Consider the following 56,292-nt stretch of genomic DNA (forward strand, 5'->3'; position numbering starts at 1 on the left):
ACCACCCGTCCGCCGCTAACCAAGCGTTTTCCGAAGAAAACGCGAGATCCGCTCGACTTGCATGTATTCGGCACGCCGCCAGCGTTCGTCCTGAGCCAGGATCAAACTCTCCAAATTGGTGTTTGAAATGCTCATTACTTTTTATCGCTTTTTCGCTTATCCCGAAGGACTTGCGAGGCAGTTATTACTCGTTGTTCAGTTTTCAAAGAACAATTTGTTCTTTCGTTTCAACCGCGTGTGTCTCAGCGGCGACAAGAAATAATATATCACAGGGGCCCAATTAAATGCAACCCCTTTTTTAAAGTTTTTTTCAAAACCTGATTTTATCGGTAAGATCGCGCATTTAATGCATAACGCGACAGTTCTTTCGGGGAGGCAATTCGTGCATACATACGGAAGATGATTTTATATCTTCTTGTAATGGCTTGCTTAATATCGCCGTCTAACCTTGAATCGTTCAGGTCAAGCAGCATTTCATCCAGTTCTTTGCGAAGGACATAGTCGAGTTCTTTGCATTCTTTATCGTTGAATAGTATTCCGAGCATAGCCGTGAGTGACCCCCTTTAGTTGTAAAGCGCAACTAGACCGTCCGTTAACGAACAAAAAAGCAACGTCTTACGCAAATGCGTTTCGACACTGCTTTACTGTTATGCTCAAATATTGGAAAAATTATTACATGGTTAACAACCATGTTGTAATTGTGCTTTCAATAATCGCTGCAATAAGCAGCGTTATCGTCAGATAAACCATCATGGGGACTGTCCTTGCAATGAAGGACTCAAGCTCGCGTCCCAGGCTGCTTGATTTAGATCTTGCGAAAACCAGTGAACCTCCCGCTTTTAAAACGAGTACTCCAAAACGCATGCCATAAGCGCATGCTATGATGATTGCCGGAATTTCCAATATGCCGTGAGGCAATAATCCTTTAACAATGATCTCCATAACGTACCCGCCGCCATGCAGCTCGGCTGTTGTTTTGAGTAAATAACCAATCATCATACCGTTCACGACCAAGAAGAAGAACGGTAGGATCCCAAGCATCGCTCCTAAATACATGACTAAGATCGATTTGATCGCATTATTAAAGAAAATGAAAATAATCATCGTCAATGTCGGATTACTTGAATTGTCGATCATGTCGGCAAGTTTTCCAAGTCCTTCGAGCTGACCGTCAAGAAAGGCTTTAAAGGCCGGATTTGTTCCTCCGATAACCATGCCTGCCAAAAACAATATCGTTCCAAACGCTATATAAGGATTCATCCGCTTAAAATGCTCCCAGTTCAAACGCCAATTAAACAATTTATTCCCCTCCGCAGCATGTAACTTCGCAATATAGATGAATATCTCAGTTGTACGAGCATAGATTGTACTACAAGCGTAAACGACAACCGCCTTCCATGGAGGCAAATACTCGTTCCGCGATAAAAGATAAGCGAAGTATAAAGGTCGGATTTATACTTTCTTATCTTTGTACAAGCTTCCATTAGAGAGGAGTGCCCTTCCCCATGAACGTTTTTTATGTTCTGAACGGCCGTAAGTTGAAAAGGTATTTCTTAATCGCCATCGCCGTTGTCTTCTCTGTCGGCATCATTTATGCTGAACGCGACAACATCACTGTGTTTGCCCCGCAGCAGCCAGCGGCAATCTACAGCGTTCCCACTGATAAAAAGGTAGTCGCCCTTACCTTCGATATTAGCTGGGGAGACAAACGCACGGAGCCCATTCTTAATGTGCTGAAAGAGAAAAACATTAAACAGGCCACATTCTTCTTATCCTCGCCTTGGAGTCAATCCCATCCGGAAATCGTCAAAAAGATACAAGACGCCGGTTATGAAATTGGCAGCCATGGCCACAAGCATGATAATTACAGCAAACTAAGCGATGAAGAAATCCGCAAGCAAATTACGACTGCGCATACCATTTTATCCGACGTAACAGGAAAACAGCCCAAATTAATCCGACTTCCTAACGGCGATTTTGACAAACGTGTACTTCGTATCGCAGAAGAACTGCAATACAAGGTTATTCAATGGGATACGGATTCACTTGATTGGATGAATATCGGGACAGACAAAATCATTAATCGGGTCGTTACGCGTGCCCACCCAGGCGATATCATATTGTTCCACGCAAGCGATTCCGTAAAACAAACACATGAAGCTTTGCCAGCAGTTATTGATCAGCTCCGTGAAAAAGGTTACGATTTTGTCACCGTAACCGATCTCATCACACAAACAGAAATCGACGGCAAAGCTGTGCAGGATAAGACAACGTCTACATTCCCGCAGCTCGATGCCGCCGAATTAGAATACTAAGCTATACGACCGGCTTTGCAGTAATCGCTGCGGAGTCGGTTGTTTCTTTTCTGACCAAGCGATGCATCATCATAATCTGGTATGCATTGCAAACGAATAAAGGAACCATCATAAATATAATGGCGGATACGTTCGTTTCCCCCTGCAGCGCAGGCCATGCTTCAATAAAGGTAACAACAAACATAAGAAACATGGTTGGTACAAAAGCTGTTTTATTCGTTTGTTTAACTTTAAACCATGATACGATTCCGGAAAGGACAAGCAGGATAAGCGGCAGCGTCCAGAAGAACCAGTTATTCATACGCTGCTCGTAAAGGAGATAACCAAGTCCTGCCGCCGCAAATACTGTGGTGTAGCCTTGCAGTGCATTCCATAGATATTTTTTGCCAAATACACTGAGGGCAATATAGTTTAAGGTTAAATAAGCGAAAAAGCCCATTTGGCTAAAGGCTCCGATCATTAAACCAACCAAAGCCATCATCAATGCGTTAAATCCGACCGCCTTAAAACCCAAAAAGCCAAACTCCGGGTCAACCCACGCCATGATTGCTCCGGTAACCACGCAAGCCAGCCCCCCGACTACCATGCCGCTCCAAAACAAAAAGAACCACTTTTTTAAATTCACGTTCCTTATCCTCCTGAATGTTTATGACGGTTGACTGTTCAACCCAAAACAGATGCTTCCTATAGTCCGATAATGCTCGATTGGATTGGGTTTCCGCCAGTTGTGATTAAATGCTTCCGTATTACCCTTTATTTTACCACGTTCACAACAAAAAGCTAACGATTGTCCATGATAATACGGTGAACAATGCGCATAATAAGACCACGATCCATCACTTTTAGAACGATTTGTTTATCCTTATGGAATACAGCAGTACTGACATAGGAAGGAGCATGCGAAGAATGCGTAAGCGGTGGGTTTTATTGTCGGTTATCTCAGCAATGATGTTTTTGCTTACAGGCTGTGGTGCTGAGCCGTCAGGAGGAAATGAGCAGGTCAGCTATAAGGATTTGAAGTCCATGGTTATTGATATCCTCAAAACGGAGGATGCGCAAAAAGCTCTACAGGAATCATCCCAGCAAATGTCTGGTTATTCGGGCCAGACGTCTAAGCTGCTTTCGGTACAAGACCAAGAAGAAGTTCGTTTGGCCGTTAAGGATGTGCTGATCTCTCCACAATACGATAAGGTCATCAAAAAATTGATGGTCGATCCGCGTTTCGCCGGGGAATTCGCAAAATCCGTCAATAAGCAAAACAAAGAAATTCACAAAGAGCTGATCAAGGACCCTTCCTACCAAGCCGATTTGATTAAAGTGCTGAAAAATCCGGAGATGGATAAGATGATCCTGGAGGTGCTGCAGAGCACGCAGTACCGTAAAGAAGTCATGTCGCTCATGCAAGACGCGATGCAAAATCCTTTATTCCGACTTGAAGTGCTTGATTTGATGAAAAAAGCGGTTCAAGAGGAGCTTAAACCTAACCCTGACGAGAAGGTCGATAAGAAAAAGGATGAAGGTTCTGGGGAAGAGGAACAAAAATCAGAGGAAGATCAACAGAGTGAAGATTCTGGCTCCTCTGAAGAAGAACAAAGTGACTCCGGCATGTAACTCATACGGAGGAGTAACGATTACAACACTTTAACCAATAAAAGAGCCCGAACAGATTGTCCTGTATCGAAGCGTAAGCTTGCTTCAGGACATTTGTTCGGGCTTTTGTCATAAGGTTAGCCTTCGCACTTGGATAATACGCTGTCAGCCAATTCTAAGTACAGCTGGCCTGTCTCCGTATCCGCTTTGTAAACGGATGGCGCAAAATCCGGTTCCGACACATGGTTGTCCGGCGCACCTAACGGGATTTGAGCGAGTAAGTCGGCATGCAGCGTCTCTGCAAGCCTTGCACCGCCGCCTCGTCCAAAGACGTATTCCTTCTCACCGGAGCTTTTGGAAACGTAATACGACATATTCTCAACGATTCCAATTATCTCATGCTCCGTCTTAATAGCCATGGCACCGGCTCTTGCTGCTACAAACGCTGCGGTTGCATGAGGCGTTGTGACGATAATTTCTTTGCTTTGCGGAATAATCTGATGAACATCCAGCGCTATGTCCCCTGTGCCTGGCGGCAAATCAAGCAGTAAGTAGTCCAACTCGCCCCACTCGATTTCTTGAAAGAAGTTGCGCAGCATTTTGCCGAGCATAGGCCCACGCCATACAATGGGGCTGTTATCTTCTACAAAGAAGCCCATGGACATGACCTTTACGCCAAATTTCTCGATTGGGATTACTCGTTCGTTCACGACTTCCGGACGCTCCTCGATGCCCATCATATCAGGCACGCTAAAGCCATAGATGTCGGCATCGATTATGCCGACGCGTTTGCCCCTGCGGGCCAAGGCTACCGCCAAGTTTACGGTCACCGTAGATTTGCCGACGCCGCCCTTGCCGCTGGCGACGGCGATGAACTGCACGCCGCTGCTAGGATCCAGCAGCGCATTAGCGAGACCGGCCCCGTGGCCCTGGACGGGCGCGGGGCCGCCAGCTTTGCCGGCACCGCCGGCGCTAGCCGCGGCCGGTGCTTTAGCAGCCGCAGGCGGCGGCGTAGACGCGCCTGCGCCCGCGGCAGGCGCTGCCTCTGCCCGAAACCGGCAGTGCACGGTTTCGGCGCCTAGGCGCGCCAGCGCCTCGCGGAGCGAGGCTTCAAGCGCGGGCTGCGAAGCCGCGCCGGCCCCGAGGACCGTCATGGAAACCTGACGGTCCCGAACCATTACGTCGCGGATGATGATCTCATCCGCCTTATACTGTGCCGTCACGGTTTCGACGGCATCAATGACTTGCTCGCGTGTCAATGTCATATATGTCCCACCTTTATGTAATCAAAACTATATAATAATCATTATAGCACAGTAAGCCCAGCAACAAAGCCCTCTGCTGGCGCGCAGCACCTATCCCCGAACAATAATCATTACTTATTTGGGAGCCACATCGTTCTGCGGTACAACGCCGCTGAGCTTCTCACCGGAGACGTAGCGAAGGACACCCTCATATATGGAGGCAGCCACCTGTCTTTGATAATCCGTATCGGCAAGCCGCTGTGATTCGCCTGGATTGGATAAAAACCCGACTTCGACCAAAGCCGTTGGTATATTTTCAATCGCCTTTAATACATAAACATCCTTCACTGTAGCAGCGACTCTCGTCGTATTTTCTAAATTGCGTTTAATCTCATCCTGAATGAAGGTGGCTAGAATACGATTGTCCGGATGATTCGCAGGGTGGAAGAAAGTTTGAGCCCCTGACCACTTGGTCGACGGGATACTGTTCATATGTATGCTGATGACTGCTGCAGGCTGGCTTGCCTTAATAACTGACACCCGTTTCTTTAAATCCTCCGTCTTGCGTTTGCTGTACGCCCTAGCATCCCCGGTAGCCAGGTCATAATCGCCTTCCCTCGTCATCACGACTATTGCTCCAGCCTGCTGCAAATAATCACGCAAATAAAGCGCGATCGCAAGATTCAAATCCTTCTCGATTACCCCTTGCTTACTTACTGCACCTCCATCCACTCCGCCATGTCCAGCATCAATCGCGATTGTTTTCCCGGATAACGGCAGCGTCCAATAAGACCAAGTTTTAGCTACGGGCATGGATTGTGTTAGCAATATGCCCGTTAATACGATGACAAGCAGCCCAATTCCAATGCGTATTGCTCCTTTATACGTCATCCAAATGACAACATGCCGACCTATTCGGCGCATAAAAAAACCACCCCGTTCTCCATCAAATGAAAATACGCGGCATCCATCGGCTCATAAGCAGCCGAATGCACACTTTCATTTATATGGGACGAGATGGTTGTTTATGAGACAAACCTTTTTTGATTAATCCGAATTAGCCTACCGGTTGCTCCGACATACCTTCGATAAGAATCTTTGCTACTTCTGGACGGGAGAACTCAGGCGGCGGGCAAACGCCGTCACGCAGCAATGCGCGGACTTTCGTACCAGAAAGCGTCAAATGATGCTCTTTGTCATGCGGACAAGTTTTCGAAGTGGCCATGTTTCCGCATTTCTTACAGAAGAAGCTATGCTCGAAGTAAAGCGGCGTTATGCCAAGATCTTCGGTTGGGATCGTTTTGAGCAGATCCTGTGCTTCGTATGTTCCGTAATAATCGCCTACACCAGCGTGGTCGCGCCCAACGATAAAATGCGAGCAGCCGTAGTTTTTACGAACAAGTGCATGGAAGATCGCTTCACGAGGACCAGCATAACGCATAGCTGCCGGGAATACGCCAAGGAAAACACGATCCTGCGGGTAATAGTTCTCAAGCAAAGCAAGATAACTCTTCATTCGTACGTTCGCAGGAACATCGTCTGATTTCGTTTCGCCGACAAGCGGGTTAAGGAACAATGCATCTACGATTTCCATTGCGGTTTTCTGGATGTATTCATGTGCACGGTGAACCGGATTACGCGTTTGGAATCCAACGACTGTTTTCCAGCCCTTTTCTGCAAAAATACGACGAGTTTCTGATGGATCAAAATAAAACTCATCGAACTTCTCCGGCTGTGGACGGTTCAATACGGTAATTTCGCCGCCTACATTTGTGGATGAACGCTCGAACAATTTTTGAACGCCTGGATGCTCAAGGTCATCTGTTTTGAATACGTTGATCGCTTCAACTTTGTGATCTACGGTGTAGATGCTGTTGATATCAATAGTCGCATAAATGATGCCGTCTTCGCCAACAAGCGCCGCGCGCTCGCCAATCGAAAACTCAGCAGCCTTCGTTTCTTCTACAGCAAGTGTAATCGGAATGCTCCACACCGTGCCATTCGCAAGGCGCATGGTTTGTACAACCGATTGATAGTCCGCTTCATTCATAAATCCTGTCAATGGTGAAAACGCGCCTACGCCGATCAGATCAAGATCTGATATTGCCCATGTGTTGATCGTAATCGTCTTTAAGCTTTTTGCTTCTGCGAGTAATGCTTCACGTTGTTCGCCGGAAGCGATACGGTTAACCAATACGCCGCCGTGCGGTAGAATTTGACTCATTTGCGATGTATCCTCCTAAAGTTGCTTATTTATGCAATCCGCATTCTGTTTTCTCTTGACCGGCCCAACGTCCAGCGCGAGGATCTTCGCCCGGCATAACTTTGCGCGTGCATTGCTCACAGCCGATGCTCGGGTAGTTTTGATCATGCAGCGGGTTATAAATAACATCATTCTCACGGATGTAGTTCCATACGTCTTCATTTGTCCAGTGAGCGATTGGATTAAATTTAACAAGTCCGAATTTTGTATCGTACTCAATTTTTTTGGAGTTTGCGCGAGTAGGCGCTTGATCGCGGCGAATACCCGTAATCCAAGCATCGTACTTCGACAAAATGTTAGTCAACGGTTTAACCTTACGAATGTTGCAGCATGCGTTTGCATCGGATTTCCATAGCTCTTCTCCAAATTGTGCGACTTGCTCTTCCGGCGTAATTTCCGGCTTTACTTCAACGAAAGGAATGCCTGGATAACGAGCGGCCATTTTATCGCGCGTTTCATAGGTTTCCTTGAAGTGAAAATCCGTATCCAGATAGAAAATGTCTGTTTTAGGACTGATTTTTTGAAGCATATCGACTAGTACGACATCTTCAGCTCCAAAGCTGCATGCGAACGTAATATTAGGAAAAGTCTCAACCGCAAACGCGATGATTTCTTCCGGTGTCGCGTTCTCGAGTTCTACTTCCTTTTGCTTGATAAGCGCTTCTTTTTCAAAAAGGTTCATTTGTATGCCCTCCGTTTTTAAATCCTAGTAAATTAGTCTGTATAAAAATTATACGTCCAAAATGCTCAATGTTCAATAATAAGTTTACACCAAAATGAAATAAAGTTTTGGTATTTATGTCGTACAAACAAAAAATGCCCTCTCTGACTGGCAGAGAGAGCATTTTGTCGTATAAGAATTAACGTTTCGAGAATTGTGGAGCGCGACGAGCCGCTTTAAGACCGTATTTTTTACGTTCTTTCATACGCGGATCACGAGTTAGGAAGCCAGCACGTTTTAGAGCCGGACGGAATTCTGGGTCTGCTTTAAGCAGAGCACGGGAAATACCGTGACGGATAGCGCCTGCTTGACCGGACATACCACCGCCATTAGCGATTACAAGCACATCGTATTTCGACAATGTGTCAGTAAGGTTAAGCGGTTGTTTTACGATCAGCTTCAATGTTTCTAGACCAAAATATTCATTAAGGTCGCGTTTGTTAATAATGATTCGTCCTTCACCCGGCACAAGACGTACACGTGCAACAGAGTGTTTACGACGACCGGTTCCATAGTATTGCACTTGAGCCATGAAACTTGTCCTCCTCTTTATTACCCGCGAAGTTCGTAAACTTCAGGGTTTTGTGCTTGATGTGGATGTTCCGCACCTGCGTATACTTTAAGTTTAAGCTTCATTTTGTCGCCAAGACGGTTCTTAGGCAACATGCCGTGTACAGCCAATTCGATTACGCGCTCTGGCTTGTTCTTAATCATCTCTTGTGCCGGAGTAGCTTTCAAGCCACCGGAGTACATGGAGTGACGGTAGTAAATTTTATCCGACATTTTTTTGCCTGTCAGATGGATTTTTTCAGCGTTGATAACTACAACGAAATCGCCTGTATCAACATGTGGCGTAAATGTCGGTTTGTGTTTGCCGCGGATCAGGGCAGCAACTTCACTCGCCAAGCGGCCTAGCGTTTTGCCTTCCGCATCGACGACGAACCATTTACGATCAACTTCAGTTGATTTAGCCATATAAGTGGTACGCATGGATGATCCTCCTTAATTTCATACATTAATCGTTTTTATAACAACGTAAACGTTGGTTTGTTTATTCATTGTTGATAGCCAAGTTTGTGACAATCTCAGTCGGGGCTGTGGGTTAGCCACTTCGAAAGCACAAGTTATATTCTACTATAAAGTATAGTTAAGTGCAAGTAATTTATAGTGATTTATCCCTGTTTTTCGCTGGAATATTCAACATCTATTAGCATCAAACCATGCGGCATAGCCGTAGGACCTGCAAGTGATCGATTTCGACCCTCCAGAATGCGTTTTATCTCAGATGAAGCCATCTTCCCCTCGCCAACCCATAATAAAGTTCCCATAATGACACGAACCATATTGTACAAAAAACCGTTCCCTGTTACGTACATGTGTACGATAGGACCTTCCTGCACAAAATCTGCTTCATAGATCGTACGAATATGATGAGGCTTGGTAGAATGTATCGATGTAAATGAGGTAAAGTCATGCTCCCCTATAAGGTAGCGCAGTCCCTCACGCATCGCATCCACATCAAGCGGCGTCGGATGATGAAAGCGATACTGACGGCCAAAAACATCAGGAAACTTCCCAGTATCAATCGTATAGCGATACGTTTTGCGCTTTGCGGATCTTCTTGCGTGAAAATGCTCGGGCACATCGAATGCTTCAATAATGACAATATCCTTAGGCAGCCTCGTATTAAGCGCGATCGCCCATCTTTCTGTCGGAATCGTGGACTCCGTGTAGAAATTGAATATTTGTCCTTGTGCATGCACTCCAGCATCCGTACGACCCGAACCAATAATAATAGTCGTTTCGCCCGTAAGCTTCTTTATAGCCTTCTCAATTTCACCTTGAACCGTTCTGCCGTATGGCTGCGTTTGAAAACCGTTAAAGCCGGCCCCGTCATAGCTGACCCTTACGCATATATTCCTCAACCTTTTCCCCCCTTTAGCTAAAGGGATTCCTACATGTTCTAAATTCCTTATCAAGACGGAACTTAAGAGCTGCGCCCTCTGGACACCTCGGAGATGTCGCACAAGCTCATCTGTCGTCCCTGGCTATATTCAGTCAACAAGACTAACAAGCCTATTTTGCAAATAAAAAAAGGTGGCCTCAAGGGTCCACCCTTTTCACTAAAATACAAGAGGGTATACGGAAACCATACACTCACTTATATCTCATAGCGTTAGCGTTCTTATACCGCCCAGAGGCAGGCATAAGACGTTTACGCTCGCGTATAAAGCTTGGACAAGGTTTAACGCTGTGGACAAGCTTATACATTTATTAGGTTACTAAGCGCGGTCAACCAATTCTAGGTAAACCATTGGCGCAGCATCGCCGCGACGGGGTCCTAGTTTTAGAATACGCGTGTAGCCGCCTGCACGCTCCGAGTAACGGCTAGCCAGCTCGGAGAATAGCTTTTGAATAGCGTCTTGTTGACCGTCAACCGTTTCACGACGAACATAAGCAGCTACTTGACGACGAGCATGAAGATCACCTTGCTTAGCTTTAGTGATCAGCTTCTCAGCGATAGAACGAACTTCTTTCGCTTTTGCTTCAGTCGTTTGGATACGCTCATAAAGGAACAAGTCAGTAACGAGGTCACGGAACAAAGCTTTCCGTGCACTAGCGTCACGTCCTAATTTTTGATATGCCATCTTGTTTTCCCCTCCCTTGCTCTTTTGTCTTCACTAGTTGGTTACTACTCTTCCATGCGAAGGCCCAAACCGAGCTCTTCAAGCTTCTCTTGAACTTCCTCAAGTGATTTACGTCCGAGGTTACGAACCTTCATCATGTCCTCTTCGGATTTCGTGATTAGCTCTTGAACCGTGTTGATACCCGCGCGTTTCAAGCAGTTGTAAGAACGGACGGAAAGATCAAGTTCCTCGATCGTCATCTCTAGAACTTTCTCTTTCTTATCTTCTTCCTTCTCAACCATAATTTCCGCATCTTTGGCTTCATCGGTCAATCCAACGAACAGGTCCAAATGCTCGGTCAAAATTTTAGCGCCGAGGCTTACAGCCTCTTCCGGTCTAATACTGCCGTCAGTCCATACTTCAAGCGTGAGCTTGTCGTAGTTAGTAACTTGACCAACACGCGTATTTTCAACGCTGTAATTTACACGAGTAATTGGCGTGTATATCGAATCAACGGGAATTACCCCAATCGGTTGTTCGTCTTTCTTGTTGCGGTCCGCTTGCACGTAACCGCGTCCCCGATTAGCAAAAACCCGCATATGGAGCCGCGCGCCGGAAGCCAAGGTTGCGATGTGAAGATCAGGGCTTAAAATCTCGACATCGCTGTCTGCTCGAATGTCGCCCGCTGTAATATTCCCTTCGCCATCCGCGTCGATTTCCAACACCTTTTCTTCATCGGAGTGGATTTTCAACGAGAGGCCCTTCAGGTTCAGAATGATTTCGGTAACATCCTCAATCACTCCGGGAACCGTAGAGAACTCGTGAAGCACTCCATCGATTTGAACCGAGGTTACTGCTGCACCCGGCAACGAAGACAATAAAATTCGGCGAAGCGAATTTCCAAGCGTCGTGCCATATCCGCGTTCAAGCGGCTCGACGACGAAACGTCCGTATGTTCCCTCATCATTCAGTTCTACGGTTTCGATTTTCGGCTTTTCGATCTCAATCACTAATAGTACCCTCCTTCAAACGTCGCTCCGTTAGCTTACCGTTATTTTAAGTCAAATCTTGTAGTATGCCAAACCTTCACAACCATTATTCACAAGTTGTAGTTATTTGATACCACACGGACCCAACTATACGCGACGACGTTTCGGAGGACGGCATCCGTTGTGAGGAACTGGTGTTACGTCTTTAATGAGGTTAACTTCCAATCCAGCTGCTTGAAGCGAGCGAATTGCTGCTTCACGGCCAGCGCCTGGTCCTTTTACCATCACTTCGACTGTTCTCATGCCATGCTCCATTGCTGCTTTGGCAGCCGTCTCAGCAGCCATTTGAGCTGCGAAAGGCGTGCTTTTACGTGAGCCTCTGAAACCCATGTTACCAGAGCTTGCCCATGAAATCGCATTGCCGTGCGGATCCGTGATCGTAACGATCGTATTGTTGAATGTCGAGCGAATGTGCGCAACGCCAGTCTCAATATTTTTCCGGTCGCGACGTTTCGTACGAACGACTTTTTTTGGTTTAGCCATTGTCCATTATCCTCCCTTCTTATTTCTTCTTGTTAGCTACAGTCCGACGAGGACCTTTACGTGTACGCGCATTTGTTTTCGTACGTTGACCGCGAACAGGCAAGCCGCGACGGTGACGAAGACCACGGTAGCATCCGATTTCAGTCAGACGTTTAATGTTAAGTGAAATTTCACGACGCAAGTCGCCTTCTACTTTAACAGATTTGTCGATTGCTTCGCGAAGGCGAGCAAGTTCGTCTTCTGTCAAGTCACGAACACGAGTGTCGTAGCTAACTTCAGCAGTATTCAAAAGTTTTTGCGACGTTGTTTTGCCGATACCGAAAATGTATGTCAGGGCGATTTCGACGCGCTTATCACGCGGCAAGTCTACACCAGCTATACGTGCCATAGGCTATATTCCCCTCCTTCTATCCTTGTTTTTGTTTGTGTTTCGGATTTTCACAAATCACCATAACGTTGCCTTTGCGACGAATGACTTTGCATTTTTCGCAGATCGGCTTTACCGAAGGTCTAACCTTCATTGTGATTACCTCCCGAATCTTTCGTAAACAAGCCGATATTTCAGCTTACTTACGATAGGTGATGCGCCCTTTTGATAAATCATAAGGCGATAACTGTATAACCACCTTGTCTCCTGTCAGGATGCGGATAAAGTGCATTCTGAGCTTACCGGAAACATGTGCGAGAATTTGGTGACCGTTCTCCAGCTCCACCTTGAACGTGGCATTCGGCAACGGCTCTATAACCGTACCTTCGACCTCAATGATGTCTTCCTTAGCCAAGCGTCATTCTCCTTTCGCATTAACATACTTCTGAATTGCATAACGTAACTTTGCGTTGGTCACCCTGCCGGTTTCTTGCATGCTGCCAGAAACCTCCGAACTAATTGCAGGCTGTAACTCGAGATGTAGAACGTTCTTTTTCTTCGGCTGATCGAATCGGCGCTTATGGCCATCCGCAATCATGACGAAACGTTCATCAATGACCGCTAGGATAACAGCATAGCTTTCCTCATCTTTACCGCGAAGCACTTTGACGAACTGACCAATCTGGGGACGAGCATCCATCGTCATACTTATGTCTGCTGCGGCAAAATGGTCAATATTTCAAAGCCGTCCTCTGTAACGGCTACAGTATGCTCAAAATGAGCGCACCATGAACCGTCTTCCGTTACAACCGTCCAATTGTCTTCGAGCGTACGGACATATCGTTCACCGATATTAACCATTGGTTCGATTGCAAGCACCATTCCGGTCTTCAGACGAGGTCCGCGATCTGGTATGCCGTAGTTCGGTATTTGTGGTTCCTCATGGAGGTCCGCGCCGATTCCGTGCCCTACGTATTCCCTTACTACGGAGAATCCTGCATCTTCAATTACCTTTTGAATAGCGTGCGAAATTGTATATAGTCTAATATCTGGTTTGATGAGCGCAAGCCCCGCGTAAAGCGATGCTTCCGTTACCTCAAGCAGCTTCTGAACTTCAGGCGTCACTGCTCCAACCGCATAGGTCCAAGCCGAGTCACCGTGGAAGCCTTCATACTGCGCACCGATATCGATACTAATTATATCGCCTTCGTTCAACTTGCGTGAACCAGGGAAGCCGTGCACCAGCTCGTCATTCACAGAAGCACAAATGCTGGAAGGAAAACCATTGTAACCTTTGAAGGAAGGAATCGCATTTTGACTCTTAATGAACGTTTCAGCGATTTGGTCAAGCTCACGAGTTGTGATGCCTGGTTTCACAGCCTCCGCCATCAATCGATGCGTTTCCGCAACAATGCGTCCTGCTTCCCTCATATATCGCAGCTCCGAATCGGATTTGCAAATAATCATTACAATGAACCTCTCAAGTTGGAAATAATGTCGGATGTTACAACATCAATGTCCTTCTCGCCGTCGACTTCGCGAAGGAGACCTTTAGCACTGTAGTAATCGAGTAGAGGCGCTGTTTTGGATGAATATTCATCTAAACGAGTTCCAACCTTTTCCTCTGTATCATCTGAACGTTGATACAATTCCCCGCCGTCTTTGTCGCAGATACCTTCGACTTTAGGTGGGTTAAAGATTACATGATAAGTCGTACCAGTCGTTTTCGATATGCGTCTGCCCGTTAAACGAGCAAGCAGCAAACTGCGGTCAACCTTTAGATTTACAACATGGTCAATACTGCGACCGAGCTCCGCAAGCATAACATCAAGTGCTTCTGCTTGCTGCAGTGTGCGAGGAAACCCGTCGAGCAAGAATCCATTTTTGCAATCGTCTTGTTCAAGTCTTTCCTTTACAATACCGTTCGTGATCTCATCGGGAACGAGTAGGCCTTGATCGACATACTCCTTCGCTTTGACTCCAAGTGCGGTTCCTTCTTTCATAGCGAGGCGGAAAGCATCGCCAGTGGAAATGTGGGGAATACCGAACTCTTCAACGATCCGTTCAGCTTGTGTACCTTTACCGGCTCCCGGAGGGCCCATGAATAAAATGTTCATTGCTGAGTTCCTCGCTTTAAGCACAATAGGCTCGGGCGGGCTGCCGCACAACGCAAGTTGACGAACGCGGAAGCCCGGTCAGAACCTATTGTTATTTATTGATAAACCCTTTGTAATGGCGTTTGATCAACTGGCTCTCGATTTGCTTCATCGTATCCAGTGCAACACCGATAACGATTAAGAGCGAGGTGCCGCCTAGCTGCACTGAGCGCGGTAATCCTGCAAGTGTTCCGAAGAACACTGGAAGTACAGAGATGACAGCCAGGAAGATCGCACCTGTCAAAGTAATACGCGACATAACGCGTGTTAGGTATGACGAGGTAGGCTTACCTGGGCGAATGCCAGGAATATAGCCGCCGTTCTTCTTCATCTGATCAGCCATTTGAACCGGATTAATTTGCACGAATGTATAGAAGAAGGTAAACCCGATAATTAACAATACGTACAATACCATACCAAGCGGTCTGTCATAGTTCATATTGTCGATAATCCAGGTTGCCCAGGCCTGAGTAGACCAGAACTGCGCAATCGTAATCGGGAACATGACAAGCGATACCGCGAAAATGACCGGAATAACGCCTGCGCCGTTCACTTTCATCGGAATGTGAGTCGATTGTCCGCCGTACATTTTCCGTCCAACCACGCGTTTAGCGTATTGAACCGGAATTTTACGAATACCTTGTTGTACGAATATAACACCGACGATGATTGCGATGATCGCAATCAGGATCAGCACCATTTTGATAATGTTCAAGAACAGTTGATCTTGGGCACCTACGAACTGATCTTCGACGATCGTACGAATGTGTCCAGGAATACCAGCTGCAATTGCTGCAAAGATGAGAATGGAAATACCATTTCCAATCCCTTTTTCCGTAATTTGCTCACCGAGCCACATCAAGAATGCAGTACCTGCAGTCAAGATGATCGCGATAATTAAATAGTCAACGAATGTCGCGCCAACAACCATTTCATAACCGTACTGACGGTTAAAGCCGATTGCTGTAGCGAAACCTTGGACTAATCCAAGAACAACCGTTCCATAACGAGTGATTTGTGCGAGCTTACGTTTACCGTTCTCGCCTTCCTTAGCCCACTCCGCAAACTTAGGAATAACATCCATAGACAACAGCTGAACGATAATCGACGCTGTAATGTATGGCGTAATACCAATTGCGAAAATGGAGAATTGGAACAAAGCACCGCCGGAAAACGTGTTAAGCAAGCCGAACAGATCCGCACCGGCTGCATCAACCTGCTTAAACACATCTTTGTTTACACCGGGTACTGGAATAAAGGACCCGATGCGGTATATAAAAAGAATGAAAAGGGTGAAGAGGATCCTTGTACGAAGATCCGCCACTTTCCAGATATTGGACACGGTCTTGAACAATTAGATCACCTCGGTTTTACCGCCGGCAGCCTGGATTTTCTCTACCGCAGATTGAGAGAACTTGTTTGCTTTTACAGTAAGTGTAACGCTAACTTCACCATTGCCCAAAATTTTAATTCCTGCGAGCGGGTTCTTTACGATACCAGTCTCGATGAGAACTTCTGGAGTGACTTCAGTTCCTGCTGCAAACGCGTTAAGTTCTTCAATGTTGACGATTGCGTACTCTTTGCGGAAGGGGTTATTGAAACCGCGCTTCGGCACTCGACGATACAAAGGGTTTTGTCCGCCCTCGAAACCAGGACGAACGCCGCCGCCGGAACGAGCGTTTTGACCTTTGTGACCTTTACCGGCCGTTTTACCGTTACCGGAACCGATACCGCGACCTTTGCGCTTTGGCGCTTGGGTTGAGCCCGGTGCTGGTGCTAGCTCATGCAATTTCATCGTTCGTGCACCTCCTTATTTATTTCTTAGAACAAAATCTATTCTTATACTTCTTCTACTTTTACCAAGTGACTAACAGTGTTAACCATGCCACGGATAGCTGGGCTATCGTTCAAAACAACTGCCTGACGAATCTTTTTTAGACCGAAAGATTCAACCGTTGCACGTTGTTTCTCGTTGCGACCGATTAAACTGCGAACGAGGGTGATTTGCAATTTTGCCATCTTATTTCCCTCCTTAGCGTAACAGCTCTTCGACTGTTTTTCCACGAAGCTTTGCAACTTCTTCCACGCGTTTAAGACGGGAAAGACCTTCAAGCGTTGCGTTAACCATGTTCATGGAGTTCGAAGAACCTAGCGATTTCGTCAAGATGTCGCCGACACCAGCAAGTTCGAGAACTGCACGAACCGGGCCGCCGGCGATAACGCCAGTACCTTCAGAAGCTGGCTTCAGAAGAACTTCACCTGCTCCGAAATGTCCGAGAACAAGGTGAGGGATAGTCGTGCCAACGATTGGAACATGGATCAGGTTTTTCTTAGCATCTTCGATACCTTTGCGGATTGCATCAGGTACTTCGCCTGCTTTACCGATCCCTGCGCCAACGTAGCCTTTACCGTCGCCGACTACTACAAGTGCACTAAAGCTGAAACGGCGTCCGCCTTTTACAACTTTAGATACGCGATTGATATTAACAACTTTTTCAGTCAGTTCTAACGTATTTGGATCTACACGCAAGTCGTTTAACCTCCTTATAAATAAAGTCGATTAGAATTCTAGGCCAGCTTCACGAGCTGCTGTAGCAAGTGCCTGAATTCTGCCGTGATACAAGTAACCGCCGCGATCAAATACTACTTGGGTTACACCCTTAGCTTGAGCGCGTTTCGCAATCAATTCTCCGACTTTGCTAGCTGCATCGATGTTGCCACCGTTACCAACTGCTTCAGTCAATTCTTTATCCTGTGTGGATGCAGAAACGATTGTTACGCCTGAAACATCGTCGATTAATTGAGCATACATATGCTTGGAGGAACGGAATACAGATAGACGCGGACGTGCAGCTGTACCGTTAATTTTTTTACGAACACGAAGGTGTCTTTTTAGACGAGCCTTGTTTTTGTCGCCTTTCGTAATCATACAAAGTTCACTCCTTTCTTTCAGCCTTAAGACGCTATCTTAAGCAAACGGACTGTTTGCTTATTTTTTCTTACCAGCTTTACCTTCTTTACGGATGATGCGTTCGCCTTCGTACTTAATACCTTTACCTTTATACGGTTCTGGTTCACGTACGGAACGAATTTTTGCTGCAGTTGCACCAACGAGCTCTTTATCAATACCGCGAACAGTGATTTTCGTGTTGGCTGGTACTTCGAACTCGATTCCATTATCTGGAGCAATCTCGACTGGGTGAGAGTAACCTACATTAAGTACGATTTTATCCCCAGCTTTATTTGCACGGTAACCAACGCCTACTAGCTCCAAGTTTTTGGAGAAGCCATCAGTAACTCCGCTCACCATGTTAGCGATGATGCTGCGAGTTGTTCCGTGCAACGAGCGATGCAATTTATTATCGGAAGGACGTTCTACTAGGATTTCTGTTTCCGTTACATTCACTTTCATATCTTTGTGAATTTCACGGGAAAGCGATCCTTTAGGTCCTTTTACAGTAATTACTGTGTTGTCCAAGTTGATTGTTACGCCGTTAGGCACTTGGATTGGTTTGCGACCAATACGGGACATTGTTACACCTCCTATCTTTGTGACTTGTTACTTACCAAACGTAGCAAACTACTTCGCCGCCAGATTTAACTTGACGAGCTTCTTTATCAGTCATAATCCCTTTGGAAGTGGAAATAATTGCAATTCCAAGTCCACCGAGTACACGAGGGATTTCAGTTGATTGTGTATAAACGCGAAGGCCTGGTTTCGAAATACGTTTCAAGCCAGTAATTACGCGCTCTTGGTTAGGGCCGTATTTCAAGAAAATACGGATAATCCCTTGTTTGTTGTCTTCGATATATTCAGCGTCGCGGATAAAACCCTCGCGCTTCAAAATCTCAGCGATTTGCTTCTTCATTTTCGAAGCGGGCATTTCCACGGTCTCGTGACGAACAACATTCGCATTACGAATGCGCGTCAACATATCTGCAACCGGATCAGACATAACCATTGTGTTAACCTCCTTCCCAAACTAGGCTGATTACCAGCTTGCTTTTTTAACGCCAGGAATCTGGCCCTTATGTGCTAACTCACGGAAACAAATCCGGCAAATTTTAAACTTTTGCAAAACAGAATGCGGACGGCCGCAACGCTCACAGCGCGTATATGCACGCACTTTAAATTTCGGGGCGCGTTGTTGCTTCACTTTCATCGAAGTTTTTGCCACTGGGTATTACACCTCCTAAAAGTGGATTACTTCGTGAACGGCATGCCCATTTGGGTCAGCAATTCACGAGATTCTTCGTCCGTTTTTGCCGTCGTGACGATGACGATGTCCATACCGCGCACTTTATCGACTTTATCGTACTCGATCTCTGGGAATATCAATTGCTCTTTCAAGCCAAGCGTATAGTTACCACGGCCGTCGAAAGCTTTGTTCGATACACCGCGGAAGTCACGTACACGCGGTAGAGAAATGTTGAACAGTTTATCTAGGAAATGATACATACGCTCGCCGCGCAATGTAACTTTAACCCCGATTGGCATGTTCTCACGAAGCTTGAAGCCTGCAATAGACTTCTTCGCACGAGTAACGACTGGTTTTTGACCGGAAATGATACGTAGTTCTTCAACTGCTACATCAAGGATTTTCGAATTGGAAACCGCTTCGCCTACCCCCATGTTGATAACTACCTTCTCAATTTTCGGCACTTGCATAACAGACGTATAGTTGAACTTCTGCATAAGAGCAGGAGTTATTTCGTTTAAGAAACGACCTTTCAATCTTGCTGCCATTGATCATGGACCTCCTTTCCTACCGTAACGATTAGTCGATTACTTCTCCGGAACGTTTCGCGATCCGAACTTTCTTGCCGTTGTCGAGCACTTTGTATCCGATACGTGTTACTTTACCGCTTTTCGGATCGATATGCATAACGTTAGAAACGTGAATTGGCGCTTCTTGTTCGATAATACCGCCCTGTGGATTAGCTTGCGATGGACGAGTATGTTTCTTAACAGTGTTAACACCTTCTACGAGTACGCGGTTTTCACGCGGATACGCAGCGATAACGCGGCCCTTCTTACCTTTGTCTTTACCGGTAATTACGATAACCGTGTCGTCTTTTTTCACGTGCAATTTATTGTTATGGGATTCGAGTACTTTTTTCAGCCTTGGCATGAGTTACACCTCCTGCACGCTTGTGCTTTCAAGCTTATATTGGTTCTTAGATTACTTCTGGTGCTAGCGATACGATTTTCATGAAATCTTTATCGCGAAGTTCACGGGCAACTGGTCCAAAGATACGAGTACCGCGTGGGCTTTTATCTTCTTTAACAATTACAGCTGCGTTTTCGTCAAACGCGATGTACGAACCGTCTTTACGACGAACCGAACGTTTTGTACGAACGATAACCGCTTTAACAACGTCACCCTTTTTGACAACGCCGCCAGGTGTTGCTTGTTTTACTGAGCAAACGATCAAATCGCCGATGTGACCAACGCGACGTCCTGTTCCACCGAGTACACGGATACACATCAATTGTTTTGCGCCGGAGTTGTCAGCAACCGCTAAGCGCGAAAATGGTTGAATCATTTCAACGTCCTCCTTTCGGAAAAATGCTCAGGCACTGCATACGCTCATTAGATAATAACAGCAACTTCAACAACTTCTACAAGTCTGAAGCGTTTGTCTTTCGATAGCGGACGAGTCTCCATGATTTTCACGATGTCGCCAATTTTTGCTTGGCCGTTCTCATCATGCGCCTTAAATTTTTTCGTAACTTTAATGCGTTTATGGTACAAATCGTGTTTTTTGTATGTTTCGATAGCAACCACGATTGTTTTGTCCATCTTGTCGCTTACCACTTTGCCAATTAGAACTTTACGGGCATTGCGTTCGCTCATGTTCTTCCTCCTTCCTTCAGCCGTGTTTATGCATTCATGTAAGGGATAAACTAGCTGCTAATTCCGAGTTCTCTTTCACGCAAAATCGTTTTAGCACGAGCGATTCCTTTACGCACATCACGGATCCGAGTCGGGTTATCCAATTGGCCAGTAGCCAGTTGGAAACGAAGATTGAAAAGCTCTTCTTTAAAACCAGCGACCTGTTGTTCAAGCTCAGCAGAGGTTAGGTTTCTAAATTCACTAGCTTTCATTTGCTTCACCACCCACTTCTTCACGCTTCACGAATTTAGTCTTGATTGGCAATTTATGAGCCGCAAGACGCATCGCTTCACGAGCGGTTTCTTCGGATACACCAGCAAGTTCAAACAGGATTTTACCTGGTTTAACTACGGCTACCCATTTCTCAACGTTACCTTTACCACTACCCATACGCACTTCTAGAGGCTTTTGAGTAATTGGTTTTGCAGGGAAAATTTTGATCCAAACTTTACCGCCACGTTTGATGTAGCGAGTCATTGCAATACGAGCCGCTTCGATCTGACGGTTAGTGATCCATGATGGTTCTAGAGCTTGAAGACCAAATTCGCCGAATGCTACTGTAGTGCCGCCTTTAGCGCGACCCTTCATATGACCGCGTTGTTGTTTGCGGTGTTTGACACGTTTAGGTACCAACATGATTAGTTGCCTCCTTCCTGGGGAGCTTTCTTCTTAGTCGGAAGGACTTCGCCGCGATAGATCCATACTTTTACGCCGATACGGCCGTATGTTGTAGCCGCTTCAGCCGTGCCGTAATCAATATCAGCGCGTATTGTATGAAGTGGTACTGTTCCTTCGCTGTAGCCTTCCGAACGTGCGATTTCCGCGCCACCGAGACGACCGCTAACTGCGGTTTTGATCCCTTTAGCACCCGAACGCATGGAGCGTTGAATTGCTTGCTTCAATGCGCGACGGAAAGATACACGACGCTCAAGTTGTTGTGCGATGCTTTCAGCTACAAGAATAGCGTCAAGATCTGCATGTTTGATTTCAGAGATGTTAATGTGTACTTTTTTGCCTTTAGTGATTTTACCAAGCTCAGTACGAAGGTTTTCTACTTCGGAACCGCCTTTACCAATAACCATACCTGGTTTTGCGGTTTGGATCGTTACGTTCACGCGGTTAGCTGCACGTTCGATCTCGATGTGAGAAACTGCTGCGTCTTTCAGCTTGTTTTTCAAGTATTCACGGATTTTAACGTCTTCCATAAGAAGATCGCCGAAATCTTTGCCCGCGAACCATTTGGACTCCCAATCACGGATAACTCCGACCCGGAAGCCTACTGGATTTACCTTTTGACCCACACGTAATCCCTCCTTATTTTTCAGATACCACCAAGGTAATGTGGCTGGTTCTTTTATTGATCCGGCTTGCGCGACCCATCGCACGAGGACGGAAACGTTTCATCGTTGGCCCTTGGTTAACGAAGGCCTGCGAGATAAACAATTTGTTTACGTCAAGCTGATAGTTATGCTCAGCGTTAGCAATTGCAGAGTTCAGCAGCTTCTCCAAAATTGGGGATGCAGACTTAGGCGTGTGACGCAAAATCGCGATTGCTTCGCCAACTTGTTTGCCGCGAATCAAATCCGCAACAAGCTGTGCTTTACGGGGAGCAATACGGATAAATTTAGCGTGCGCTTTAGCTTCTGGCATGTAGGAACCTCCTCTCGTTCAGTTAGAGATGTTTAAGGGCAAATTAACGTCTGCCCGTTTTTTTGTCTTCACCAGCATGGCCTTTATACGTACGAGTTGGTGCAAATTCACCAAGCTTGTGTCCAACCATATCTTCCGTTACATATACCGGTACGTGCTTGCGTCCGTCATACACTGCAAACGTGTGACCAATGAATTGCGGGAAAATGGTCGAGCGGCGGGACCAGGTTTTGATAACGACTTTTTTCTCACTTTCGTTCAATACCTCGACTTTTTTAAGCAGGTAACCGTCAATAAACGGCCCTTTCTTTAAACTGCGACCCATTTGTGTTCCTCCCTTCACCTAAGCGGTAGCGATACTTTCGTATCACGCGGTTTTTATCAAGCTGCTATTATTTCGTGCGACGACGAATAATGTATTGGCTCGATGCTTTTTTCTTCTTACGCGTTTTGTAACCAAGAGTTGGTTTACCCCAAGGCGACATTGGCGATTTGCGTCCGATTGGAGCACGGCCTTCACCACCACCGTGTGGGTGATCGTTAGGGTTCATGACAACACCACGTACTTGTGGACGATTTCCGAGCCAACGGTTACGGCCGGCTTTACCGATTTTCACGAGTTCGTGATCTTCGTTACCAACAGAACCAATTGTTGCACGGCAAGTGTTCAAGATACGGCGAACTTCACCTGAAGACAAACGAATGGAAACGTAGTTATCTTCTTTACCAAGAAGTTGAGCACTAGTTCCAGCTGCACGAACAAGTTGTCCGCCTTTGCCTGGTTTCAATTCGATGTTGTGGATAACTGTACCGACTGGGATATTAACAAGCGGCAAAGCATTACCCGGTTTAATATCGGAACCAACACCAGAAGTGATTTGGTCTCCAACTTTCAAGCCTTTTGGTGCGATGATATATGCTTTCTCACCATCTGCGTAATGGATCAAAGCAATGTTGGATGAACGGTTCGGATCGTATTCGATCGATGCTACGTTACCAACGATACCATCTTTAGTACGTTTGAAGTCAATAATACGGTATTTACGTTTGTGTCCGCCGCCATGGTGACGAACCGTAATTTTACCTTGGTTGTTACGTCCAGCTTTTTTGAAAAGCGGAGCAAGCAACGATTTCTCCGGTGTACTTGTCGTGATCTCTTCGAAAGTCGAGACGGACATGTTACGACGAGCTGGAGATGTCGGTTTGTACTTTTTAATAGGCACTTCGATTCCCTCCTTTTCTAAACAGACGTTTCAAAGAATTCAAGTTCTTTGCTGTCAGCGCTCAGTTGAACGATCGCTTTTTTCCAATCCGGTCTGTATCCGCTATGTTTACCATAACGTTTTGGTTTACCCGCAACACGCATTGTGTTAACGCCGGTTACTTTTACTTTAAAGATTTGCTCAATTGCAAGTTTGATTTCAGTTTTGTTTGAACGAAGATCTACTTCAAACACATACTTTTTATCAACCATGTAATCGCTCGTACGTTCCGTGATAACCGGGCGCTTGATAATATCGCGTGGATTTTTCATTACGCAAGCACCTCCTGTACTTTCTCTACTGCTTCTTTAGTGATGATAAGGTTGTCATGCACCAATACATCCAGAACATTAATGCCGTCAGCTGCAACGAATTTAACACCTGGGATGTTACGAGCAGACAATGCTACGTTATCTTCATAATTAGCCGTTACTACAAGAGCTTTGCGGCCAACTTTAAGGTTGCTAAGAATTGCTGCGAATTCTTTCGTCTTAGGAGCTGCAAATGTCAGCTGATCCAAAACGATAATTTCGTTTGCGATCACTTTCGAAGACAATGCTGATTTAATCGCTAGACGACGAACTTTCTTAGGAAGCTTGAATCCGTATGAGCGTGGAGTCGGTCCGAATACAACACCGCCGCCAACCCATTGCGGGGAGCGAATGCTACCTTGACGAGCACGGCCAGTACCTTTTTGTTTCCAAGGTTTACGACCGCCGCCGCGTACTTCGGAGCGTCCTTTAGTTTTGTGATTACCGAAGCGTTCAGATGCTTGTTGATTAACAACAGCACTGTGCAAAACATGAACATTTGGTTGAATACCGAAAACCGTTTCAGCCAGTTCTAGTTCGCCCACTTGCGCGCCGCTCACGTTATATACTGTTACTTTAGGCATATCCTGTTCCTCCTTTCTTTAAGAGCAATTAGTTCTTAACTGTTTGTTTAACTTTTACGAATCCGTTTTTCGGGCCCGGAATCGAACCTTTTATTAGAAGAACGTTACGCTCTACATCTACACGGATAACTTCAAGTTTTTGGATCGTGATTGTTTCGTGACCCATATGTCCTGGAAGGCGTTTGCCTTTCGGTACACGGTTCGCTTGGATGGAACCCATCGAACCTGGTCCACGGTGGTAACGGGAACCGTGAGACATAGGACCCGTGCTTTGTCCCCAACGTTTGATAACGCCGGCAAAGCCTTTACCTTTTGAAATACCTGTTACGTCAACGAATTCGCCCTCTGTGAATAGGTCAGCTTTCACTTCTTGGCCAACTTCATAATCACCCAGGTTAATTCCGCGAATTTCACGAACGTAGCGCTTAGGTGTTGCGTTAGCTTTTTTAGCGTGACCAGCTTCTGGCTTGTTCGATCTGCTTTCTTTCTTGTCAGAGAAACCGAACTGAACAGCTTCGTAGCCATCGTTCTCTTGGTCTTTCTTCTGAAGTACTACGCAAGGTCCAGCTTCGATAACTGTTACTGGAACAACGTTACCTTCAGCAGTGAACACTTGAGTCATACCAAGTTTTTTTCCTAAGATACCTTTCATGTTGACACCTCATTTCCTTTCTATGATCGCATATGCTGATATTACAGTTTGATTTCGATATCTACACCGGATGGTAAATCCAAGCGCATCAACGCATCAACCGTTTGCGGCGTTGGGTTTACAATGTCGATCAAACGCTTATGAGTGCGTTGTTCGAATTGCTCCCTGGAATCCTTGTACTTGTGTACCGCACGTAGAATGGTGATGATTTGCTTTTCCGTTGGCAACGGAATCGGCCCGGATACGCCTGCACCGGAACGTTTTGCAGTTTCAACGATTTTCTCTGCGGATTGATCAAGAATTCTGTGATCGTATGCTTTCAAGCGGATACGAATCTTTTGCTTTGCCATATAAGTCCCTCCTTCTTTCGCCCAATTTATTATCGGACATACTCCGTAAGAAAACCCTGCACATGCCCCATGGCAAAGGGGCCGGGTGTGTCGGCAACCTCTCACATCATCGCAACGTCAGACCAACAGTCAATATTATACCGAATCTAATAGGCAATTGCAACATAAAATTTAAGAACATAATAAACTCGTTAATTCTGGTTGTTACACACTATAAATTGAAATCTAAAGCAATTATTTATCACCGCAACACTTTCAGTTACAGATAAGCTCATCAATACCAGCAGACAAAGCTTTGGAACGTTTATTATAGAAGAAACTCATCTAAATCAATTTGAATTCTATAACTAAACCACATACGGCCCATTATGTCCCTTATTACAATGTTTTAGAACATAGCATTTTATAACAACGGACTTAATGGGCCCTTACTGATTATATACAGCTTCAGGCCGAAATGACACCGCCAAATAACGCCAACATACAAAACGCAACGACCACAGGTCGTTGCGTTAATTGATACATAGCAAATCGAACGAGATCGAATCAGCCTAATACAATGCGGTCATCTGCAAGCTTCTTCCCGCTGATTAGTTCGAATTCGCCAAGCAACTGCTCAACAGTAAGATCTTTTTTGCGATCTTCAGGCACATCAAGAATAATACGCCCTTTATCCATCATAATGAGACGGTTGCCAAGACGAATGGCCTGTTCCATATTGTGAGTGACCATCAGTGTTGTCAATTTCATTTCACGGACCAGGCTTTCCGTCAAACTCGTAATGAGCTCTGCCCTTGAAGGGTCAAGCGCTGCAGTATGTTCATCCAACAAAAGAATCTGCGGTCTTGTAAAAGTAGCCATAAGAAGGCTCAGAGCTTGTCTCTCACCGCCTGATAACATGCCTACTTTTGCACCCAGCCGATTTTCTAAGCCGATACCGAGGCGCTGAAGCTCTTGCTTGAATATCGTACGTCTAGCCCGAGTCACGCCAAATGAGAATCCACGTGATTTACCGCGGGCATAAGCAATAGCCAAATTCTCTTCAATCGACATGCGCGGCGCAGTGCCTGCCATTGGATCTTGGAATACGCGTCCAATCCAGCGGCTGCGTTGGTATTCGGTAAGCTGGCTAATATTTTGACCATCGATCCGAACTTCTCCGGCATCTGGTTTCATCACGCCTGATATGATATTCATTAATGTTGACTTACCAGCGCCGTTGCTTCCAATCACCGTAATAAAATCTCCTGGCTTCATGGTAAGGTTAGCGCCAACTAGCGCCGTTTTTTCATCTACCGTTCCGGGGTTAAACAGCTTGGACACTTTTGCGATCTCCAACATTAGCGCCCACCTCCCGGTTGTGCTTTATCTAATGCAGCAAGCATTTCTGCCGTTCGTTTCCGTGCGATATTTTTTTGCTTCCACACTCTGCGGGCTGAAGGAACAACCAATGCGAAAATAATAATAATAGCCGTAATCAGCTTCATATCCGATGCTTCTAACCACTCTATACGAAGTGCGAACGCATAAATAATCCGATAAATAATAGATCCAAGCACGACTGCTAATGTCGCTCTGAATATTGTTTTCGCTCCGAAGATCGCTTCGCCGATAATTACCGATGCAAGACCGATCACAATCATACCGATGCCCATGCTGTTATCAGCATACTTTTGGTATTGCGCTACCAATGCCCCAGAAGTCGCAACAAGCGCATTAGATAAAGCAATGCCAAAAATCGTCGTAATATCGGTATTAGCGCCAAAGCTGCGAATCATGCGTGAGTTATCACCGGTTGCCCGTAGACTCAAGCCAATATCGGTACGGAAAAATAAATCGAGCACAAGCTTTACAATCACAACAAACACAATCATAACCGCAAGCGTCGGTACGTTTTCAAAAAGATTGTCATGGCCTCTTAATGATAAATTCGGCTTACCCATAATCCTTAGATTAATGGAGTACAATGCAATCATCATAATAATACCGGATAAAAGTCCGTTAACTTTACCTTTTGTATGCAGCAGACCCGTACATGTACCTGCTATTGCACCACCAATAAAAGCACATAAAACTGCAAGCCACGGTTCTGTTCCATTAACGGTCATCACCGTACCGATAGCTGCACCTGTTGTAAAACTTCCATCCACCGTTAAATCCGGAAAATCAAGTATTCGAAATGTTATATATACTCCAAGAGCCATAAGCGCATACAACAATCCGCTCTCCACAGCTCCTTGCATTGATGCGAACAAATGACATCCCTCCTTTTCATAACAAGGGGGTGAACGAGTAGCCCGATCACCCCATGTGTACATGATTCGTTTTATTTTGAGCTAAATGTTTAGAAGTTACTCAATAATGTTGTTTTCTTGGTCTTTTACAAGAGCTTTCATCTCGTCAGTAACTTTAATTCCTTGCTCAGCAGCTGCTTTCATATTGAAAATGAAATCAAGCTTTTGTGGAACCGTTACGTTCATCTCGCCCGGGTTCTTGCCGTTTTTCAAAATTTCCACTGCCATTTGTCCAACTTCATAACCATGGTCAAAATATTTGAAGCCTACTGCAGCAAAAGCACCTTTTTCAACGGTATCGCGATCTGCTGAGAAAAATGGAATATCATTTTCGTTAGCCACTTCGATAATCGCATCAGCACCGGTAACAACCATATTATCTAACGTGATATAGAGCGCATCAACACGGCCGACTAGTGAATCCGCAGCCTGCTTCACATCAGAGGAATTGGCTACAGAGGCTTTGATCAGCTTAATGCCATGCTTCTCTAGTGCTTTCTCCGCAATGTCACCCATAATAACCGCATTTTGCTCGCCTTCGTTTATAATAAGACCAACATTCTTAACATTAGGAATTTGAGTAGCGATAAAGTCCATTGTTTCTGTAATCGCAGCCGGATTCGTATCCGATGCACCTGTAATATTGCCGCCTGGCGCTTCCAATTGCGTTACGATACCTGCATCAATCGGATCTGTTACAGCCGCAAACAATACCGGCATGTCCTTTACGTCATCTGCAAGAGCTTGTGCTGTAGGCGTAGCAATACCTAAAGCTAGATCACTTTTGCTGTTGGCGATTTTTTGAGAAATGGTTTTAATATTAGCGGAATCGCCTTGTGCATTATTGAAATCGATTTTCAGGTTTTTGCCTTCTTCGATTCCTGCATCCTTAAGGGCAGCGACAAATCCGTCGTATGTTGCATCGAGCGACGGGTGTTCTACGATTTGTGATACAGCGATCGTATACGTTTTTTCAGCCGTATTGCCAGAGCCTGCAGTATTACCTTCATTCTCATTATTCGTTTTTCCTGAATTCGCACCGCATGCCGCCGTTACAACCATAAACGAAGCCAATGCCAGCGTAAGCCAAAACTTTCTGTTCATTCTTTAAACCCCTTTCATCATATAAGTCGTCTTGAAATGAAGCCCTTTAGGGATTAATCATATACAGCAAAGCATCATCGCTTTCTCTCATTAAAGCTTATGCCTATACGTGAGTGACTGAATCTTATCGAGCTTGGACGACCTTTACATACTATTCCCTAATATTAAATGTGCTAGAGTATGCAGTCAATCATTAGTTATTTGTAAAAATAAGCAAAAGGCTATTACGCGTCGAATTCCACAAAAAAATAAAAAAAATCAAAAGCCCTCACCAAAGTGAGGGCTTTTGTTATTCACAGCGGCTAAGCCGCCATTAATTATTTTTGGATAGAAGCTACAGCGCCAGCGCCTACTGTACGGCCGCCTTCACGAATAGAGAAACGAGTTCCCTCTTCAACAGCGATTGGAGCGATAAGCTCAACCGTTACAGTGATGTTGTCGCCAGGCATAACCATCTCAGTGCCTTCTGGCAGGTTGATGATACCTGTTACGTCAGTAGTACGGAAGTAGAACTGTGGACGGTAGCCTGTGAAGAAAGGCTTGTGACGGCCACCCTCTTCTTTTGTAAGAACGTAGATTTGTGCAGTGAAGTTAGTGTGTGGTTTAACCGAACCCGGTTTAGCCAAAACTTGTCCACGCTCAATGTTGCTGCGGTCTACACCACGAAGCAATGCACCTACGTTGTCCCCTGCTTGAGCGGAGTCAAGCAATTTACGGAACATTTCAACGCCTGTTACTACGGACTTACGGGATTCTTCAGCAAGACCAATAATTTCTACCTCGTCGCCGACTTTGATAACGCCACGCTCTACGCGACCTGTAGCAACTGTACCACGGCCAGTGATTGTGAATACGTCCTCGACAGGCATAAGGAAAGGCTTAGCTGTGTCGCGCTCAGGAGTTGGGATGTAAGTGTCAACTTGCTCGAAGAGCTCGATGATTTTTTCAGCCCAAGGGCCTTCTGGGTTAGCAAGAGCTTCACGAGCTGCACCACGAATGATCGGAGTGTCGTCGCCTGGGAACTCATACTCAGAAAGAAGGTCACGAACTTCCATTTCTACCAATTCAAGAAGCTCTTCGTCTTCAACCATGTCGCATTTGTTCAAGAATACAACGATGTAAGGTACGCCTACTTGTTTCGAAAGCAAGATGTGCTCACGAGTTTGTGGCATAGGACCGTCAGTAGCGGATACTACAAGAATAGCTCCGTCCATTTGAGCAGCACCAGTGATCAYGTTTTTTACATAGTCGGCGTGACCTGGGCAGTCAACGTGAGCGTAGTGACGAGCTGGCGTCTCATACTCAACGTGAGCTGTCGAGATCGTGATACCGCGCTCGCGCTCTTCTGGAGCTTTATCGATTTGGTCGAATGCAATTGCTGCACCACCGTATTTTTTGGAAAGTACAGTTGTGATAGCTGCAGTCAAAGTCGTTTTACCGTGATCGACGTGACCGATAGTACCGATATTAACGTGCGGTTTGTTACGTTCAAATTTAGCCTTAGCCATTGAACTTGAGCCTCCTCAATATATCATGAATTTTTTTATGTGTGGGCCGGCATCTGGTTTGCAAGCAAACTTAGCTGACGGCCAAAAGCAATTGGTTTAGAAGGACAAAAACGATTACTCGCCTTTGTTCTTAGCAATGATCTCTTCAGAGATCGATTTTGGAACTTCTTCATAGTGAGAAAGCTCCATGGAGAATACGCCGCGTCCTTGTGTACCGGAACGTAGTGTAGTGGAATAACCAAACATCTCGGAGAGAGGTACCTTGGAGCGGATAATTTGTGCACCTGCACGAGTATCCATACCTTCGATACGACCACGACGAGAGTTAAGCATACCCATAACATCGCCCATGTACTCTTCAGGAACAGTAACTTCAACCTTCATAATTGGCTCAAGAAGAACTGGCTTACATTTGTCTTTGGCAGCTTTAAGCGCCATCGATCCTGCAATTTTAAACGCCATCTCCGAGGAGTCAACATCATGGTATGATCCGTCAACAACCACAGCTTTAACATCAACGAGCGGGAAGCCGGCTACTACACCGTTCTTCATTGACTCTTCGATACCAGCTTGGATTGGAGCGATAAATTCACGAGGAATTGATCCACCAACTGTTTTGTTTTCGAATATAAAGCCTGAACCTGGCTCAAGTGGTGAGAACTCAACCCAACAATGACCGAATTGACCTTTACCACCGGATTGACGTACGAATTTACCTTCAACCTTCGCAGCTTCACGGAACGTTTCACGGTAAGCAACTTGTGGTTTACCAACGTTTGTCTCAACTTTGAATTCACGGAACATACGGTCAACGAGAATCTCAAGGTGAAGCTCACCCATACCAGAAATTATCGTTTGGTTTGTTTCTTCATCCGTATGTGCGCGGAAAGTAGGGTCTTCCTCAGCAAGCTTGGAAATCGCGATACCAAGTTTATCTTGGTCAGCTTTCGTTTTTGGTTCGATAGCAACCGAGATAACCGGATCAGGGAAGTTCATCGATTCAAGAACGATGATGTTCTTCTCTTCGCAAAGAGTATCCCCTGTAGTTGTATCTTTAAGACCAACTGCTGCAGCGATATCCCCAGAATAAACTTCTGAGATCTCTTGACGGGAGTTTGCATGCATTTGTAGAATACGTCCAATCCGTTCACGTTTACCCTTTGTAGAGTTAAGAACGTAAGAACCGGATTTCAGAATTCCTGAGTACACACGGAAGAACGTCAATCTACCAACGTAAGGATCCGTCATGATTTTGAATGCCAAAGCCGCGAACGGCTCTGAATCTGATGATGGTCGTGAACCTTCTTCACCATCTTCAAGAGTACCTTTGATAGCTGGTACATCAAGAGGAGATGGAAGGTAGTCTACAACCGCATCCAACATCAGTTGAACACCTTTGTTACGGTAGGAAGATCCAACGATAACAGGGAAGATTTTAACTTCGCAAACACCTTTACGTAGCGCTGCTTTGATTTCTGGAATTGAAATTTCTTCGCCTTCCAGATATTTCATTGTCAGCTCTTCGTCAAGCTCTGCTACCTTTTCAATCAATTCCGTACGAAGCTCTTCCACTTGGTCAGCATACTCCGAAGGAATTTCAACTTGAATAGGATCTTTACCTGTGTCGTCTTTATACTTATACGCTATACGTTCAACGATATCGATAACGCCTACGAAGTCAGACTCAGCGCCAATCGGAATTTGAATCGCAACAGCGTTTGCCCGAAGACGCTCACGCATATCTTTGATAACGTTTAGGAAGTCAGCACCAATGATGTCCATTTTGTTGACGTATGCGATCCGCGGAACGTTGTAACGGTCAGCTTGACGCCATACAGTCTCGGACTGTGGCTCGACTCCTTCTTTCGCACTGAAAACTCCAACGGCCCCGTCCAAAACGCGCAGGGAACGTTCAACTTCTACTGTGAAGTCAACGTGTCCCGGGGTGTCGATAATATTGATGCGGTGACCATTCCATTGAGCGGTTGTCGCGGCAGACGTAATCGTAATACCGCGCTCTTGTTCTTGTTCCATCCAGTCCATCGTAGCTGCACCTTCATGCACTTCTCCGATTTTGTGGGTACGGCCCGTGAAGAACAAGATCCGTTCAGTTGTAGTTGTTTTACCAGCATCAATATGCGCCATGATCCCAATGTTACGCGTATTGTTCAAGGAGAACTCTCTTGACATAAAATGGTCTCCTCTCGAATGTTAGAATCCTACCAGCGGTAGTGAGCAAATGCTTTGTTAGCTTCAGCCATTTTATGAGTATCTTCGCGCTTTTTAACAGCTGCGCCAGTGTTATTGGAAGCATCTGTGATTTCAGCAGCTAAACGCTCTTCCATCGTTTTCTCACCGCGGTTACGTGAGTAGTTCACGAGCCAGCGGAGACCAAGTGCCGTACGGCGCTCTGGTTTAACTTCGATAGGCACCTGATAGTTTGCACCGCCAACACGGCGTGCTTTAACCTCAAGTACAGGCATAATATTTTTCAAAGCAGCTTCGAACACTTCCATCGGATCTTTACCCGTGCGTTCTTGAATCAGTTTGAAAGCATCATACAATAGCGTTTGTGCAACGCCTCTTTTACCGTCAAGCATAATGCGGTTGATTAGGCGCGTTACCAGTTTGCTATTATATAGCGGATCTGGAAGCACATCGCGTTTCGTTACAGGACCTTTGCGTGGCATGAGAAAGTCCCCCTTTCTTCTAATAGTCGCTATTTCTAGCATTTCAATGACCCGTTAGGGTTATGATTATGATTTTTTAACTTTCGGACGTTTCGTACCGTATTTCGAACGAGCTTGCATACGGTTGTTAACACCTGCAGTATCAAGTGCACCGCGAACGATATGATAACGTACTCCTGCTAAATCTTTTACTTTACCACCACGGATCAAAACAACGCTATGCTCTTGCAAGTTGTGACCGATACCCGGAATGTAAGCCGTAACCTCTAAGCGGTTCGTTAAACGAACACGAGCATATTTACGAAGTGCGGAGTTCGGTTTCCTTGGAGTCATTGTACCTACACGAGTGCACACACCGCGTTTTTGAGGAGCGCTGATGTTAGTAGCTTCACGTTTCAATGCATTGAAACCTTTTTGCAATGCCGGCGATTTCGATTTAACGACTTTCGCTTGGCGTCCTTTACGGACTAGCTGGTTAATAGTTGGCATGTTGCCACCCCCTTCCCTATATTCATGTCTTTTGAAAATATAAGCATTTACAAAGCAGTTGTTTATAAATCTACTTATATTTCTTCGCGTAAGCGAGCTCTTTCCACCAAAAGACGGCAATAGCCGTTTACGCATGTATGGTAGACATTTTACCTAAAATTAAGCCCACAGATCCAGGCGGTTCATTAAAGAACAAACAAAAGTTCTCGCCAGTCAATCATCGTTAAATAATCAACTAACAAAAACGGCTATTGCGTTATTCTTCTTCGGTTACGAGCGCTGCCATTGCGGCCCCGATATCGATGCCACAGGTTTCCCCAAGCTCATCCATCGTATCGATCCATTTAATCGGAACTCCCGCCCGCTCACATAGATGAACAATTTTCTCTTTCATCTGCGGATCTGCATCTCGTGCAACATAGACTTCAATGGCCCTTTGCTGCTCGAGCATCTTGGTCGTCTGCTTTGCGCCGACTTTGAATTGCATGAAAATCACCTTCAATTCTTCCATTCAGCGATCACACAATTAGGCACACTTCGATATATTAACACCTATACTGTGCTTGTGTCAAGAAACTTCAAGGATATTCATTTGCAAACATTTTGTTAATGAAATTCTCACTGTAAACATGCAAAAGAGCGATCATCTTCCGCTTCCTAATGAAGCGGAAGATATAACGCTCCTTCGATATTGTTTAGCTTCCGGCTAAAAAACATGATCCGATACTGTCAACTAGTCGACAGTAACGGCTTCCGTTTCCAATTCACCTTCAACTACAGTAGTAGCTTCATCTTCTAGTCCAGCAAAGCGAATGTTGCGGTAACGAGCCATTCCAGTACCTGCTGGAATCAACTTACCGATAATAACATTTTCCTTGAGTCCAAGCAACTGGTCAACTTTGCCTTTAATAGCCGCATCAGTCAATACGCGAGTTGTTTCTTGGAAGGAAGCTGCTGACAAGAATGAATCTGTCTCAAGTGATGCCTTCGTAATACCGAGCAAAACTGGTTTTGCGACAGCTGGTTCGAGATCTGCAAAAATCGCAGCGCGGTTTTGAGATTCATATTCATGAATGTCAACAAAAGCGCCAGGAAGCAGAGTCGTACCGCCTGCGTCTACGATACGGATTTTACGGAGCATTTGCTTGATCATGACCTCGACGTGCTTGTCATTGATTTCTACCCCTTGGTTCCGGTAAACGCGCTGTACTTCTTGCAAAATGTAGTTTTGAACGCCACGGATACCTTTGATGCGCAGCATATCTTTAGGGTCAATTGAACCATCAGTCAGCTCATCGCCGGCTTCGATTTGTTGACCTTGCGTTACGCGGATACGCGAACCATAAGTAACAGCATACACTTTGGATTCCGCTTCGCCTTGAACCTCGATTTCGCGACGGTCCTTAGCTTCACGAATTTCTTTAATTACACCGTCAAGCTCGGAGATAATCGCTTGACCTTTCGGATTACGCGCCTCAAACAACTCTTGGATACGCGGCAAACCTTGTGTAATATCATCGCCGGCAACGCCGCCCGTATGGAACGTACGCATAGTCAGCTGTGTTCCTGGCTCCCCGATGGATTGAGCTGCGATAATACCAACCGCTTCACCAATCTCAACGTGTTTACCAGTAGCAAGGTTACGTCCGTAACAAATCTTACATACGCCATGACGTGCACGGCAGCTCAGTACGGAACGAATTTGTAGTTTTTCAACGCCAGCATCGATAATCGCATCGGCTTTATTGGAATCAATAAGCTCGCTGCGGTTAACAATGATTTCGCCTGTTTTTGGATTACGAACCGTTTCAAACGCATAACGTCCTTCAATACGGTCATAGAGATCTTCAATAACCTCTTTACCATCTTGAATTTTGCTAACGGAGAACCCTTTGTCCGTACCGCAATCATCTTCACGCACGATCACGTCTTGTGCCACGTCGACTAGACGACGTGTCAGGTAACCGGAATCGGCTGTACGAAGTGCTGTATCCGCCAAACCTTTACGCGCTCCGTGAGTCGAGATAAAGTACTCGAGTACGGTAAGGCCTTCACGGAAGTTTGATTTAATTGGCAACTCGATGATACGACCGGATGGATTCGCCATCAGACCACGCATACCGCCAAGTTGTGTAATTTGAGATTTGTTACCCCGTGCTTTGGAGTCCACCATGAGCATGATGTTATTGTAACGATCCATCGATTTCATAAGAACATCGGTGATTTCGTCTTTACATTTACTCCAAATGCTGATGATGCGGTCATAACGCTCTTCGTTTGTAATCAAACCACGACGGTATTGATTCATAACGGTAGAAACCTTCTCATCGGAGCGTTTCATGATTTCGTCTTTCTCTTTCGGGATGATAACGTCAGATACGCCGATCGTGATACCAGCCTTAGTCGAGTAAGTAAAGCCAAGCTGCTTAATACGGTCAAGGAGCATCGCAGTAAGCGTGGTGTGGTATTGACGGAAGCATTCCGCAATGACTAATGCGAGATAATCCTTACCTACCGCGCCTGGCGTTTCGATTGCATCCAAAAATTTAGGAAGATCGGCACCTTTTTCGTAAACGAAATATTTATCTGGTGTACCGTGCAACAAGTTCGTTTTCGTTGCTTCGTTGATATAAGGGAAATCTTCAGGGAAAATTTCGTTGAAGATAACTTTACCAACCGTAGTTACGAGTAGCGAGTTTTGTTGTTGCTCAGTGAAATTAACTTTTTTGAGTACACGCACTGGAATGAAAATTCTAGCGTGCAAGGAAACAATACCACGTTGGTAAGCAGAGATTGCTTCGTTAATGGTACCGAATACGGAACCACTGCCTTTAGCTTCTTTGTTATCCATCGTTAAGTAGAAGCTTCCTAGAACCATATCCTGTGAAGGAGTAACGACTGGCTTGCCGTCTTTCGGGTTAAGGATATTGCCTGATGCCAGCATGAGCAAACGTGCTTCTGCTTGTGCTTCTGCAGACAACGGAACGTGAACGGCCATTTGGTCACCGTCGAAGTCAGCGTTATAAGCTGTACAAACGAGCGGATGAAGCTTAATAGCGCGACCTTCAACCAGAATAGGCTCAAATGCTTGAATACCTAGTCTATGCAGCGTCGGGGCACGGTTAAGCAATACCGGGTGTTCCTTGATAACTTCCTCAAGAACATCCCAAACCTCAGGGCTTACGCGTTCAACCTTGCGCTTCGCACTCTTGATATTATGTGCTAAGCCTTTATTAACAAGCTCTTTCATAACGAAAGGCTTGAACAATTCAAGTGCCATTTCCTTAGGAAGACCGCACTGGAACATTTTGAGGTTAGGACCTACAACGATAACCGAACGACCAGAGTAGTCAACCCGTTTACCGAGCAAGTTCTGACGGAAACGCCCTTGCTTACCTTTCAGCATGTGGCTGAGGGATTTAAGCGGACGGTTACCAGGACCTGTTACAGGGCGACCGCGACGACCGTTATCGATCAAAGCATCAACCGCTTCCTGCAGCATCCTTTTTTCATTTTGCACGATGATATCAGGAGCGCCAAGATCAAGTAGACGCTTCAGACGGTTGTTACGGTTAATAACACGGCGATATAGATCATTAAGGTCAGAAGTCGCAAAACGACCGCCATCAAGCTGTACCATCGGACGAAGCTCAGGAGGAATGACCGGAAGCACGTCTAGAATCATCCATTCCGGTTCGTTACCGGAATTACGGAATGCTTCTACGACTTCAAGGCGTTTAATCGCACGGTTGCGTCGTTGCCCTTGAGCCGTACGCAGTTCTTCCTTCAATTGCTCAAGCTCTTTGTCAACGTCGATATCTTGCAAAAGCTTTTTAACAGCTTCAGCGCCCATACCGGCATGGAATCCATACCCGTATTTCTCCCGATAACTGCGGTATTCTTTCTCCGAAAGGAGTTGTTTTTTCTCAAGCGGCGTATCACCTGGGTCTGTTACCACATAGGATGCAAAATAAATGATCTCCTCAAGCGAACGAGGCGACATATCTAGTGCAAGACCCATACGGCTTGGAATCCCTTTGAAATACCAAATATGAGAAACTGGAGCAGCCAGTTCAATGTGACCCATACGCTCACGGCGAACCTTAGCGCGAGTTACTTCAACGCCACAGCGATCACAAACGACACCTTTATAGCGTACACGTTTGTATTTACCGCAATGACATTCCCAGTCTTTTGTAGGTCCAAAAATTTTCTCGCAGAAGAGACCTTCCTTCTCCGGCTTTAAGGTCCTATAGTTGATCGTCTCCGGTTTTTTAACTTCTCCGCGGGACCACGAGCGAATTTTATCCGGCGATGCCAGACCGATTTTCATATACTCGAAGTTGTTCACGTCCAACAAGGAGCAACCCTCCTCCGTCATGTATGACAATGTCTATCTAATCAGCTAGATTCCGTCATAGGCGCGTGACCATGTGACGGAATCCAGCAACTAGTTTATTCAGCAGCGCCGACTTCGGCACCTTCTATATTGAGGTTGAGCTTATCGCCCGTTGCCTCATCTTCATCGTCCATTTCCTTCATTTCGATCTCTTCTTCGTTCTCAGATAGGATTTTAACATCCATACCTAAGCTTTGAAGCTCTTTGATCAAAACTTTAAACGATTCCGGAACGCCTGGTTCAGGTACGTTTTCGCCTTTGACGATAGATTCGTACGTTTTCACACGACCAACCACGTCATCGGATTTAACTGTCAATATTTCTTGAAGCGTGTATGCAGCGCCATATGCTTCAAGCGCCCATACCTCCATCTCCCCGAAACGTTGTCCACCGAACTGTGCTTTACCACCGAGCGGCTGTTGTGTAACAAGTGAGTAAGGACCAGTTGAACGGGCATGGATTTTATCGTCGACCATGTGAGCCAGTTTGATCATGTACATGACACCAACCGTAACTTCACGCTCGAAGTTTTCTCCTGTCCGTCCGTCATACAGTACGGTCTTACCGTTACGCTGCATGCCTGCTTCTTCCATCGTATCGAAAACGTCATTCTCGCGCGCGCCGTCAAATACAGGCGTAGCGGCATGAATGCCGAGATGCTTACAAGCCATACCCAAGTGGACCTCAAGAGCCTGACCGATGTTCATCCGCGACGGAACGCCGAGCGGGTTAAGAACAACCTCAACAGGTGTGCCATCCGGTAGGAAAGGCATATCTTCTTCAGGCATGATACGGGCGATAACCCCTTTGTTACCATGACGTCCGGCCATTTTGTCACCTTCGGAAATTTTCCGTTTTTGAGCAATGTAGGCACGTACCAATTGGTTAACGCCAGGCGGCAATTCGTCGCCGTTCTCACGGGTAAATACTTTCACGTCAACAACGATACCGTCCGTACCATGCGGTACGCGTAGCGATGTATCACGAACTTCACGAGCTTTCTCACCGAAAATAGCGTGCAGCAATCTTTCTTCCGCAGTCAGCTCCGTAACACCCTTCGGCGTTACTTTACCAACGAGGATATCGCCAGCGCCAATTTCCGCGCCTACACGAATAATGCCGCGCTCATCCAAGTTGCGAAGAGCTTCTTCGCCGACATTCGGGATATCGCGAGTGATTTCTTCTGGTCCAAGCTTCGTATCACGAGCTTCAGACTCATATTCCTCAATGTGAATGGATGTATAAACATCCTCTTTCACAAGTTTTTCACTAAGCAGGATCGCATCCTCATAGTTGTAGCCTTCCCACGTCATGAAAGCAACGACTACGTTGCGTCCAAGAGCCAATTCGCCCTTTTCAGTGGAAGGACCGTCTGCAAGGATATCACCTTTTTTAATTACATCGCCTTTACGCACAAGTGGACGCTGGTTGATGCACGTTCCTTGGTTAGAACGCATAAACTTGTGTAGCTTATGTTTTACCAAGTCACCTGTAACAGGCTTGCCATCGATTTGCTCAACGCGACGAAGCCAAATTTCATTAGCGGAAGAACGTTCGATTATACCGTCATGTTTCGCAACGATACAAACGCCGGAATCTTTCGCCGCCTTATGCTCCATGCCCGTACCAACAAGCGGTGATCTCGGGATAAGAAGCGGTACCGCTTGACGCTGCATGTTCGATCCCATGAGGGCACGGTTGGAGTCATCGTTTTCCAAGAATGGAATTAACGCTGTCGCAACGGATACAACCTGCTTTGGTGATACGTCCATGTAGTCAACGCGATCGCTAGGCATTGTCAAAATGTTATCGGCTTGTTTATTGTAACGAACAATCGTATTCTCTTCTGCGAACTTGTCTTCCGAAGTCAGCTTCGCATTCGCTTGCGCGATTACGTAGTTATCTTCTTCATCAGCAGTCAAATACGCAATTTGCTCCGTAACAATTCCAGTCTTCGGATCCACCCAACGGTATGGCGCTTCAATGAAGCCATATTCGTTAATGCGGGCAAAAGAAGACAAGGAGTTGATCAAACCGATATTCGGGCCCTCTGGCGTCTCGATCGGACACATCCGCCCATAGTGGGAGTGATGGACGTCACGAACTTCAAAGCCCGCGCGTTCCCGAGTCAAACCGCCGGGTCCGAGTGCGGATAAACGACGCTTATGCGTCAATTCAGCAAGCGGGTTCGTTTGGTCCATAAACTGGGACAGCTGCGAGGAGCCGAAGAACTCTTTTATAGATGCAATGACCGGTCGAATGTTGATTAGCGCTTGCGGCGTAATCGCATTCGCGTCTTGAATGGACATTCTCTCACGCACAACGCGCTCCATACGAGACAAACCGATACGGAATTGATTTTGAAGCAATTCGCCTACAGAACGAAGACGACGGTTCCCTAGATGATCGATATCATCCGTGCTGCCAACGCCGTGCAGCAAGTTAATAAAGTAGTTAATGGAAGAAATGATATCCGCAGGCGTGATATGCTTCACGGATTTATCAATAATGCCATTGGCAATTACCTTGATAACTTTGCTTTCGTCATATGGAGAGAATACGCTGATCGTTTGTAGTGGAATACTATCAGCATCCAAAACGCCATTAGCAACATGATACGTTTTGAATCCAACATCCTTTTCAAGCTTCTCGAGTATTTCATCAAGCAAACGACGGTCAATCATTTGTCCTGATTCAGCGATAATCTCGCCAGTCGTAGGATCAACTAAATTTTCCGCAAGGCGCTGATTAAACAAACGATTCTTGATATGGAGTTTTTTGTTTATTTTGTAACGGCCTACATTGGCCAAGTCATAACGTTTCGGGTCAAAGAAGCGAGCAACAAGCAAACTCTTCGCGTTATCCAAAGTCGGAGGCTCGCCCGGACGAAGACGCTCATAAATTTCAATCAGCGCTTTCTCCGTGGAATCCGTGTTATCTTTGTCTAGCGTGTTGCGAATGTACTCATCATGCCCCAGCAGTTCAAGAATTTCAGCGTCAGTACCAAATCCTAACGAACGCAAAAGTACCGTTACCGGTATTTTCCGGGTCCGGTCAATACGAACGTAGATGATATCTTTCGCATCTGTTTCAAGCTCTAACCAAGCGCCACGGTTAGGAATAACCGTCGCTGTGTAATTTTTCTTCCCGTTTTTATCGACCTTCGTGCTGAAGTACACACTCGGGGATCGAACCAATTGGCTAACTATGACACGCTCAGCCCCGTTGATAATAAACGTGCCTGTCTCTGTCATAAGCGGGAAATCACCCATGAAAACTTCTTGTTCCTTTACTTCGCCGGTCTCCTTGTTAAAAAGTCGTACCTTAACGCGTAAAGGAGCCGCATACGTCACGTCGCGCTCTTTTGATTCATCGACCGAATATTTCGGCTCGCCTAAGCTATAGTCGATAAACTCAAGCGATAGATTGCCCGTAAAGTCCGAAATCGGAGAAATATCTTGGAACAACTCAATCAAGTCGCTATCCAAAAACTTCTCATACGATTTTTGTTGGATTTCAATCAGGTTCGGGACTTCCAGCACCTCGTTGATCCTGGCGTAGCTTCTGCGCGCGCGCCGACCATACTGAACAAGTTGTCCTGCCAACTTAACCTCACCCCTCATGTCTGTATCACAGCATCGATAATCACTGCGTCACTATAAACGGACCAGCCGTCTATATAGTCAAATAAAGAAAAGCCCTTATCGAATAGTTCGAAAAAAGAGCATGTTCCGGCAGCTAACCAATCACAGCGCGGCCGTGATAGTCTCATATCAAATAATTTTGCCCAAAACGTAAACATTATACGTCAAATGTGTAAAACTTATGCATTCCGCGCTTTAAATTCACACTTGACATTTTAGTTAACTAAAGAGATCGAGCCCAATTTAATGCTGACATTTTATAATTTTACCATATCTAAAATGTCAAGTCAATAATTTTTCTTCTGTTTTCAAAGATATTTTCAAAACATCTTTTTACTTATTTAACAAACCTTTTACAGCTCGGAAAATACGATAGCCTTTGTCCTTCGTTACTTCTTCTACCTCTTCGAACAAAGACTCGAGCTTTGCCTTCGCGGAAGGCGCGCCTTGCTTCTTCTGAATAACAACCCACATGCTGCCGCCTTGCTCAAGCAAATCATAGCCTTCTTCGAAAATGCGATGTACGACTGATTTTCCAGCACGAATCGGAGGATTGGTTACGATGACATCAAATTTCATTTCTTTAACCGCTTCAAATAAATCGCTTTGTAAAACAGTCACATTCGAAATCTGATTAAGCTTCGCGTTTTCTTTCGAAAGCTCTACCGCTCTTTCATTTATATCAATCATCGTTACTCGGCCCTGATCAGCGAGCTTTGCTGATGTTAAACCAATTGGGCCGTAACCGCAGCCGACATCAAGCACCTTCGCGTTTGCGTTTAGTTCCAACGCGTCAATCAACACCTGACTCCCATAATCGACACCCGATTTCGAGAATACGCCTGCATCCGTCATAAAACGGAAGGAAAAGCCTCGAAGAGAAACCTCGTGAATTTGACGATTATGTTTCACATCTGGGCTCTGTGAGTAATAGTGATTCGACATGATTCATCACTCCCCGTTCTTCCAATGCGCCTTCACGCAGCAGGCAATTGCCAAGCCATGGCAGAAGGCAAGCTTCGCGTTGAAAGATAAGAAGGTATAAGATATTCACTTATACCTTCTTATCTTTTAACATACAACGAACCCCTTGAAACCTGACGGATTCAAGGGGCTCGCCAGCCGACTCATCGTTCAATCGCATGATCAGCTTATTTTGTTAAAACAATACTACTTAACTTCTACGGAAGCGCCAGCTTCAGAAAGCTTAGCTGCAACTGCTTCTGCTTCTTCTTTAGCAACTTTTTCTTTAACAGCTTTAGGAGCGCTGTCAACCAAGTCTTTCGCTTCTTTCAGGCCAAGACCTGTGATTTCGCGAACTACTTTGATTACGTTGATTTTCGAAGGGCCAGCGCCGTTAAGGATAACGTCAAATTCAGTTTGCTCAGCTTCAACAGCTGCGCCAGCACCTGCTGCTGCTACTGGAGCTGCTGCAGTTACGCCGAATTCTTCTTCAATTGCTTTAACAAGCTCGTTCAGTTCAAGAACGTTCATAACTTTAATCGCTTCTAAGATTTGTTCTTTAGACATGATTATACCTCCGGGAATATGGTTTATTTTTTTTGTTTATCATACAGCCGGTTTGCACCGGTTCAATGCTGTTAGTGACTTGAGACTGAAATTAAACGCCAGCTTCTTGCTTTTCACCGACTGCTTTAACTGCAAGCGCGAAGTTGCGCACTGGAGCTTGCAATACGCTGAGGAGCATAGAGAGCAAACCTTCGCGGGACGGAAGTTCCGCAAGAGCTTTAATTTCTTCTTGAGATACGACTTTACCTTCAACAACGCCGCCTTTAAGTTTCAAAGCATCGTTTTTCTTAGCAAAATCGTTCAAAATTTTAGCTGGAGCAACAGCGTCTTCTTTACCGAATGCAATTGCAGTAGGACCTGTAAGAATGTTATTCAATTCTACGAAATCCGTACCTTCAGTTGCGCGGCGAACGAGCGAGTTTTTAAGAACTTGGAATTCAATACCTGCTTCACGAAGCTGTTTCCGAAGTTCAGTAACTTGCGCAACGTTCAGTCCACGATAGTCAGCTACAACTGTACTGGAGCTAGCAGCAATTTTCGCCGCGATTACGGCAACTGCCTCTTGTTTCTCTTGGATGATATTTGCGTTAGCCAAACTGTACACCTCCCGTAATAGTATACATTCCGTTAATTACGACGGGCTTTCCACGCCTCGATGCATGAGAAAGGCCTTCGCAGACACTGCGAAGGCCATGATGTCGTTATCGCGCATCAACCAGAAAGGTCGAATGTTGCTTACAAACGTTTTATCATAACACCTCGGTAGGAAATTAAGCCTTATGGCACCTACTGTCTACGGTATGCGTATTCGAATTTAGTTCCGTTCTTCTTAGCGATAAACCGCTGTGGAAACACGAGCGCCAGGGCCCATTGTTGAAGAAACGGCGATGTTTTTCAGGTAAATACCTTTTGCAGCAGCCGGTTTAGCACGGTTAAGTGCATCGATCAATGATTTGAGGTTCTCGTTGAGTTTCTCAGCATCAAATGATACTTTACCGATTGGAGCATGGATTTGACCTGCTTTATCAAGACGGTATTCAATCTTACCGGCTTTAATTTCTTGAACGGCTTTAGCAACGTCAAACGTTACTGTTCCTGCTTTAGGGTTAGGCATCAAACCTTTACCGCCGAGGATACGTCCAAGTTTACCAACTTCAGCCATCATGTCCGGCGTTGCTACGCAAACGTCGAATTCGAACCAGCCTTGTTGAATTTTGTTAATCATGTCTGCATCGCCGACAAAATCAGCACCCGCAGCTTCCGCTTCTTTCACTTTTTCGCCTTTTGCGAAAACGAGAACGCGTTTTGTTTTACCAGTTCCGTGTGGTAGTACAACTACGCCACGAACGGCTTGGTCTTGTTTACGCGGGTCAACACCCAAACGAACTGCTACTTCAACGGACTCGTCGAATTTAGCTGTCGCTGCCTTTTTTACAAGCTCGATCGCTTCCAAAGGCTCGTATGTTGCTTCGCTGTCAATAAGCTTAACAGCTTCTAGATATTTTTTACCTTGTTTAGCCATTGTAATTTCCTCCTTATGTGGTTGTAGCGGAAAATCCTCCTAAGGATGATCCTCCCACTCGCGAAAGCCGAAGCTTCGCAAAGCAAGCTACCTCGCGGTATTAGTCAACAATAGTTACGCCCATGCTGCGAGCAGTACCTTCAACCATACGCATTGCTGCTTCAACAGAAGCTGCGTTAAGATCCGGCATTTTTTGCTCAGCAATTTCGCGAACTTTGTCACGTTTCACAGTAGCGACCTTTTTCTTGTTCGGTTCGCCTGAACCTTTTTCGATACCAGCTGCGACACGTAGCAATACTGCTGCCGGTGGCGTTTTTGTTTCGAAAGTAAAAGAACGGTCTTCGAATACTGTAATAACGACTGGAATAATCAAGCCTGCTTGATCTGCTGTACGAGCATTAAACTCTTTACAAAACGCCATAATGTTAACGCCTGCTTGACCAAGTGCTGGACCGATCGGCGGCGCTGGGTTTGCTTTACCTGCAGGAACTTGCAGTTTGACCATCTTGATGACTTTCTTTGCCATGACGGACACCTCCTAACCCTTTATTCCATGCGTAAATAGCATATGCCACTTTAGAAGAGGCATTGCCACTTCGCGTCCAAACCTCCACCGGTTTAACCCAGGTGGGCTTTAGAAACCAGATATTATATCTTCTCCACTTGAGTGTAATCCAGCTCCAGCGGGGTCTCCCTGCCAAACATGTTTACATGAACTTTCAACTTCGCTTTGTCCAGTAAAATTTCTTCTACTGTACCAACAAAATCTGCGAAAGGACCTACTTTGACGCGAACCGTTTCCTTAAGATCGAACTCGATTTTCGGTTTTGGTTCTTCCATGCCCATGTGCTTGAGAATCTGCTCAACCTCATCAGGCAATAGAGGAATCGGTTTTGAACCGGAACCTGTTGATCCTACAAATCCAGTTACGCCAGGAGTATTACGAACAACGTACCATGAATCATCGGTTTGAACCATTTCCACAAGAACATATCCGGGATAGACTTTACGTTGAACGGTCTTCTTCTTACCGTCCTTCTCTACCACTTCTTCTTCCATAGGAACAAGCACACGAAAGATTTTGTCTTCCATGCCCATTGATTCAACACGGCGTTCCAAATTGGCTTTCACCTTGTTCTCATATCCTGAGTAGGTATGCACGACGTACCATCTTTTTTCCATCACAAATCCACCTTTGGACCCTTCTTAAACAATGAGTTCAACCAGAGACGAGATCCCGATGTCAAGAAGCCAGAAGTAAATCGTTACAAACGTGATCGTGAGCAAAACTACGATCGAATAGCTTGTCAACTCTTTACGGCTTGGCCAGCGAACCTTCTTAAGTTCCGCCCAGCTGTCGGCAAAAAAACTAAACGTTGTACCAAAGCTTTGCTTTAGTTTAGCCAAAAATGCCACGTTCACACCTCCAATTGACTATCTCGTCTCGCGATGAGGAGTCTGCTCGTTACAGAACTTGCAAAACTTCTTCAACTCGATGCGGTCGGGGTGATTGCGTTTGTTCTTGCTGCTCGCATAGTTTCTCTGTTTGCAGTTTGTGCATGCCAACGTGATAATTACCCGCATTGAATTACACCTCCCGAACTGCTACAAAATACGAATCATGAAACTCTATTTGGAAGTTCATTGATTCCAACGCCAAAACGAAAAAAAACCTCGATTTTAGGCCTACCTAAACACTTTATCATACAGCAATTTTGATGTCAATGTAAAAGATAAGTGTCAAGCCTGCGAAAAACTGGTAATCACAAGAGCATCGGGCTCGTTTCTACCATTATAGTCTACTTAAGCCCATTTAAAACAGAAAGGACCTATATTCCACCTGGACACCGCCAGATGGAAGACAGCCCTCATTAATGACGATTTACGTATGAATGCGTTTAACCGCTAATGTCTCTGACTTCCAAGTAACGTTCGAGCTTGCGCTTTACCCGTTGGAGCGCGTTGTCAATGGATTTCACATGCCTATCCAAGTCCACGGCAATTTCCTGATACGATCTTCCGTCCAAATAAAGCATAAGAACCTTACGTTCAAGATCGCTTAATATTTCGGACATCTTATCTTCCAGGCCAACGAATTCTTCTTGATTGATAATTAGCTCTTCAGGATCAGATACTCGCGTTCCACAAATGACATCAAGCAGCGTGCGATCCGAATCTTCATCATAAATAGGCTTATCGAGCGATACGTAGGAATTAAGCGGGATGTGCTTCTGACGCGTGGCTGTTTTGATGGCGGTAATAATTTGCCTAGTTATACACAATTCTGCAAAGGCCTTGAAGCTGGCTAGCTTGTCCCCTTTAAAATCACGAATTGCTTTGTATAGACCAATCATACCCTCCTGCACGATATCTTCACGATCCGCACCGATAAGAAAATACGAGCGCGCTTTGGCTCTCACAAAATTCTTATACTTATTAATCAAATATTCCAACGCTATGCTGTCGCCATTGCGGACCGCTTCGACGATTTCCTCGTCCGTACTGCTGTCATACTCGAGCGTACTCCATTCTTTGAGGTCGATACTCACGAACTATCCCTCCGGCCTGCAAGGCGTACACCGCTAGATTCATATTAAAGCAAACCTATCCTGCTACTCCCAAATACATGGGCTCAACAGCGATTTGCGTCAAAAGATAAGAATGTACACTGTCTAAAATCAACACGTTCTTATCGCTAATATTAGAGCCAGTATACATTATGTAACCTTACACCGTCAACCAATCAGGGGTCCGAAAGCTATCGTTTTACTAGCAATTTTGTAACTTTGTGGAACATACTGAAACATTATGCCCTACTCTATCAGCAATAAAAAACATCTATTTCCTTTATTTCTCTCCGCGCCGAAGCTTCTCTAGCTGGCTGCGGACTTCGAGACTGACGATCCCGTCTACCGAATTGCGTTTTCCAGGCTTATCCTCGCGTAGTGACTGCTCAATATTTTTACGATTTTGGCCAATATCAATAAGGAGCTCTCGGGCAGAGACGCGTAGTGCTCCCTTGCCGAAGGCAACATGCTGCTCCACTAGATCAGATGTCGCAACATATATATTCCTGCGGCGAACGTAAAGCTCCGAGCAAAGGCGTTCGATGCATTCATCCGCCGTTTCCTTTTCCTTCGTGTAAACGATCACCAGCTTATGATGCCGATAAGTAGCTCCTAGACCCGGAACCTGGTGCGCATCAAACACGACGTAAACCTGCATGCCTGTGAAACCTTGATAATCTGCCATCATATCCAGCAGCTTATCCCGGGCTTCCTCCAAATCATACTCCTTCAGCTTCTCCAGAACCGGCCAAGCACCAATCATGTTATAACCGTCGACTAATAAAATATCGTCGCGCCGGTTCATAACCTAAATGCTCCGGCGCTGACGCACGACCTCATACATAAGAACGCCTGCGGCAACAGAAGCGTTCAGTGAGTTCAATTGGCCAAGCATCGGCAATTTCACGAGAAAATCGCATTTTTCCTTAATGAGTCTTCCCATTCCTTTACTTTCATTACCGATTACAACGACTAGCGGCATATCGAATTTCATTTTATAAACATCCTGCGTAGCACTTAGGTCTGTTCCCGCTACCCACACGCCCGCTTCCTTTAACTTATCAATGGTTTGCGCGAGGTTCGTCACGCGTGCAACAGGCACATGCTCCGCTGCTCCCGCCGATGTCTTTAGAACGGTTGCCGTTAATCCGGCGGAACGTCTTTTTGGAATAATAACGCCATGAACGCCCGTGCATTCAGCCGTACGCAATATCGAGCCTAGATTATGCGGGTCTTCGATCTCATCCAGCAGCAATATAAAAGGGAGCTCGTCCTTCTGCTTCGCACGCTCGAGAATCTCCTCTACCTCCACATAAGCGAAGGCCGCCGCCTGAGCAACAACTCCCTGATGTGTAACTCCCGGAGTCAGGCTGTCCAGTTTTCTCTTATCCACAAACTGCACAACGATACCGAATTTTTTGGCTTCTGCGACAATCGGCTGCGTCAACGTCTTCTGTGCGCCGTCGGCAATCCAAATCTTATTAATTTCACGGCCGGAACGCAACGCTTCCAGCACCGGGTGTTTACCGGCAATCATCTCATCTTGAACGGTTTCTTCAGTCATCAGTTACCCTCCTCATTTGGTTTTCCTATACAAAATGGCTGTTAAAGCCTTATAGATCTTCTTTCTTCCCGATCGCTATCGAAAATAGTTCATGTATGCGATTTATTCGGCCTTCGTAATAGAGATAGCCGACTAAGCTCTCCAAAGCAGTTGCAAGACGGTAATCTGCAAGGTCTGCATTTTTGGGAGGGGCGCCTGATTTTGAATTGCGTCCGCGGCGGACAATGTCCGCCTCCTCCTCCGTCAAATGCGGCTGCCAAAGATCCAGCGTTCTTTTTTGTCCCTTTGCTGAAACGAACTTCGTCGCTTCGCGGTGGATATGATGGGACTTCTGGTTTGGAAGCGAAATTAAATATTGCCTTACAAGAAGCTCAAACACAGCGTCCCCCATATAAGCCAGAATAACGGGATTCATTAGCTGCGGTGATTTGGAGGGAGGATGGAATAGCAGCATGTTCGTATCGTTTCGCTCGCTCATTTGCGCCGCCAACGGATACCTTGCGGCGTATCCTCAAGCACGATATTCAATTCCGTAAGCAAGTCACGTATTTCATCGGCTCTCGCCCAGTTTTTGGACGCCCGCGCTTCTGTCCGCTCCACAATAAGCTGTTCAATATCCGCATCCAAAAGCTCAGCGCCGGCTTCCTGCGGAAGCAATCCCAGCACGGCATCCATACGCTCTAGAAGCGTCAGCAATGCGTGAATGCCGCTAGGGGCCGCATTGGCACGGTTGAGATATTGATTTGCCTCGCCTACTAAATCGAATACAGAGGTAATCGCATCCGGCGTGTTGAAATCATCGCTCATTTTCGCATGAAATTGCTCATGTATAGCTTTAAGTTTCGCATCCAACGCCTCATCTCCGGATGAAACAAGACCATTCTCACTTTCAACGGCTTCCGAAAAATCAGCTTTAGCCGCGGAAAGCCTATGCTTGAGATTGGCCGCGCAGTTAGCAATCCGCTCAACGCTATTCTCCGCTTGGGCAACCGTATCATCGCTGAAATTAAGCGGGCTTCGATAATGAGTGGATAGCATAAAGTAACGGATAGCATGCGGCTTAACCCGCTTCACCAGTTCATGAACCGTAATGCCGTTGCCGAGCGATTTAGACATTTTCTCGTTGTTGATATGGATATAGCCGTTATGCATCCAGTAGTTCGCAAGCGGCTTGCCTGTCAGCGATTCGGATTGTGCCACTTCGCATTCATGATGCGGAAATTGCAAATCATGTCCTCCGCCATGGATATCAAGCGTATCGCCAAGATACGTACGTGCCATAGCCGAGCACTCGATATGCCATCCAGGGCGTCCATCGCCAAAAGGGCTTTCCCATTTAATTTCTCCCGGCTTCGCGCCTTTCCATAAGACAAAGTCCTGTTGATTCTCTTTGCGGTCGCCAATCTCAACCCGAATACCGAACTGCAGCTCTTCGATATTCTGATGTGAGAGCTTACCGTAATCCGAGAATGCAGCCGTACGGTAATAAACATCGCCATCGCTCATATAAGCATAGCCTTTGTCTATTAGCCCTTGAATAAACGTAATAATCTGCGGAATATGCTCCGTAACGCGCGGATTCAGAGTCGCCTTATGAACACCAAGCGCTTCGATATCTGCATAAAATGCCTCAATAAACGTTTCCGCTACTTCCGGTACGGTCGTACCAAGCTGCTCGGCTTTGCGAATAAGCTTATCGTCAACATCCGTAAAGTTAACGACATATTGAACCTCGTTCCCTATATCCTCTAAATAACGACGAACGACGTCAAAGAATATAACCGGACGCGCATTGCCGATATGAATGTAATCATAGACAGTTGGACCGCAAACATACATTTTCACTTTGCCCGGCTCTTGCGCTGTAAAAGGCTCCTTCAGCCGCGACACCGTATTATAAATAGATACTGTCATTTTCTTATTTCTCCTCCAGCTACAGGTTTCCGAAGCTGCTTCAGTTCGGTTTTCAAATCATCAATCTCCTTTTGCATCGTGCGAAACATTTCGATGACCGGGTCAGGAAGCTGCGTATGATCCAGCCGGTCGCCAACCCGCTCCCCGTTTCGTTTCACGACACGGCCCGGATTTCCGACAACCGTGCAATTCGTCGGCACTTCCCGAAGCACAACAGCATTTGATCCAATATTGGAAAACTCGCCTACTTGAAAGGAACCCAGCACCTTCGCTCCTGAGCCAATAACAACATTATTGCCAATTGTCGGGTGACGCTTACCTTTTTCTTTCCCGGTACCGCCTAAAGTGACGCCTTGATAAATAACGACGTCATCGCCGATTTCGCAGGTTTCACCAATGACTACGCCCATACCGTGATCGATAAACAACCGATCGCCGATCTGAGCGCCCGGGTGTATCTCAATGCCCGTCATAAACCGGCTCACCTGAGAGATCATGCGTGCTACCGTAAACCAGCCTCTGCGGTATAAAGGATGAGCTATGCGGTGTGCCCATATGGCATGCAAACCTGAATAGGTGAACACAACCTCGAAACGGCTGCGTGCAGCCGGATCATTCTCAAATACCGCCTGGATGTCCGATCGAAAATGACGAAACATAAGCAATGCTCCTTATCATACGCTCATAATTTTCTAAACAAGCGTTAACGGCTGCAGCCGCCCTTTGGCGGCAAAAGCTCGTGTCGCGAAAATATATAAGCACACTTATTAGTGACAACTAACTTATAAATTCTTATATATTAAAAAAGCCTCTGCAGCATATTATGCTGCAGAGGCGTGTAATCTCGCGGTTCCACTCTGCTTGAACGAACCAGGCAGCTACCAGCTGTCGATTGTTCATCTCATCGTCTTTAACGCAGACGACACGTTGCTGCCTACCTTGCCCAGCACAATGTACGCTCTCGGTCACATGAATGATACAGCGTCTCCGCCTAATCCATATGGTTGTGCAATACATGCTGAAGCAGCTCGGAACAAAGCTCCCAGGTGCATATTTCCGTTCGGCGGACCAGACAACTTTCAGCCCCATTCTGTCTCTTTAGCCACATCATAATGCGACGCCGATTCGAATGACGGTTGTCCTCTCTGCGAATCCACAAGCAAACGTACTTCTCCTGTTCATGGCCGTTCAATTCATTCACTTATTAGTCATAGTATACCGAATACCCAAAATTGTGACAAGGGTATTATGTTTCTCAAAAAGTCGAGCGCAGTAAAGCGGCTAAACCGTTTTGCCGGCTAAGCGATCACGAAGACGCTTAATCACTTTTTCTTTGCCGAGCAGAGCAAGTGACTGGTTGAGGTCCGGACCATGTGTTTGTCCAGTAAGCGCTGCACGAATCGGCATAAAGAGCTGCTTCCCTTTGAAGCCTGTTTCTTTCTGCACTGCCTTGATCATCTCTTTGATCCCATCAACCTGAAACGGCGTTTCGCCCGCTTCAACGAGAGTCAAAAAGGCTTGAAGCACGGTTGGAACCTGCTCCTCGGCAAGCACTGCAACAGCCTCTTCCTCATCCTCTACGGTATCTCGGAAGAAAAGCTCAGTCATAGGCACGATATCCGAAGCAGAGCGCAGCTTGTCCTGATGCAGCGCCACAAGATTCGTCACCCAAGCTCTGCCTTCCGCGTCAAGGTCGCCAGCTGTACGGCCGGCACGCTGCAAATGCGGTAAACATAGGTCAACCACCCGCTCCAAATCCGCTTTTTTCAAATATTCATTGTTCATCCAGCTCAGCTTCTGCGTATCAAATACAGCAGGACTTTTACTTAGGCGCTCCGGATTAAATACAGACACCAGCTCTTCGCGCGTAAATATCTCTTGCTCGCCTTCCGGCGACCAGCCAAGCAGCGTAATAAAGTTGAACATGGCTTCTGGCAAATAGCCGAGTTCATCGTACTGTGAAATGAACTGGATGATAGACTCGTCGCGTTTGCTTAGCTTTTTGCGCTGCTCATTCACGATCAGCGTCATATGGCCAAACTGCGGCGGCTCCCATCCAAGTGCTTCATAAATCATCAGCTGGCGAGGCGTATTCGAGATATGGTCTTCTCCGCGCAATACATGGCTGATTTTCATCAAGTAATCATCCAGCACAACCGCAAAGTTATACGTTGGGATACCGTCTTTCTTAACAATTACGAAATCGCCCATCTCGGCGGTATCGAAGCTGATCGAACCTTTAACGATATCGTCAAAAGCATAAGTACGGCCTTCCGGGACACGAAAACGAATACTCGGCACTCGTCCTTCTGCTTCAAAATTTTGACGCTGCTCCTCTGTCAGATCGCGGTGCCGTCCGGAGTAACGCGGGGTTTCCCCACGCTCTGTTTGCTCTTCCCGCTCCTGCTCCAGCTCTTCCTCCGAGCAATAGCAGTGATAAGCAAGACCACGGTCGAGAAGCTCTTGCCAATATTTTTTGTAAATATCAAGACGCTCGGTCTGGCGGTAAGGTCCGTATCCGCCTCCGATATCGATGCTTTCATCCCAATCGATGCCAAGCCATTTCAAGTATTTTAGCTGGCTCTCTTCTCCGCCCGCAACATTGCGCTTCACGTCTGTATCTTCGATTCGAATGATGAATTTACCGCCTTGATTTCTTGCATACAAATAATTGAATAAGGCCGTTCTTGCATTCCCTATATGTAAATGACCCGTCGGAGATGGGGCATAACGAACTCGAACTTCTGCTGTCATTTCAATATACCTCCTAATAGTTTTGCGAAGCAAAAGCTAGCTTCGTAAGCAATAAATCCGATCATATCACATCCATGATTAGACAAACAACGGATTGCGCCGCAATTCCTTCGCCGCGTCCCGTGAATCCAAGCTGCTCGGTGGTTGTCGCTTTTACGTTCACCTGTGCGATGTCAGCCTCAAGTGCCTTGGCAATGATTTCGGCCATTTGTGGAATATAAGGCAGCATTTTCGGTTTCTGTGCAATGATAGTGGAATCAATGTTGCCAAGCTTATAACCGCGCTCGCGTACAAGCTTCCATACCTCTTCAAGCAGCTTTAAGCTGTCTGCGTCCTTATATGCGGCATCCGTATCAGGAAAATGTTTGCCAATATCGCCAAGACCCAGAGCACCCAGTATCGCATCTGTTATCGCATGCAGCAGCACATCCGCGTCAGAATGACCCAGCAGGCCCTTCTCATAAGGAATCGTTACCCCCCCGATAATACAGGGACGCCCTTCTACCAACTGATGCACATCAAATCCTTGTCCAACTCGAATCATCCTTGCTCACCGTTCCCCTCTGCCATGTCGGCACGACGCTTCGCAAGCAGAAATTCCGCCCACGGTAAATCTTCAGGCGTCGTAATTTTAATGTTGGTATATTCGCCTTCTGCAACAGTGACGTTTGCGCCTATATGCTCGACAACCATCGCGTCATCCGTTCCGATGAACTGCTCTTCGAGCGCACGTTCATGCGCTTCCAGCAGCAGGACACGTCGAAAAGCTTGCGGCGTTTGTATCGCCCACAAGCTTCGGCGGTCCGGTGTCGAAACGATCACACCTGCTTCATTTACTTGTTTAATCGTATCTTTAACTTGAACGGCTAACACGGAAGCACCGCTTTGTTCAGCCTGCTTGCAGCAAGCACGTACAGCATCCGCAGTTACCAGCGGCCGCACCCCGTCATGGACCATCACCCAGTCTGTTGACAGCTGCTGCAGCCCGCAATATACGGAATGCTGGCGCTCTTTGCCCCCGGCTACAACAGCCGTTACCTTTGAAATTCCATATTGCGACACCCAATTACGGCAGCGCTCCACATCGTCGCTACCAACGACCAGTACCGCTTCCTTGACCGAATCCATCGACTGAAACAGCTCTAGCGTATGGACAAGTATGGGCTTGTCCCCCAGCTGCAAATATTGCTTACTTTCCTTCGTTCCCATCCGCGTGCCTCGTCCGGCCGCTACGATGATAACTCCCCAATCTGCTCCCATGCCTTCAACCCGCCTCACACTGTGTTAAAAAATAAGCGCTTATAAGATTCACTCTCATTATAGGCTTATTTTTCACCGCGAAACGAGCTTTTGCCGCTACAGAGCGGCGTCAGCCGTTTGCGCTCGAACAATAGTACTATCATACCTTGTTACAGCGCTTTTTCCAACAGCTTCGGCTTTGCAAAAATCATTCGGCCCGCAGAGGTTTGTAATACGCTCGTTACGAGCACCTCCATTGTTGTCCCAATATATTCGCGACCGCCCTCAACGACAATCATCGTTCCGTCATCCAAATAGGCKACGCCTTGGCCATGCTCTTTGCCGTCTTTTATCACTTGTACAATAATTTCTTCTCCAGGCAAGACAACTGGCTTAACCGCATTTGCCAAGTCATTGATATTGAGCACCGAGACACCTTGCAGCTCGCAAACTTTGTTTAAATTAAAATCATTCGTAACAACCTTGCCGTGAAGCGCCTTAGCGAGCTTCACAAGCTTGCTGTCCACTTCGCCGATTTCTTCGAAATCACCTTCGTAAATAAGAACCTTCACATCAAGCTCTTTTTGAATTTTGTTCAAAATATCGAGCCCGCGGCGTCCCCTATTGCGCTTCAGCAAATCAGAAGAATCTGCAATGTGTTGAAGCTCCTCAAGCACGAACTCCGGAATGACAAGCGTACCTTCAATAAAACCAGTTTTGCAGATGTCTGCAATCCGTCCATCGATTATAACGCTCGTATCGAGTATCTTATGCTCTTCATATCCGCCCGCTTCATCAGCAGCCGGTGCGATTCTGCGCTTCTCCAGCAAGGCAGCAAAGCCTTCTGCCAGCTCTTGCTGCTTATGCAAACCAATACGCATGCCCAAATATCCGAAACATACCATCATAGCAGCAGGAATAAGGCTCCCTATCCCCTCTAAGCCAGATACAGCGGGATAGATCAAAACAGTAAGCAATAAACCTGCAAGAAGTCCTCCTGCCCCGGCAATGAGCTGCTGCATCGGCAGCGCTGCAGTCTGCTCCGCCCCCTTCTGCATAAAACGGATGATTTGTCCTGCTAACATCGTTGCCACAACCACACCAAAAACCGCGCCAATTGCTACATTCATGTAATAAGTGCCGGATCGCTGTAGCATGCCGAAGGATGAGCCTGACCATACGGCCGCTCCATTTATCCATCCATATACTTCACCGCCTGCCATACCACCGAACAACATTCCCATTAGTTGAATTATTCGTCTAACCATTATGGTTCACCTCCACTACAATTATGTTCCAATAATTGCCTTGCTAAACCGTGGGTGACCCTATTAATTGCAAACATTTATAAATTTTAATAATTCACATTTTGTAAACGGACGGGATGAAGCTTATAATGGAAATTAAGATAACAACAAAAGAGGTTGGTGAAAGAGGTGGAACCGATGAGCGCTCCTACACTGGATCAATTTCAGCAGCAAGTATCCGAATTGCTGCTTCGTCACCGCAGTTTGTTAGATGTTATGTCCAAATTCGGACAGTCGGGTGCTTCT

General features: G+C 46.0%; 72 protein-coding genes, 1 rRNA gene and 1 other annotated feature (1 of these 74 only partly in view). Of the genes, 3 read left to right on the top strand and 70 right to left on the bottom strand.

The window, feature by feature from the left end; translation table 11 throughout:
* The 3 genes from AC1DLI_RS29320 to AC1DLI_RS29330 form a co-directional block, all read right to left on the bottom strand.
* Positions 1-117, bottom strand: a 16S ribosomal RNA gene (locus AC1DLI_RS29320); the annotation flags it as partial.
* A gap of 206 nt (positions 118-323) precedes the next feature.
* Positions 324-545: a hypothetical protein gene (locus AC1DLI_RS29325; RefSeq protein ID WP_053373934.1), complete on the bottom strand. Its 222-nt coding sequence runs from the start codon at positions 543-545 to the stop codon at positions 324-326.
* A 127-nt stretch (positions 546-672) separates the two neighbouring features.
* The gene (locus AC1DLI_RS29330) at positions 673-1,299 is read right to left on the bottom strand and encodes a stage II sporulation protein M (protein WP_477608498.1); all 627 of its coding nucleotides are present in this window, start codon (positions 1,297-1,299) and stop codon (positions 673-675) included.
* Between the two features lie 206 nt (positions 1,300-1,505).
* On the opposite strand from AC1DLI_RS29330, the gene pdaB reads away from it, so the two are divergent.
* Positions 1,506-2,315, top strand: a complete 810-nt coding sequence (pdaB, locus tag AC1DLI_RS29335; protein ID WP_477608500.1) for a polysaccharide deacetylase family sporulation protein PdaB — start codon at positions 1,506-1,508, stop codon at positions 2,313-2,315.
* Position 2,316: 1 nt separating this feature from the next.
* Here the strand turns inward: pdaB and AC1DLI_RS29340 are convergent, their stop codons facing one another.
* Positions 2,317-2,940, bottom strand: coding sequence for a KinB-signaling pathway activation protein (locus AC1DLI_RS29340; RefSeq protein ID WP_477608502.1), 624 nt, complete (start codon positions 2,938-2,940; stop codon positions 2,317-2,319).
* A gap of 281 nt (positions 2,941-3,221) precedes the next feature.
* Between AC1DLI_RS29340 and gerD the strand changes: the two genes are divergently transcribed.
* A complete protein-coding gene (gene gerD, locus AC1DLI_RS29345; protein ID WP_477608504.1) occupies positions 3,222-3,926 on the top strand; it encodes a spore germination lipoprotein GerD in 705 nt (234 codons plus the stop codon).
* 116 nt (positions 3,927-4,042) lie between these two features.
* Here the strand turns inward: gerD and AC1DLI_RS29350 are convergent, their stop codons facing one another.
* The 66 genes from AC1DLI_RS29350 to AC1DLI_RS29675 form a co-directional block, all read right to left on the bottom strand.
* Positions 4,043-5,170, bottom strand: coding sequence for an Mrp/NBP35 family ATP-binding protein (locus tag AC1DLI_RS29350; protein WP_477608506.1), 1,128 nt, complete (start codon positions 5,168-5,170; stop codon positions 4,043-4,045).
* A gap of 114 nt (positions 5,171-5,284) precedes the next feature.
* Complete coding sequence (gene cwlD, locus AC1DLI_RS29355; protein ID WP_477608508.1) at positions 5,285-6,073, bottom strand: N-acetylmuramoyl-L-alanine amidase CwlD; 789 nt, start codon at positions 6,071-6,073, stop codon at positions 5,285-5,287.
* A 133-nt stretch (positions 6,074-6,206) separates the two neighbouring features.
* Entirely contained in the window at positions 6,207-7,373 is a 1,167-nt protein-coding gene (gene sat / locus AC1DLI_RS29360; protein WP_477608510.1) for a sulfate adenylyltransferase, read from the bottom strand.
* Positions 7,374-7,398: 25 nt separating this feature from the next.
* Positions 7,399-8,094 (bottom strand): phosphoadenylyl-sulfate reductase, encoded by a 696-nt coding sequence (locus AC1DLI_RS29365; RefSeq protein ID WP_477608512.1) that lies wholly within the window; start codon positions 8,092-8,094, stop codon positions 7,399-7,401.
* A gap of 178 nt (positions 8,095-8,272) precedes the next feature.
* Entirely contained in the window at positions 8,273-8,665 is a 393-nt protein-coding gene (gene rpsI, locus AC1DLI_RS29370; protein WP_056635921.1) for a 30S ribosomal protein S9, read from the bottom strand.
* A 20-nt stretch (positions 8,666-8,685) separates the two neighbouring features.
* Positions 8,686-9,123: a 50S ribosomal protein L13 gene (gene rplM, locus AC1DLI_RS29375; RefSeq protein ID WP_053373925.1), complete on the bottom strand. Its 438-nt coding sequence runs from the start codon at positions 9,121-9,123 to the stop codon at positions 8,686-8,688.
* Between the two features lie 182 nt (positions 9,124-9,305).
* On the bottom strand, positions 9,306-10,058 hold the full coding sequence (truA, locus tag AC1DLI_RS29380) for a tRNA pseudouridine(38-40) synthase TruA (protein ID WP_477608515.1): 753 nt from the start codon (positions 10,056-10,058) through the stop codon (positions 9,306-9,308).
* Positions 10,059-10,415: 357 nt separating this feature from the next.
* Positions 10,416-10,781: a 50S ribosomal protein L17 gene (gene rplQ / locus AC1DLI_RS29385; protein ID WP_308998896.1), complete on the bottom strand. Its 366-nt coding sequence runs from the start codon at positions 10,779-10,781 to the stop codon at positions 10,416-10,418.
* A gap of 44 nt (positions 10,782-10,825) precedes the next feature.
* Complete coding sequence (locus AC1DLI_RS29390; protein ID WP_053373922.1) at positions 10,826-11,770, bottom strand: DNA-directed RNA polymerase subunit alpha; 945 nt, start codon at positions 11,768-11,770, stop codon at positions 10,826-10,828.
* 126 nt (positions 11,771-11,896) lie between these two features.
* The gene (gene rpsK, locus AC1DLI_RS29395) at positions 11,897-12,292 is read right to left on the bottom strand and encodes a 30S ribosomal protein S11 (protein ID WP_054025307.1); all 396 of its coding nucleotides are present in this window, start codon (positions 12,290-12,292) and stop codon (positions 11,897-11,899) included.
* Positions 12,293-12,311: 19 nt separating this feature from the next.
* Positions 12,312-12,680, bottom strand: a complete 369-nt coding sequence (gene rpsM / locus AC1DLI_RS29400) for a 30S ribosomal protein S13 (RefSeq protein ID WP_054025308.1) — start codon at positions 12,678-12,680, stop codon at positions 12,312-12,314.
* 19 nt (positions 12,681-12,699) lie between these two features.
* Positions 12,700-12,813, bottom strand: a complete 114-nt coding sequence (gene rpmJ / locus AC1DLI_RS29405) for a 50S ribosomal protein L36 (RefSeq protein WP_003333770.1) — start codon at positions 12,811-12,813, stop codon at positions 12,700-12,702.
* A 45-nt stretch (positions 12,814-12,858) separates the two neighbouring features.
* Positions 12,859-13,074 (bottom strand): translation initiation factor IF-1, encoded by a 216-nt coding sequence (gene infA / locus AC1DLI_RS29410; RefSeq protein ID WP_053373919.1) that lies wholly within the window; start codon positions 13,072-13,074, stop codon positions 12,859-12,861.
* 3 nt (positions 13,075-13,077) lie between these two features.
* Positions 13,078-13,359, bottom strand: a complete 282-nt coding sequence (locus tag AC1DLI_RS29415; protein ID WP_477608570.1) for a hypothetical protein — start codon at positions 13,357-13,359, stop codon at positions 13,078-13,080.
* A gap of 8 nt (positions 13,360-13,367) precedes the next feature.
* Positions 13,368-14,126 carry a type I methionyl aminopeptidase gene (gene map / locus AC1DLI_RS29420; protein ID WP_308998895.1) on the bottom strand — a complete coding sequence of 253 codons (759 nt, stop codon included), beginning with the start codon at positions 14,124-14,126 and terminating at the stop codon, positions 13,368-13,370.
* On the bottom strand, positions 14,126-14,776 hold the full coding sequence (locus AC1DLI_RS29425; protein ID WP_477608518.1) for an adenylate kinase: 651 nt from the start codon (positions 14,774-14,776) through the stop codon (positions 14,126-14,128). The genes map and AC1DLI_RS29425 overlap by 1 nt, the downstream gene beginning before the upstream one ends.
* Positions 14,777-14,867: 91 nt before the next feature.
* Complete coding sequence (secY, locus tag AC1DLI_RS29430) at positions 14,868-16,169, bottom strand: preprotein translocase subunit SecY (RefSeq protein WP_477608520.1); 1,302 nt, start codon at positions 16,167-16,169, stop codon at positions 14,868-14,870.
* Entirely contained in the window at positions 16,170-16,610 is a 441-nt protein-coding gene (gene rplO / locus AC1DLI_RS29435; RefSeq protein ID WP_053373914.1) for a 50S ribosomal protein L15, read from the bottom strand.
* Positions 16,611-16,654: 44 nt separating this feature from the next.
* Positions 16,655-16,834, bottom strand: a complete 180-nt coding sequence (rpmD, locus tag AC1DLI_RS29440; protein ID WP_056635953.1) for a 50S ribosomal protein L30 — start codon at positions 16,832-16,834, stop codon at positions 16,655-16,657.
* Between the two features lie 13 nt (positions 16,835-16,847).
* A complete protein-coding gene (rpsE, locus tag AC1DLI_RS29445; protein ID WP_054025314.1) occupies positions 16,848-17,345 on the bottom strand; it encodes a 30S ribosomal protein S5 in 498 nt (165 codons plus the stop codon).
* A 30-nt stretch (positions 17,346-17,375) separates the two neighbouring features.
* Positions 17,376-17,744, bottom strand: a complete 369-nt coding sequence (gene rplR, locus AC1DLI_RS29450; protein ID WP_138756279.1) for a 50S ribosomal protein L18 — start codon at positions 17,742-17,744, stop codon at positions 17,376-17,378.
* Between the two features lie 60 nt (positions 17,745-17,804).
* Positions 17,805-18,347 (bottom strand): 50S ribosomal protein L6, encoded by a 543-nt coding sequence (gene rplF, locus AC1DLI_RS29455; protein WP_308998891.1) that lies wholly within the window; start codon positions 18,345-18,347, stop codon positions 17,805-17,807.
* A gap of 31 nt (positions 18,348-18,378) precedes the next feature.
* Positions 18,379-18,777: a 30S ribosomal protein S8 gene (gene rpsH / locus AC1DLI_RS29460; protein ID WP_053373909.1), complete on the bottom strand. Its 399-nt coding sequence runs from the start codon at positions 18,775-18,777 to the stop codon at positions 18,379-18,381.
* 30 nt (positions 18,778-18,807) lie between these two features.
* Complete coding sequence (locus AC1DLI_RS29465; protein WP_056635963.1) at positions 18,808-18,993, bottom strand: type Z 30S ribosomal protein S14; 186 nt, start codon at positions 18,991-18,993, stop codon at positions 18,808-18,810.
* 26 nt (positions 18,994-19,019) lie between these two features.
* The gene (rplE, locus tag AC1DLI_RS29470; RefSeq protein ID WP_053373908.1) at positions 19,020-19,562 is read right to left on the bottom strand and encodes a 50S ribosomal protein L5; all 543 of its coding nucleotides are present in this window, start codon (positions 19,560-19,562) and stop codon (positions 19,020-19,022) included.
* 31 nt (positions 19,563-19,593) lie between these two features.
* Complete coding sequence (gene rplX, locus AC1DLI_RS29475; RefSeq protein ID WP_076271424.1) at positions 19,594-19,947, bottom strand: 50S ribosomal protein L24; 354 nt, start codon at positions 19,945-19,947, stop codon at positions 19,594-19,596.
* 46 nt (positions 19,948-19,993) lie between these two features.
* Positions 19,994-20,362: a 50S ribosomal protein L14 gene (gene rplN / locus AC1DLI_RS29480; protein ID WP_054025318.1), complete on the bottom strand. Its 369-nt coding sequence runs from the start codon at positions 20,360-20,362 to the stop codon at positions 19,994-19,996.
* Positions 20,363-20,409: 47 nt separating this feature from the next.
* Positions 20,410-20,673 (bottom strand): 30S ribosomal protein S17, encoded by a 264-nt coding sequence (gene rpsQ / locus AC1DLI_RS29485; protein ID WP_110773989.1) that lies wholly within the window; start codon positions 20,671-20,673, stop codon positions 20,410-20,412.
* Between the two features lie 50 nt (positions 20,674-20,723).
* Positions 20,724-20,924: a 50S ribosomal protein L29 gene (rpmC, locus tag AC1DLI_RS29490; protein WP_053373905.1), complete on the bottom strand. Its 201-nt coding sequence runs from the start codon at positions 20,922-20,924 to the stop codon at positions 20,724-20,726.
* The gene (gene rplP / locus AC1DLI_RS29495; protein ID WP_028609647.1) at positions 20,914-21,348 is read right to left on the bottom strand and encodes a 50S ribosomal protein L16; all 435 of its coding nucleotides are present in this window, start codon (positions 21,346-21,348) and stop codon (positions 20,914-20,916) included. The genes rpmC and rplP overlap by 11 nt, the downstream gene beginning before the upstream one ends.
* Positions 21,349-21,350: 2 nt before the next feature.
* Positions 21,351-22,013 carry a 30S ribosomal protein S3 gene (gene rpsC / locus AC1DLI_RS29500; protein WP_419875509.1) on the bottom strand — a complete coding sequence of 221 codons (663 nt, stop codon included), beginning with the start codon at positions 22,011-22,013 and terminating at the stop codon, positions 21,351-21,353.
* A 13-nt stretch (positions 22,014-22,026) separates the two neighbouring features.
* Positions 22,027-22,362 (bottom strand): 50S ribosomal protein L22, encoded by a 336-nt coding sequence (gene rplV / locus AC1DLI_RS29505; protein ID WP_028609649.1) that lies wholly within the window; start codon positions 22,360-22,362, stop codon positions 22,027-22,029.
* A 43-nt stretch (positions 22,363-22,405) separates the two neighbouring features.
* Complete coding sequence (gene rpsS / locus AC1DLI_RS29510) at positions 22,406-22,687, bottom strand: 30S ribosomal protein S19 (RefSeq protein ID WP_183571400.1); 282 nt, start codon at positions 22,685-22,687, stop codon at positions 22,406-22,408.
* Positions 22,688-22,754: 67 nt separating this feature from the next.
* On the bottom strand, positions 22,755-23,585 hold the full coding sequence (rplB, locus tag AC1DLI_RS29515; protein ID WP_477608525.1) for a 50S ribosomal protein L2: 831 nt from the start codon (positions 23,583-23,585) through the stop codon (positions 22,755-22,757).
* A 17-nt stretch (positions 23,586-23,602) separates the two neighbouring features.
* Positions 23,603-23,896: a 50S ribosomal protein L23 gene (gene rplW / locus AC1DLI_RS29520; RefSeq protein ID WP_053373900.1), complete on the bottom strand. Its 294-nt coding sequence runs from the start codon at positions 23,894-23,896 to the stop codon at positions 23,603-23,605.
* Positions 23,896-24,519: a 50S ribosomal protein L4 gene (gene rplD / locus AC1DLI_RS29525; RefSeq protein ID WP_053373899.1), complete on the bottom strand. Its 624-nt coding sequence runs from the start codon at positions 24,517-24,519 to the stop codon at positions 23,896-23,898. The genes rplW and rplD overlap by 1 nt, the downstream gene beginning before the upstream one ends.
* A gap of 28 nt (positions 24,520-24,547) precedes the next feature.
* Complete coding sequence (rplC, locus tag AC1DLI_RS29530; protein WP_138756286.1) at positions 24,548-25,171, bottom strand: 50S ribosomal protein L3; 624 nt, start codon at positions 25,169-25,171, stop codon at positions 24,548-24,550.
* Positions 25,172-25,212: 41 nt separating this feature from the next.
* The gene (gene rpsJ, locus AC1DLI_RS29535) at positions 25,213-25,521 is read right to left on the bottom strand and encodes a 30S ribosomal protein S10 (RefSeq protein WP_017692074.1); all 309 of its coding nucleotides are present in this window, start codon (positions 25,519-25,521) and stop codon (positions 25,213-25,215) included.
* Between the two features lie 546 nt (positions 25,522-26,067).
* Positions 26,068-26,862 (bottom strand): ABC transporter ATP-binding protein, encoded by a 795-nt coding sequence (locus tag AC1DLI_RS29540; protein WP_477608528.1) that lies wholly within the window; start codon positions 26,860-26,862, stop codon positions 26,068-26,070.
* Positions 26,862-27,764 carry an ABC transporter permease gene (locus AC1DLI_RS29545; protein ID WP_477608572.1) on the bottom strand — a complete coding sequence of 301 codons (903 nt, stop codon included), beginning with the start codon at positions 27,762-27,764 and terminating at the stop codon, positions 26,862-26,864. Before AC1DLI_RS29545 ends, AC1DLI_RS29540 begins: the two co-directional genes overlap by 1 nt.
* 108 nt (positions 27,765-27,872) lie before the next feature.
* Positions 27,873-28,919: an ABC transporter substrate-binding protein gene (locus AC1DLI_RS29550; RefSeq protein ID WP_477608530.1), complete on the bottom strand. Its 1,047-nt coding sequence runs from the start codon at positions 28,917-28,919 to the stop codon at positions 27,873-27,875.
* A gap of 317 nt (positions 28,920-29,236) precedes the next feature.
* Positions 29,237-30,427, bottom strand: coding sequence for an elongation factor Tu (gene tuf / locus AC1DLI_RS29555; RefSeq protein WP_477608532.1), 1,191 nt, complete (start codon positions 30,425-30,427; stop codon positions 29,237-29,239).
* A gap of 114 nt (positions 30,428-30,541) precedes the next feature.
* Positions 30,542-32,617 carry an elongation factor G gene (gene fusA, locus AC1DLI_RS29560; RefSeq protein WP_477608534.1) on the bottom strand — a complete coding sequence of 692 codons (2,076 nt, stop codon included), beginning with the start codon at positions 32,615-32,617 and terminating at the stop codon, positions 30,542-30,544.
* Between the two features lie 29 nt (positions 32,618-32,646).
* Entirely contained in the window at positions 32,647-33,117 is a 471-nt protein-coding gene (gene rpsG, locus AC1DLI_RS29565) for a 30S ribosomal protein S7 (RefSeq protein ID WP_028609662.1), read from the bottom strand.
* Positions 33,118-33,183: 66 nt separating this feature from the next.
* The gene (gene rpsL / locus AC1DLI_RS29570; protein WP_054025332.1) at positions 33,184-33,606 is read right to left on the bottom strand and encodes a 30S ribosomal protein S12; all 423 of its coding nucleotides are present in this window, start codon (positions 33,604-33,606) and stop codon (positions 33,184-33,186) included.
* 256 nt (positions 33,607-33,862) lie between these two features.
* Entirely contained in the window at positions 33,863-34,093 is a 231-nt protein-coding gene (locus AC1DLI_RS29575) for a ribosomal L7Ae/L30e/S12e/Gadd45 family protein (protein ID WP_364144884.1), read from the bottom strand.
* A 246-nt stretch (positions 34,094-34,339) separates the two neighbouring features.
* Positions 34,340-37,966, bottom strand: coding sequence for a DNA-directed RNA polymerase subunit beta' (gene rpoC / locus AC1DLI_RS29580; protein ID WP_477608536.1), 3,627 nt, complete (start codon positions 37,964-37,966; stop codon positions 34,340-34,342).
* Between the two features lie 95 nt (positions 37,967-38,061).
* Positions 38,062-41,610 carry a DNA-directed RNA polymerase subunit beta gene (gene rpoB, locus AC1DLI_RS29585; RefSeq protein ID WP_477608538.1) on the bottom strand — a complete coding sequence of 1,183 codons (3,549 nt, stop codon included), beginning with the start codon at positions 41,608-41,610 and terminating at the stop codon, positions 38,062-38,064.
* A gap of 372 nt (positions 41,611-41,982) precedes the next feature.
* Positions 41,983-42,594, bottom strand: coding sequence for a class I SAM-dependent methyltransferase (locus tag AC1DLI_RS29590; RefSeq protein ID WP_477608540.1), 612 nt, complete (start codon positions 42,592-42,594; stop codon positions 41,983-41,985).
* Positions 42,595-42,819: 225 nt separating this feature from the next.
* Complete coding sequence (gene rplL, locus AC1DLI_RS29595; RefSeq protein WP_477608542.1) at positions 42,820-43,179, bottom strand: 50S ribosomal protein L7/L12; 360 nt, start codon at positions 43,177-43,179, stop codon at positions 42,820-42,822.
* Positions 43,180-43,270: 91 nt separating this feature from the next.
* On the bottom strand, positions 43,271-43,774 hold the full coding sequence (gene rplJ / locus AC1DLI_RS29600; protein ID WP_308998881.1) for a 50S ribosomal protein L10: 504 nt from the start codon (positions 43,772-43,774) through the stop codon (positions 43,271-43,273).
* Between the two features lie 57 nt (positions 43,775-43,831).
* Positions 43,832-43,996: a sequence feature (ribosomal protein L10 leader region), on the bottom strand.
* Between the two features lie 12 nt (positions 43,997-44,008).
* The gene (gene rplA / locus AC1DLI_RS29605; protein ID WP_308998880.1) at positions 44,009-44,701 is read right to left on the bottom strand and encodes a 50S ribosomal protein L1; all 693 of its coding nucleotides are present in this window, start codon (positions 44,699-44,701) and stop codon (positions 44,009-44,011) included.
* Between the two features lie 100 nt (positions 44,702-44,801).
* Positions 44,802-45,227 carry a 50S ribosomal protein L11 gene (rplK, locus tag AC1DLI_RS29610; protein ID WP_028609671.1) on the bottom strand — a complete coding sequence of 142 codons (426 nt, stop codon included), beginning with the start codon at positions 45,225-45,227 and terminating at the stop codon, positions 44,802-44,804.
* A 122-nt stretch (positions 45,228-45,349) separates the two neighbouring features.
* The gene (gene nusG, locus AC1DLI_RS29615; RefSeq protein ID WP_054025341.1) at positions 45,350-45,883 is read right to left on the bottom strand and encodes a transcription termination/antitermination protein NusG; all 534 of its coding nucleotides are present in this window, start codon (positions 45,881-45,883) and stop codon (positions 45,350-45,352) included.
* Between the two features lie 24 nt (positions 45,884-45,907).
* Entirely contained in the window at positions 45,908-46,117 is a 210-nt protein-coding gene (gene secE, locus AC1DLI_RS29620) for a preprotein translocase subunit SecE (protein WP_028609673.1), read from the bottom strand.
* 18 nt (positions 46,118-46,135) lie between these two features.
* Positions 46,136-46,285 carry a 50S ribosomal protein L33 gene (gene rpmG, locus AC1DLI_RS29625; RefSeq protein WP_015847242.1) on the bottom strand — a complete coding sequence of 50 codons (150 nt, stop codon included), beginning with the start codon at positions 46,283-46,285 and terminating at the stop codon, positions 46,136-46,138.
* 314 nt (positions 46,286-46,599) lie between these two features.
* A complete protein-coding gene (sigH, locus tag AC1DLI_RS29630; protein ID WP_308998879.1) occupies positions 46,600-47,250 on the bottom strand; it encodes an RNA polymerase sporulation sigma factor SigH in 651 nt (216 codons plus the stop codon).
* Positions 47,251-47,548: 298 nt separating this feature from the next.
* Positions 47,549-48,073 (bottom strand): NYN domain-containing protein, encoded by a 525-nt coding sequence (locus AC1DLI_RS29635; RefSeq protein ID WP_477608546.1) that lies wholly within the window; start codon positions 48,071-48,073, stop codon positions 47,549-47,551.
* A gap of 3 nt (positions 48,074-48,076) precedes the next feature.
* Entirely contained in the window at positions 48,077-48,832 is a 756-nt protein-coding gene (gene rlmB / locus AC1DLI_RS29640) for a 23S rRNA (guanosine(2251)-2'-O)-methyltransferase RlmB (protein WP_308998877.1), read from the bottom strand.
* A gap of 49 nt (positions 48,833-48,881) precedes the next feature.
* Complete coding sequence (locus tag AC1DLI_RS29645; RefSeq protein WP_308998876.1) at positions 48,882-49,310, bottom strand: Mini-ribonuclease 3; 429 nt, start codon at positions 49,308-49,310, stop codon at positions 48,882-48,884.
* Positions 49,307-50,746: a cysteine--tRNA ligase gene (gene cysS / locus AC1DLI_RS29650; protein ID WP_477608549.1), complete on the bottom strand. Its 1,440-nt coding sequence runs from the start codon at positions 50,744-50,746 to the stop codon at positions 49,307-49,309. The genes AC1DLI_RS29645 and cysS overlap by 4 nt, the downstream gene beginning before the upstream one ends.
* Positions 50,743-51,405, bottom strand: coding sequence for a serine O-acetyltransferase (cysE, locus tag AC1DLI_RS29655; RefSeq protein ID WP_308998874.1), 663 nt, complete (start codon positions 51,403-51,405; stop codon positions 50,743-50,745). Before cysE ends, cysS begins: the two co-directional genes overlap by 4 nt.
* Positions 51,406-52,027: 622 nt before the next feature.
* Entirely contained in the window at positions 52,028-53,500 is a 1,473-nt protein-coding gene (gene gltX / locus AC1DLI_RS29660) for a glutamate--tRNA ligase (protein ID WP_477608551.1), read from the bottom strand.
* A gap of 61 nt (positions 53,501-53,561) precedes the next feature.
* The gene (ispF, locus tag AC1DLI_RS29665) at positions 53,562-54,044 is read right to left on the bottom strand and encodes a 2-C-methyl-D-erythritol 2,4-cyclodiphosphate synthase (RefSeq protein WP_419875522.1); all 483 of its coding nucleotides are present in this window, start codon (positions 54,042-54,044) and stop codon (positions 53,562-53,564) included.
* Positions 54,041-54,760: a 2-C-methyl-D-erythritol 4-phosphate cytidylyltransferase gene (gene ispD / locus AC1DLI_RS29670; protein WP_477608554.1), complete on the bottom strand. Its 720-nt coding sequence runs from the start codon at positions 54,758-54,760 to the stop codon at positions 54,041-54,043. The genes ispF and ispD overlap by 4 nt, the downstream gene beginning before the upstream one ends.
* Before the next feature lie 149 nt (positions 54,761-54,909).
* Positions 54,910-56,007, bottom strand: a complete 1,098-nt coding sequence (locus AC1DLI_RS29675) for a PIN/TRAM domain-containing protein (protein ID WP_308998870.1) — start codon at positions 56,005-56,007, stop codon at positions 54,910-54,912.
* A 177-nt stretch (positions 56,008-56,184) separates the two neighbouring features.
* Between AC1DLI_RS29675 and AC1DLI_RS29680 the strand changes: the two genes are divergently transcribed.
* Positions 56,185-56,292, top strand: the start of a protein-coding gene (locus tag AC1DLI_RS29680) for a nucleoside triphosphate pyrophosphohydrolase family protein (RefSeq protein ID WP_308998869.1). 288 nt of this gene lie beyond the right edge of the window; 108 of the gene's 396 nt are visible here — the first part of the coding sequence; the start codon lies at positions 56,185-56,187; its stop codon lies off the right edge, out of view.

It is taken from the genome of Paenibacillus sp. 01T443 (genome assembly GCF_056398325.1).

Bases quoted from the DNA above. Each gene is read 5' to 3' on its own strand.
- rplX (WP_076271424.1), bottom strand. From the start codon at position 19,947: ATGCCAAGGCTGAAAAAAGTACTCGAATCCCATAACAATAAATTGCAC.
- AC1DLI_RS29350 (WP_477608506.1), bottom strand. From the start codon at position 5,170: ATGACATTGACACGCGAGCAAGTCATTGATGCCGTCGAAACCGTGACG.
- cysE (WP_308998874.1), bottom strand. From the start codon at position 51,405: ATGTTTCGTCATTTTCGATCGGACATCCAGGCGGTATTTGAGAATGAT.
- rpsJ (WP_017692074.1), bottom strand. From the start codon at position 25,521: ATGGCAAAGCAAAAGATTCGTATCCGCTTGAAAGCATACGATCACAGA.
- rplW (WP_053373900.1), bottom strand. From the start codon at position 23,896: ATGAAAAATCCACGCGATATTATCAAGCGCCCGGTTATCACGGAACGT.
- AC1DLI_RS29635 (WP_477608546.1), bottom strand. From the start codon at position 48,073: ATGAACCGGCGCGACGATATTTTATTAGTCGACGGTTATAACATGATT.
- map (WP_308998895.1), bottom strand. From the start codon at position 14,126: ATGATTATTTGCAAATCCGATTCGGAGCTGCGATATATGAGGGAAGCA.
- AC1DLI_RS29550 (WP_477608530.1), bottom strand. From the start codon at position 28,919: ATGAACAGAAAGTTTTGGCTTACGCTGGCATTGGCTTCGTTTATGGTT.
- rplO (WP_053373914.1), bottom strand. From the start codon at position 16,610: ATGAAATTGCATGAGCTAGCACCAGCACCGGGCTCAACCCAAGCGCCA.
- rplK (WP_028609671.1), bottom strand. From the start codon at position 45,227: ATGGCAAAGAAAGTCATCAAGATGGTCAAACTGCAAGTTCCTGCAGGT.
- rpmC (WP_053373905.1), bottom strand. From the start codon at position 20,924: ATGAAAGCTAGTGAATTTAGAAACCTAACCTCTGCTGAGCTTGAACAA.
- rplF (WP_308998891.1), bottom strand. From the start codon at position 18,347: ATGTCCCGTATTGGTCGCAAACCAATCCAAGTGCCTAACGGCGTAACA.
- rpsQ (WP_110773989.1), bottom strand. From the start codon at position 20,673: ATGAGCGAACGCAATGCCCGTAAAGTTCTAATTGGCAAAGTGGTAAGC.
- rplN (WP_054025318.1), bottom strand. From the start codon at position 20,362: ATGATTCAACCATTTTCGCGCTTAGCGGTTGCTGACAACTCCGGCGCA.
- gerD (WP_477608504.1), top strand. From the start codon at position 3,222: ATGCGTAAGCGGTGGGTTTTATTGTCGGTTATCTCAGCAATGATGTTT.
- rplE (WP_053373908.1), bottom strand. From the start codon at position 19,562: ATGGCAGCAAGATTGAAAGGTCGTTTCTTAAACGAAATAACTCCTGCT.
- rpsI (WP_056635921.1), bottom strand. From the start codon at position 8,665: ATGGCTCAAGTGCAATACTATGGAACCGGTCGTCGTAAACACTCTGTT.
- rpmD (WP_056635953.1), bottom strand. From the start codon at position 16,834: ATGGCAAAATTGCAAATCACCCTCGTTCGCAGTTTAATCGGTCGCAAC.
- rplV (WP_028609649.1), bottom strand. From the start codon at position 22,362: ATGCCAGAAGCTAAAGCGCACGCTAAATTTATCCGTATTGCTCCCCGT.
- rplC (WP_138756286.1), bottom strand. From the start codon at position 25,171: ATGAAAGGTATCTTAGGAAAAAAACTTGGTATGACTCAAGTGTTCACT.
- cwlD (WP_477608508.1), bottom strand. From the start codon at position 6,073: ATGCGCCGAATAGGTCGGCATGTTGTCATTTGGATGACGTATAAAGGA.
- rplP (WP_028609647.1), bottom strand. From the start codon at position 21,348: ATGTTGGTACCTAAACGTGTCAAACACCGCAAACAACAACGCGGTCAT.
- rpmJ (WP_003333770.1), bottom strand. From the start codon at position 12,813: ATGAAGGTTAGACCTTCGGTAAAGCCGATCTGCGAAAAATGCAAAGTC.
- AC1DLI_RS29540 (WP_477608528.1), bottom strand. From the start codon at position 26,862: ATGTTGGAGATCGCAAAAGTGTCCAAGCTGTTTAACCCCGGAACGGTA.
- AC1DLI_RS29325 (WP_053373934.1), bottom strand. From the start codon at position 545: ATGCTCGGAATACTATTCAACGATAAAGAATGCAAAGAACTCGACTAT.
- AC1DLI_RS29365 (WP_477608512.1), bottom strand. From the start codon at position 8,094: ATGAACCTTTTTGAAAAAGAAGCGCTTATCAAGCAAAAGGAAGTAGAA.
- rplR (WP_138756279.1), bottom strand. From the start codon at position 17,744: ATGATTACGAAAGGCGACAAAAACAAGGCTCGTCTAAAAAGACACCTT.
- rlmB (WP_308998877.1), bottom strand. From the start codon at position 48,832: ATGACTGAAGAAACCGTTCAAGATGAGATGATTGCCGGTAAACACCCG.
- AC1DLI_RS29590 (WP_477608540.1), bottom strand. From the start codon at position 42,594: ATGTCGAATCACTATTACTCACAGAGCCCAGATGTGAAACATAATCGT.
- ispD (WP_477608554.1), bottom strand. From the start codon at position 54,760: ATGGGAGCAGATTGGGGAGTTATCATCGTAGCGGCCGGACGAGGCACG.
- rplL (WP_477608542.1), bottom strand. From the start codon at position 43,179: ATGTCTAAAGAACAAATCTTAGAAGCGATTAAAGTTATGAACGTTCTT.
- rpsM (WP_054025308.1), bottom strand. From the start codon at position 12,680: ATGGCACGTATAGCTGGTGTAGACTTGCCGCGTGATAAGCGCGTCGAA.
- rpsH (WP_053373909.1), bottom strand. From the start codon at position 18,777: ATGGTTATGTCTGATCCGGTTGCAGATATGTTGACGCGCATTCGTAAT.
- AC1DLI_RS29645 (WP_308998876.1), bottom strand. From the start codon at position 49,310: ATGAGCGAGCGAAACGATACGAACATGCTGCTATTCCATCCTCCCTCC.
- rplQ (WP_308998896.1), bottom strand. From the start codon at position 10,781: ATGGCATATCAAAAATTAGGACGTGACGCTAGTGCACGGAAAGCTTTG.
- pdaB (WP_477608500.1), top strand. From the start codon at position 1,506: ATGAACGTTTTTTATGTTCTGAACGGCCGTAAGTTGAAAAGGTATTTC.
- nusG (WP_054025341.1), bottom strand. From the start codon at position 45,883: ATGGAAAAAAGATGGTACGTCGTGCATACCTACTCAGGATATGAGAAC.
- rplD (WP_053373899.1), bottom strand. From the start codon at position 24,519: ATGCCTAAAGTAACAGTATATAACGTGAGCGGCGCGCAAGTGGGCGAA.
- rplA (WP_308998880.1), bottom strand. From the start codon at position 44,701: ATGGCTAAACAAGGTAAAAAATATCTAGAAGCTGTTAAGCTTATTGAC.
- cysS (WP_477608549.1), bottom strand. From the start codon at position 50,746: ATGACAGTATCTATTTATAATACGGTGTCGCGGCTGAAGGAGCCTTTT.
- rpsG (WP_028609662.1), bottom strand. From the start codon at position 33,117: ATGCCACGCAAAGGTCCTGTAACGAAACGCGATGTGCTTCCAGATCCG.
- AC1DLI_RS29575 (WP_364144884.1), bottom strand. From the start codon at position 34,093: ATGCAATTCAAAGTCGGCGCAAAGCAGACGACCAAGATGCTCGAGCAG.
- gltX (WP_477608551.1), bottom strand. From the start codon at position 53,500: ATGACAGCAGAAGTTCGAGTTCGTTATGCCCCATCTCCGACGGGTCAT.
- fusA (WP_477608534.1), bottom strand. From the start codon at position 32,617: ATGTCAAGAGAGTTCTCCTTGAACAATACGCGTAACATTGGGATCATG.
- rpsL (WP_054025332.1), bottom strand. From the start codon at position 33,606: ATGCCAACTATTAACCAGCTAGTCCGTAAAGGACGCCAAGCGAAAGTC.
- AC1DLI_RS29425 (WP_477608518.1), bottom strand. From the start codon at position 14,776: ATGAACATTTTATTCATGGGCCCTCCGGGAGCCGGTAAAGGTACACAA.
- rpsK (WP_054025307.1), bottom strand. From the start codon at position 12,292: ATGGCTAAACCAAAAAAAGTCGTTCGTACGAAACGTCGCGACCGGAAA.
- AC1DLI_RS29545 (WP_477608572.1), bottom strand. From the start codon at position 27,764: ATGCAAGGAGCTGTGGAGAGCGGATTGTTGTATGCGCTTATGGCTCTT.
- rpsS (WP_183571400.1), bottom strand. From the start codon at position 22,687: ATGGGTCGCAGTTTAAAGAAAGGGCCGTTTATTGACGGTTACCTGCTT.
- AC1DLI_RS29415 (WP_477608570.1), bottom strand. From the start codon at position 13,359: ATGGATGCTCGTCCCCAGATTGGTCAGTTCGTCAAAGTGCTTCGCGGT.
- rpmG (WP_015847242.1), bottom strand. From the start codon at position 46,285: ATGCGGGTAATTATCACGTTGGCATGCACAAACTGCAAACAGAGAAAC.
- sat (WP_477608510.1), bottom strand. From the start codon at position 7,373: ATGAGTCAAATTCTACCGCACGGCGGCGTATTGGTTAACCGTATCGCT.
- rplM (WP_053373925.1), bottom strand. From the start codon at position 9,123: ATGCGTACCACTTATATGGCTAAATCAACTGAAGTTGATCGTAAATGG.
- ispF (WP_419875522.1), bottom strand. From the start codon at position 54,044: ATGATTCGAGTTGGACAAGGATTTGATGTGCATCAGTTGGTAGAAGGG.